The organism is Rhodopseudomonas sp., assembly GCF_013377015.1.
Taxonomy (GTDB): Bacteria; Pseudomonadota; Alphaproteobacteria; order Rhizobiales; family Xanthobacteraceae; genus JARJEH01.
Genome location: NZ_JACABA010000009.1, coordinates 1 through 50,671, shown reverse-complemented (window position 1 = coordinate 50,671; position 50,671 = coordinate 1). Strand labels below are relative to the sequence as shown.

General features: G+C 63.1%; 47 protein-coding genes and 1 tRNA gene. 22 read left to right on the top strand and 26 right to left on the bottom strand.

Annotated features, from left to right (window positions below; all coding sequences use genetic code 11):
• Nucleotides 1-189: 189 nt before the first annotated feature.
• The 5 genes from HXX15_RS22675 to HXX15_RS22655 form a co-directional block, all read right to left on the bottom strand.
• On the bottom strand, nt 190-2,250 hold the full coding sequence (locus HXX15_RS22675; protein ID WP_296519174.1) for a methyl-accepting chemotaxis protein: 2,061 nt from the start codon (nt 2,248-2,250) through the stop codon (nt 190-192).
• 44 nt (nt 2,251-2,294) lie between these two features.
• Nucleotides 2,295-3,077: a carbonic anhydrase gene (locus HXX15_RS22670; protein ID WP_296519173.1), complete on the bottom strand. Its 783-nt coding sequence runs from the start codon at nt 3,075-3,077 to the stop codon at nt 2,295-2,297.
• A gap of 371 nt (nt 3,078-3,448) precedes the next feature.
• The gene (locus tag HXX15_RS22665) at nt 3,449-5,599 is read right to left on the bottom strand and encodes a methyl-accepting chemotaxis protein (protein ID WP_296519172.1); all 2,151 of its coding nucleotides are present in this window, start codon (nt 5,597-5,599) and stop codon (nt 3,449-3,451) included.
• 972 nt (nt 5,600-6,571) lie between these two features.
• Nucleotides 6,572-7,033, bottom strand: a complete 462-nt coding sequence (locus tag HXX15_RS22660; protein WP_296519176.1) for a response regulator — start codon at nt 7,031-7,033, stop codon at nt 6,572-6,574.
• A 250-nt stretch (nt 7,034-7,283) separates the two neighbouring features.
• Nucleotides 7,284-9,647 carry a phosphoketolase gene (locus HXX15_RS22655; RefSeq protein ID WP_296519171.1) on the bottom strand — a complete coding sequence of 788 codons (2,364 nt, stop codon included), beginning with the start codon at nt 9,645-9,647 and terminating at the stop codon, nt 7,284-7,286.
• Nucleotides 9,648-10,034: 387 nt separating this feature from the next.
• On the opposite strand from HXX15_RS22655, the gene HXX15_RS22650 reads away from it, so the two are divergent.
• The gene (locus HXX15_RS22650) at nt 10,035-10,685 is read left to right on the top strand and encodes a BON domain-containing protein (protein WP_296519170.1); all 651 of its coding nucleotides are present in this window, start codon (nt 10,035-10,037) and stop codon (nt 10,683-10,685) included.
• A gap of 3 nt (nt 10,686-10,688) precedes the next feature.
• Here the strand turns inward: HXX15_RS22650 and HXX15_RS22645 are convergent, their stop codons facing one another.
• Together HXX15_RS22645 and HXX15_RS22640 are read right to left on the bottom strand one after the other, a co-directional pair.
• The gene (locus HXX15_RS22645) at nt 10,689-12,149 is read right to left on the bottom strand and encodes a bifunctional serine/threonine-protein kinase/universal stress protein (protein ID WP_296519169.1); all 1,461 of its coding nucleotides are present in this window, start codon (nt 12,147-12,149) and stop codon (nt 10,689-10,691) included.
• Nucleotides 12,150-12,152: 3 nt separating this feature from the next.
• The gene (locus HXX15_RS22640) at nt 12,153-12,893 is read right to left on the bottom strand and encodes a metallophosphoesterase family protein (RefSeq protein ID WP_296519168.1); all 741 of its coding nucleotides are present in this window, start codon (nt 12,891-12,893) and stop codon (nt 12,153-12,155) included.
• A 233-nt stretch (nt 12,894-13,126) separates the two neighbouring features.
• On the opposite strand from HXX15_RS22640, the gene HXX15_RS22635 reads away from it, so the two are divergent.
• From HXX15_RS22635 to HXX15_RS22600, 8 genes are all read left to right on the top strand, one after another.
• Nucleotides 13,127-13,549: a hypothetical protein gene (locus tag HXX15_RS22635; protein ID WP_296519167.1), complete on the top strand. Its 423-nt coding sequence runs from the start codon at nt 13,127-13,129 to the stop codon at nt 13,547-13,549.
• A 187-nt stretch (nt 13,550-13,736) separates the two neighbouring features.
• On the top strand, nt 13,737-15,440 hold the full coding sequence (bchE, locus tag HXX15_RS22630; protein WP_296519166.1) for a magnesium-protoporphyrin IX monomethyl ester anaerobic oxidative cyclase: 1,704 nt from the start codon (nt 13,737-13,739) through the stop codon (nt 15,438-15,440).
• Entirely contained in the window at nt 15,412-16,140 is a 729-nt protein-coding gene (gene bchJ / locus HXX15_RS22625; protein WP_296519165.1) for a bacteriochlorophyll 4-vinyl reductase, read from the top strand. The genes bchE and bchJ overlap by 29 nt, the downstream gene beginning before the upstream one ends.
• 27 nt (nt 16,141-16,167) lie before the next feature.
• Nucleotides 16,168-17,517, top strand: a complete 1,350-nt coding sequence (gene hemN, locus HXX15_RS22620; RefSeq protein ID WP_296519164.1) for an oxygen-independent coproporphyrinogen III oxidase — start codon at nt 16,168-16,170, stop codon at nt 17,515-17,517.
• 260 nt (nt 17,518-17,777) lie between these two features.
• Nucleotides 17,778-18,077 carry a preprotein translocase subunit YajC gene (locus tag HXX15_RS22615; RefSeq protein WP_296519163.1) on the top strand — a complete coding sequence of 100 codons (300 nt, stop codon included), beginning with the start codon at nt 17,778-17,780 and terminating at the stop codon, nt 18,075-18,077.
• Nucleotides 18,078-18,263: 186 nt separating this feature from the next.
• Nucleotides 18,264-18,806: a VOC family protein gene (locus tag HXX15_RS22610; RefSeq protein ID WP_296519162.1), complete on the top strand. Its 543-nt coding sequence runs from the start codon at nt 18,264-18,266 to the stop codon at nt 18,804-18,806.
• A gap of 38 nt (nt 18,807-18,844) precedes the next feature.
• Nucleotides 18,845-19,699 carry a 3,4-dihydroxyphenylacetate 2,3-dioxygenase gene (gene hpaD / locus HXX15_RS22605; protein ID WP_296519161.1) on the top strand — a complete coding sequence of 285 codons (855 nt, stop codon included), beginning with the start codon at nt 18,845-18,847 and terminating at the stop codon, nt 19,697-19,699.
• Nucleotides 19,700-19,832: 133 nt separating this feature from the next.
• Nucleotides 19,833-20,405 carry a hypothetical protein gene (locus HXX15_RS22600; RefSeq protein ID WP_296519160.1) on the top strand — a complete coding sequence of 191 codons (573 nt, stop codon included), beginning with the start codon at nt 19,833-19,835 and terminating at the stop codon, nt 20,403-20,405.
• A gap of 49 nt (nt 20,406-20,454) precedes the next feature.
• On the opposite strand, the gene HXX15_RS22595 is transcribed toward HXX15_RS22600, so the two are convergent.
• Nucleotides 20,455-20,730 (bottom strand): metal-sensitive transcriptional regulator, encoded by a 276-nt coding sequence (locus tag HXX15_RS22595; RefSeq protein ID WP_296519159.1) that lies wholly within the window; start codon nt 20,728-20,730, stop codon nt 20,455-20,457.
• A 51-nt stretch (nt 20,731-20,781) separates the two neighbouring features.
• Here HXX15_RS22595 and HXX15_RS22590 point away from each other — a divergent pair, with 51 nt between their 5' ends.
• Nucleotides 20,782-23,496, top strand: a complete 2,715-nt coding sequence (locus tag HXX15_RS22590; protein ID WP_296519158.1) for a heavy metal translocating P-type ATPase — start codon at nt 20,782-20,784, stop codon at nt 23,494-23,496.
• 132 nt (nt 23,497-23,628) lie between these two features.
• Nucleotides 23,629-24,219 (top strand): hemerythrin domain-containing protein, encoded by a 591-nt coding sequence (locus HXX15_RS22585; protein WP_296519157.1) that lies wholly within the window; start codon nt 23,629-23,631, stop codon nt 24,217-24,219.
• 105 nt (nt 24,220-24,324) lie between these two features.
• On the opposite strand, the gene queD is transcribed toward HXX15_RS22585, so the two are convergent.
• Nucleotides 24,325-24,684 (bottom strand): 6-carboxytetrahydropterin synthase QueD, encoded by a 360-nt coding sequence (gene queD / locus HXX15_RS22580; protein ID WP_296519175.1) that lies wholly within the window; start codon nt 24,682-24,684, stop codon nt 24,325-24,327.
• Nucleotides 24,685-25,296: 612 nt separating this feature from the next.
• Between queD and HXX15_RS22575 the strand changes: the two genes are divergently transcribed.
• Together HXX15_RS22575 and HXX15_RS22570 are read left to right on the top strand one after the other, a co-directional pair.
• Nucleotides 25,297-26,505 carry a GGDEF domain-containing protein gene (locus tag HXX15_RS22575; RefSeq protein ID WP_296519156.1) on the top strand — a complete coding sequence of 403 codons (1,209 nt, stop codon included), beginning with the start codon at nt 25,297-25,299 and terminating at the stop codon, nt 26,503-26,505.
• A gap of 17 nt (nt 26,506-26,522) precedes the next feature.
• Nucleotides 26,523-27,149: an N-acetylmuramoyl-L-alanine amidase gene (locus tag HXX15_RS22570; protein ID WP_296519155.1), complete on the top strand. Its 627-nt coding sequence runs from the start codon at nt 26,523-26,525 to the stop codon at nt 27,147-27,149.
• Nucleotides 27,150-27,173: 24 nt separating this feature from the next.
• Here HXX15_RS22570 and HXX15_RS22565 read toward each other — a convergent pair whose 3' ends face one another.
• Nucleotides 27,174-27,971, bottom strand: coding sequence for an enoyl-CoA hydratase/isomerase family protein (locus tag HXX15_RS22565; RefSeq protein WP_296519154.1), 798 nt, complete (start codon nt 27,969-27,971; stop codon nt 27,174-27,176).
• Nucleotides 27,972-28,209: 238 nt separating this feature from the next.
• On the opposite strand from HXX15_RS22565, the gene HXX15_RS22560 reads away from it, so the two are divergent.
• The 3 genes from HXX15_RS22560 to HXX15_RS22550 all read left to right on the top strand — a co-directional run bounded on the left by HXX15_RS22560 (nt 28,210) and on the right by HXX15_RS22550 (nt 31,198).
• Nucleotides 28,210-29,421 carry an ABC transporter substrate-binding protein gene (locus HXX15_RS22560; RefSeq protein ID WP_296519153.1) on the top strand — a complete coding sequence of 404 codons (1,212 nt, stop codon included), beginning with the start codon at nt 28,210-28,212 and terminating at the stop codon, nt 29,419-29,421.
• A gap of 112 nt (nt 29,422-29,533) precedes the next feature.
• Nucleotides 29,534-30,553 (top strand): aldo/keto reductase, encoded by a 1,020-nt coding sequence (locus tag HXX15_RS22555; RefSeq protein ID WP_296519152.1) that lies wholly within the window; start codon nt 29,534-29,536, stop codon nt 30,551-30,553.
• Nucleotides 30,554-30,796: 243 nt separating this feature from the next.
• Nucleotides 30,797-31,198 (top strand): translational machinery protein, encoded by a 402-nt coding sequence (locus HXX15_RS22550; protein WP_296519151.1) that lies wholly within the window; start codon nt 30,797-30,799, stop codon nt 31,196-31,198.
• Between the two features lie 98 nt (nt 31,199-31,296).
• Here the strand turns inward: HXX15_RS22550 and HXX15_RS22545 are convergent, their stop codons facing one another.
• From HXX15_RS22545 to HXX15_RS22530, 4 genes are all read right to left on the bottom strand, one after another.
• Complete coding sequence (locus tag HXX15_RS22545; protein ID WP_296519150.1) at nt 31,297-31,587, bottom strand: GlsB/YeaQ/YmgE family stress response membrane protein; 291 nt, start codon at nt 31,585-31,587, stop codon at nt 31,297-31,299.
• 92 nt (nt 31,588-31,679) lie between these two features.
• Nucleotides 31,680-32,360, bottom strand: coding sequence for an ABC transporter ATP-binding protein (locus HXX15_RS22540; RefSeq protein WP_296519149.1), 681 nt, complete (start codon nt 32,358-32,360; stop codon nt 31,680-31,682).
• Nucleotides 32,353-33,579, bottom strand: coding sequence for an FtsX-like permease family protein (locus HXX15_RS22535; protein WP_296519148.1), 1,227 nt, complete (start codon nt 33,577-33,579; stop codon nt 32,353-32,355). The genes HXX15_RS22540 and HXX15_RS22535 overlap by 8 nt, the downstream gene beginning before the upstream one ends.
• The gene (locus tag HXX15_RS22530) at nt 33,576-34,856 is read right to left on the bottom strand and encodes an efflux RND transporter periplasmic adaptor subunit (RefSeq protein WP_296519147.1); all 1,281 of its coding nucleotides are present in this window, start codon (nt 34,854-34,856) and stop codon (nt 33,576-33,578) included. The genes HXX15_RS22535 and HXX15_RS22530 overlap by 4 nt, the downstream gene beginning before the upstream one ends.
• 147 nt (nt 34,857-35,003) lie before the next feature.
• Here HXX15_RS22530 and HXX15_RS22525 point away from each other — a divergent pair, with 147 nt between their 5' ends.
• Nucleotides 35,004-36,029, top strand: coding sequence for an alpha/beta hydrolase (locus HXX15_RS22525; protein WP_296519146.1), 1,026 nt, complete (start codon nt 35,004-35,006; stop codon nt 36,027-36,029).
• On the opposite strand, the gene HXX15_RS22520 is transcribed toward HXX15_RS22525, so the two are convergent.
• Nucleotides 36,013-36,219: a hypothetical protein gene (locus HXX15_RS22520; protein ID WP_296519145.1), complete on the bottom strand. Its 207-nt coding sequence runs from the start codon at nt 36,217-36,219 to the stop codon at nt 36,013-36,015. The genes HXX15_RS22525 and HXX15_RS22520 overlap by 17 nt on opposite strands.
• A gap of 98 nt (nt 36,220-36,317) precedes the next feature.
• A complete protein-coding gene (locus HXX15_RS22515) occupies nt 36,318-36,506 on the bottom strand; it encodes a hypothetical protein (RefSeq protein ID WP_296519144.1) in 189 nt (62 codons plus the stop codon).
• A 159-nt stretch (nt 36,507-36,665) separates the two neighbouring features.
• Here HXX15_RS22515 and HXX15_RS22510 point away from each other — a divergent pair, with 159 nt between their 5' ends.
• Nucleotides 36,666-36,920 (top strand): hypothetical protein, encoded by a 255-nt coding sequence (locus tag HXX15_RS22510; protein WP_296519143.1) that lies wholly within the window; start codon nt 36,666-36,668, stop codon nt 36,918-36,920.
• Between the two features lie 103 nt (nt 36,921-37,023).
• On the opposite strand, the gene HXX15_RS22505 is transcribed toward HXX15_RS22510, so the two are convergent.
• The gene (locus HXX15_RS22505; protein WP_296519142.1) at nt 37,024-38,019 is read right to left on the bottom strand and encodes a fumarylacetoacetate hydrolase family protein; all 996 of its coding nucleotides are present in this window, start codon (nt 38,017-38,019) and stop codon (nt 37,024-37,026) included.
• Between the two features lie 371 nt (nt 38,020-38,390).
• Here HXX15_RS22505 and HXX15_RS22500 point away from each other — a divergent pair, with 371 nt between their 5' ends.
• Nucleotides 38,391-38,792: a BLUF domain-containing protein gene (locus HXX15_RS22500; RefSeq protein WP_296519141.1), complete on the top strand. Its 402-nt coding sequence runs from the start codon at nt 38,391-38,393 to the stop codon at nt 38,790-38,792.
• 85 nt (nt 38,793-38,877) lie between these two features.
• Here the strand turns inward: HXX15_RS22500 and HXX15_RS22495 are convergent.
• Both HXX15_RS22495 and HXX15_RS22490 read right to left on the bottom strand, forming a co-directional pair.
• Nucleotides 38,878-38,953: transfer RNA gene (locus tag HXX15_RS22495), tRNA-Ile, on the bottom strand.
• Nucleotides 38,954-39,088: 135 nt separating this feature from the next.
• Nucleotides 39,089-40,294, bottom strand: coding sequence for an MFS transporter (locus HXX15_RS22490; protein ID WP_296519140.1), 1,206 nt, complete (start codon nt 40,292-40,294; stop codon nt 39,089-39,091).
• Between the two features lie 218 nt (nt 40,295-40,512).
• On the opposite strand from HXX15_RS22490, the gene flhA reads away from it, so the two are divergent.
• A complete protein-coding gene (gene flhA, locus HXX15_RS22485) occupies nt 40,513-42,738 on the top strand; it encodes a flagellar biosynthesis protein FlhA (RefSeq protein ID WP_296519139.1) in 2,226 nt (741 codons plus the stop codon).
• 306 nt (nt 42,739-43,044) lie between these two features.
• On the top strand, nt 43,045-43,245 hold the full coding sequence (locus tag HXX15_RS22480; RefSeq protein WP_296519138.1) for a hypothetical protein: 201 nt from the start codon (nt 43,045-43,047) through the stop codon (nt 43,243-43,245).
• 130 nt (nt 43,246-43,375) lie between these two features.
• On the opposite strand, the gene HXX15_RS22475 is transcribed toward HXX15_RS22480, so the two are convergent.
• The 4 genes from HXX15_RS22475 to fliI all read right to left on the bottom strand — a co-directional run bounded on the left by HXX15_RS22475 (nt 43,376) and on the right by fliI (nt 46,852).
• A complete protein-coding gene (locus tag HXX15_RS22475) occupies nt 43,376-44,236 on the bottom strand; it encodes an anti-sigma factor (protein ID WP_296519137.1) in 861 nt (286 codons plus the stop codon).
• On the bottom strand, nt 44,236-44,784 hold the full coding sequence (locus tag HXX15_RS22470; protein WP_296519136.1) for a sigma-70 family RNA polymerase sigma factor: 549 nt from the start codon (nt 44,782-44,784) through the stop codon (nt 44,236-44,238). The genes HXX15_RS22475 and HXX15_RS22470 overlap by 1 nt, the downstream gene beginning before the upstream one ends.
• 214 nt (nt 44,785-44,998) lie before the next feature.
• A complete protein-coding gene (fliJ, locus tag HXX15_RS22465) occupies nt 44,999-45,418 on the bottom strand; it encodes a flagellar export protein FliJ (protein WP_296519135.1) in 420 nt (139 codons plus the stop codon).
• 108 nt (nt 45,419-45,526) lie between these two features.
• Nucleotides 45,527-46,852: a flagellar protein export ATPase FliI gene (gene fliI / locus HXX15_RS22460; protein WP_296519134.1), complete on the bottom strand. Its 1,326-nt coding sequence runs from the start codon at nt 46,850-46,852 to the stop codon at nt 45,527-45,529.
• A 368-nt stretch (nt 46,853-47,220) separates the two neighbouring features.
• Here fliI and ctrA point away from each other — a divergent pair, with 368 nt between their 5' ends.
• Entirely contained in the window at nt 47,221-47,922 is a 702-nt protein-coding gene (ctrA, locus tag HXX15_RS22455) for a response regulator transcription factor CtrA (protein ID WP_044414657.1), read from the top strand.
• 135 nt (nt 47,923-48,057) lie between these two features.
• On the opposite strand, the gene HXX15_RS22450 is transcribed toward ctrA, so the two are convergent.
• The 3 genes from HXX15_RS22450 to HXX15_RS22440 form a co-directional block, all read right to left on the bottom strand.
• A complete protein-coding gene (locus tag HXX15_RS22450) occupies nt 48,058-48,930 on the bottom strand; it encodes a protein-glutamate O-methyltransferase CheR (protein WP_296519133.1) in 873 nt (290 codons plus the stop codon).
• Entirely contained in the window at nt 48,927-50,093 is a 1,167-nt protein-coding gene (locus tag HXX15_RS22445) for a chemotaxis response regulator protein-glutamate methylesterase (protein ID WP_296519132.1), read from the bottom strand. The genes HXX15_RS22450 and HXX15_RS22445 overlap by 4 nt, the downstream gene beginning before the upstream one ends.
• A gap of 85 nt (nt 50,094-50,178) precedes the next feature.
• The gene (locus tag HXX15_RS22440; protein WP_296519131.1) at nt 50,179-50,544 is read right to left on the bottom strand and encodes a response regulator; all 366 of its coding nucleotides are present in this window, start codon (nt 50,542-50,544) and stop codon (nt 50,179-50,181) included.
• Between the last annotated feature and the right edge of the window lie 127 nt (nt 50,545-50,671).

Below are 50,671 nucleotides of genomic sequence, written 5' to 3'. Positions count from 1 at the left end.
TCCAGACTCTCGTTCGTCTCAGTCAGAAATTCACGCAGAAGATCGTCCATGACACTTCGCCTTTCACTTTAAAATCCGGTCTGCTGCGTAGGCTTCGGCGCGGAATTTGGGTTCCACCGACAGAGTTAGCGAAACTGCTCTACGCTCTCGTTAATTTCGAGCCGCGTAGAACTACCGGTAAACGCGGCCTCAGGCCGCGCGCACCGTGCTGAGGAACTTGCCGACCTCGTTCCTGAGCCGGGTGCTGTCGCGCGACAGCGATTGCGCCGCCGAAAGCACCTGCGACGAGGCCGAACCGGTCTCCGAGGCGCCGCGCTGAACATCGGTGATGTTCGAACTCACCTGCATGGTGCCTTGCGCGGCCTGCTGGACGTTGCGGGAGATTTCCTGCGTCGCCGCGCCCTGCTCCTCCACCGCCGAGGCGATGGTCGACGATATTTCCGACATCTTGCCTATGGTCGCGCCGATTTCGCGGATCGCCACGACCGACTGATCGGTCGCCGCCTGGATCCCCGAGATCTGCTGGCTGATCTCGCCGGTGGCCTTCGCGGTCTGCTCCGCCAACGCCTTCACTTCCGACGCGACCACCGCGAAGCCGCGGCCGGCCTCGCCGGCTCGTGCCGCCTCGATGGTGGCGTTCAGCGCCAACAGGTTGGTCTGGCCGGCGATGGTGTTGATCAATTCGACGACGTCGCCGATCCGCGCCGCCGCGGTCGACAGTTCGCTGACCCGGTCGTTGGTCTTGCGCGCCTGATCCACCGCCTCATTGGCGATCCTGGCGGATTCCTGGACCTGGCGGCTGATCTCGTTGACCGATGACGCCATTTCCTCGGTCGCCGAGGCCACAGACTGCACATTGGTGGAGGCTTCCTCCGACGCCGCCGCGACCACGATGGTCAATTGCTGCGAGCGTTCGGCGGTCGAGGTTAGGGTTCCGGCCGAGGCTTCCAGCTCGGTCGAGGCCGACGACACCGTCTCGATGATCTCGCCGACCGCGGATTCGAACTGATCGGCGAGCCTGATCATGTCCTGCTTGCGCTGTTGAGCGGCGATCTGATCCTGCTTGATTTTGGCTTCGGCTTCCTCGCGCGCCTTGTGTTCGGCGTTGACCTTGAAGGTCTCGACGGCCTGCGCCATGTCGCCGACTTCGTCGCCGCGGCCGATCCCGGGCAGCACCACGTTGAAGTTGCCGCCGGCCAGTTCACGCATTCCGGCGCACAGCCCAACCACCGGCTTGGCGATCGCGCGTCCGATCAGCAAGGCGAGCGCAACGCCGAGGATCAGGCTGCCGCCCGCCAGCATCAGGACGAAGTTCTCGGTCGACGCAATCAGGCTCGTGGTGTCGTGCTCGATCTGTTTCTCTTCGGCAACGCCGGAGGTCTTGATGGCCTCGGCATCGGCCGCGATCGCAGCCGCGAGCTTCGGCAACTCAGTGGTGGCGAGGACTTCGACCTCGTGGGCATTGTGCGCCGCCGTATGGTAGGCGTCGGTGTATTTCTGGATATTGGCGTTGGTCTCGGTGAATACCTTGCGCACGTCATCGCTGATGATGTTCGCGCCGAACGCGGTCATCGCCGTCTTCAGGTCCGCCAACGCCTTCTCGGCGGCCTCGGCCGAACTCTGGTCATGGCGACCGAGCAGCTTGTTGACGTTGAGGCGGGCCAGCAGCAACTGCTTCAGGGCCTCGCCGGCAAGGATCATGGTGTTGGAATTGCCGGCCCGGCTCACCGCCACGGACTGCAGTTCCTCGATCTCACTGCGCGACTTCATGCCGAGTGGATCGAGCACCTCCTTGGTCAGCTTGTTCTGCTCCTGCTTCAGTGCAATCAGCTTGTCGAAATTGGCGACGTAAAGCTTGTAGCTTTCTCCGAGCTCGGCCATCTTCTTGTGCCGCTCGGGATTCTTGATCTGATCGAGCCCCTGCTTGATGCTGTCGTCCAGGGCCCGCTGCCGATTCCTGGCCTCGCCGATCAGGCCGTCGTCGCCGGACAACGAGTATTCCCGCACGAAGCGGCGGAACGCGACGAAGCCACGATCGACGTCGCGGGCCAGCCCGACCACCGTCACGCGCTGATTGAAGGCTTCAAATCCCTCGGACACTTTGCCGAAGCCGCGATACGACATCGCGGAAATCAGCGCGGTCAGCGCCAGCACCAGCCCGAAGCCGATCATGATCTTGGTGTTGATCTTGAGATTGGTGAAGAAGCTCAATGGGCCGGAGGATGTTGCGGCAGTCGCTGTCTTGGACATGTCGGATACCTTGATACTGGCTGGATGAGGAGAAATGTCGGGAATCAGGAGGCGTCGATCAGGAAGCGGCGGTTGCGCTTCTGCACCGGGCGCGCGTTGCTCGGAAACAACGCCGCGAATTGCTTGATCTGTTCGACCGACGCTTCGACCGGCTCGTTGTGCACGGTCCAGGTCAGGCCTTCCGAGCACGGGGGCGTCGTCAACGACCCCATGTAGCGGAAGTAGCCGCGGTTCTTCGGCAGCACCGCGGCCACGTCGACCGTCCCGCCGGCCAGCACCTCTGGCCCCTGCTTCGCCGGCATTCCCTCGAAGAACGCCTTCAGCGCCGCATTCGTTGCGCCGGGCCGGAAGAATACGCCGGTGACGGCGAGCGCGCCCGCACTCGACTTGTGCACGAAATGGCATTCCAAATCGAAATTCTTTCCCCCGAGCAGGTGTTCGCTCGGATGATGCAGATGGAACTGCAACAATTCATAGCGCGTGCCGCCGATCAGGCAGGCGCTGCCGGGCTCCGCATTCACCTGGATGGTGTGGCCGTTGTTAATCATCCGCAGCGGCAAGGTCTTGTAGTCGTATTCCACCGCACCCGGGTCGCCCTTGATGCCACCGCTGAGATCGATCGGCGTCTGTTCCACGCCGAGCTGGCAGACCTTGAAGTCGGTCTGCAACTCGCCCCATTTTTCCGGACCGCCCTCGCCTTCGTAGCTCCAATGGGCCGCCCCGCCCTGCTGGCCGTGGCCGCCCGACTCCGCGAACGCCGCTCCAACCTTGAAACAGCAAGCGCAAGCGAGAAGCCCGCGCGCGAAGGATCGACGATTAACGGTCATGTCATTGCTCCAGACTGGTTCGGCAGCTTCGTTGGATCGCCAAGCGCAGGTCTCGGTTGATCGATTGTCCGCGGAAACGGACGAATAGTAATGCAATTGTTAGTTTTTCTCATTGTACTTAAGATCCGCTTTGTCCCGTCAGTGCATCAACGCTCGAATTCCGCACGCCCGCATCGAGCGATGCGGATCGTGTTGAGGAAGTCGGTCGTCCATGACGGTAAGCCTCTCACTTTAGAGCCCGGCCTGCTGCTGCTGCGCGACAGCGGAATATGGGCTTTGCTCGGAAGCCAATTCGACTGATAGAAGTAACCTCGTTGCTCAGCGTGCTTTCGTTCGTTTCGAACCGATTAGAATTATCAATGCGCGCGGCCTCAGGCCGCGCGTACCGTGCTGAGGAACTTGCCGACCTCGTTCCTGAGCCGGGTGCTGTCGCGCGACAGCGATTGCGCCGCCGAAAGCACCTGCGACGAGGCCGAACCGGTCTCCGAGGCGCCGCGCTGAACATCGGTGATGTTCGAACTCACCTGCATGGTGCCTTGCGCGGCCTGCTGGACGTTGCGGGAGATTTCCTGCGTCGCCGCGCCCTGCTCCTCCACCGCCGAGGCGATGGTCGACGATATTTCCGACATCTTGCCTATGGTCGCGCCGATTTCGCGGATCGCCACGACCGACTGATCGGTCGCCGCCTGGATCCCCGAGATCTGCTGGCTGATCTCGCCGGTGGCCTTCGCGGTCTGCTCCGCCAACGCCTTCACTTCCGACGCGACCACCGCGAAGCCGCGGCCGGCCTCGCCGGCTCGCGCCGCCTCGATGGTGGCGTTCAGGGCCAGCAGGTTGGTCTGGCCGGCGATGGTGTTGATCAGCTCGACGACGGCGCCGATCCGACCGGCCGCATGCGACAATTCGCCGACGCGGTCGTTGGTCTTGCGCGCCTGATCCACCGCCTCGTTGGCAATCCTGGCGGAGTCCTGCACCTGACGGCTGATCTCGTTGACCGACGACGCCATCTCCTCGGTGGCCGAGGCCACCGACTGTACATTGGTGGAGGCTTCTTCCGACGCCGCCGCGACCACGATGGTCAATTGCTGCGAGCGTTCGGCGCTCGAGGTCAGGGTTCCGGCCGAGGCTTCCAGTTGGGTGGAGGCCGACGACACCGTCTCGATGATCTCGCCGACCGCGGATTCGAAGTCGTTGGCGAGTTGGTTCATCTCGAGCTTGCGCTGATGCGCAACCCGCTGCGCAGTGTCCCTCTGCTCCTCGCGATCGAAGCCGAGCTTGTTCTGCATCGCCAGGATGTTGCGCAGCGCCACGCCGATCTCGTCATCGCGCTCGATCACGACCCGGCCGTTGAACCGGCCCTGTGCGACCGCCTCCATCGCATCATTGAGACGCTGCATCGGTCGGCCGATCGCGCGAAGGGTCTGCACACCGAGCATTCCGCCCAGCAACAGGCCCGCGACGAGGATGGTGGCCGCCACGCCCAACACCAGTAGGTACTGCTGCGACGCCGTGTCGAACTCCGCTTTGGCCTCCTTGATCTGGATCGCCACCAGCTTGTCGAGATCCTGCTTGGCGACAGCGAACAGCTCATTGCCGGTCCCCGCCAATAGCGCACCAAGCTCGTCGAATTTGCGATCGGCAAGTAGCGCTAACCCGGGCTTGACGGCGTTCTCGACATAGTTCTTGCGCTTCGGCGCGAAGCTGTCCGCCACGCTCTTTTCCTCGGGCGTTAGGTTGGTTGCGATATACGCGCTCCAGGTCTTGTTGATCGCCTCGATGTTGGAGGCCACCCTTCCAGCCACGTCTCCGACCGGCTTGCCGAGGCGGCCGGCGGCGGCGGCATCATATTGGACGATGGTGTTGTCCTTCATGCGATCGTTGATCGCGAACAGCTGCGTCAACGGGACCGCGCGATCCTCATAGATCGATTTCAGTCGGATGTTGCTGTCGCGTGCCGCCAGCAGGCCGACAGCGCCGATGATCACCATCAATGTTGCCTGTACCGCGACGACAGTGGTCAGCCGCGCCTTCAAGGTGCGCGTGAATACCGCGAAGGCGTCGGCCCAGGTCCGGCTGCGGATGATGCCGGCTTCGATCCGGTAATTCCCTGCCTTCTTCGCACGAATCTGCCCGTAGACGTGTTCGGCCTCCGCGCGCTGATCAGCGGGCAATTTGGTCCTGACCGACATATAGCCGCTGATCTGGCCGTTCTCCCAAATCGGTGTCGCGCTGGCCAGCACCCAATAGAACCCGCCATCCTTGCGGCGGTTCTTCACCGCGCCGGCCCACGGCTTGCCGGCTTTCAGCGTATCCCAGAGATTTTCGAACGCCTCCGGCGGCATGTCCGGGTGGCGGATGATGTTGTGCGGTTGACCGATCAACTCCTGCTCGGTGAAGCCGGCGGCTTTGACGAACTGGTCGTTGAAGTAGGTCAGCTTGCCCTTGGTATCAGTCTTTGACACGATTAACGTGTCGTCGCCAAGCGAGTATTCGACATTGGTAACGGGAAGATTCGTGCGCATAGCTGCTGCTCCAAAGAAGATCGATCAGAGTGCCGGATGGCGTAGGACCGCGCACGCTGGCGTCGAACGCCCGCGGTCTTGTTGAGTCGAATGCAGCACTCCAGGCGCTGCACGTCCGATATCGCCGAACCTGCTGCCGAGAGTTCTTCGGGGTACAATCGTCGCCGCGATTGCTGCAGGTCATAGCCCCCATTTGTTGAGCGACCCCAAAGCCGGTCACAACTATCCCGGGAAACGAATTCAGCTGGAATTCATATTTGGTATCCACGTATTGGTACGATCATCGGAAACTCTGCCCGTTGCGGCGCACCGGATGTTGCGTGAGTCTTTCGCTGAAGTTGCGTCATACTGTTCCTCCGCAGGAGCGATTATCGATCGCACCTCCGCCATCTTTTCGATCACCATCCTCAATCGAGGAGATGAACGGCCTTGGATGACGCGTAACATGGCATTCCGTCAAAGACGGAAATGCGCGAAACCATCGGCGAAGCAACGACGTCGAACCGCGCGCTGAGACCCCGCATTGATCCGGGATCGCTTGTTAGTCTGCGCCGACGAATCGTCTTCGCTACTCCGTTCCACAGACATTGAGCTGCAAATCTATCGCATTCGTAAATTTACGGACGATCGGAAGTAATTGTTTTCTATAATGATTTTTTCGCCTTGCGCGTTACGCTGGCGGTGTAACGCGGGCGCTAATTGAGTTGTCGGAGATCGAAAACGCCATCGAGAACGCGGCAATTGCATTCACACGCATAAGGCGAGAGATCGTGGCGGGGCGGGGCCGGTCGCATCCGCACTACGCAGAGCTGATCGTTCGCAGGGACCGCTCGTCGCCATTCAATTCGCCCCGGCGTCAGGCCGTTGCACGCGGCGCCTTCGAAAACACATAGACGAAAGTGGACTTCGGGCATCCCGCGCCAAATTCATCGCCCGCCGGCTTCCGGTTTCGGCGGCGCAGCGAAGCGCAGCTCAGCTCTGCTGCTCGAATCTCGGGCCGCGTACCTCGCCCCAGGAATGCACGATCGGCAATCCGGCCACGGTGCTGCGCAAATTGGCGAGCGAAATCCGCAACGCGGCGAGGTTGATCGGCTTCGGAAAGCTGTGCAGCAGCTCCATGCCCAGCGATCGCGCCAGCAATCGCGACGCGCTGCGACGATGAGCGTCCATGCCACTGATGACGATCACCGGCCCATGATAATTGGCCGCGGCCATCGCTCGCAGCACGTCACTGCCATCGCCGTCGTCGAGCCGCAGATCGAGGGTGACGCAGCAAAAATTCCGGGCGCGGATCTGGGCTATTCCCTCGGCGCAGGACGTCGCTTGCGTCACGGCGTAGCCAGCCTTCTCCGCGGCGCTCGCAATCAACATGCGCTGCATCGGGTCATCGTCGACCACCAGAAGGCTCAACAATCCGATCAGCCTATCGGCCATCGCGTCCGGCTCGACCAACCCACCCTGATCCTGAACACTCATTGCCGCTCCTTCGATTCACCGCATCCGGTCGAGCCGCAAGCGATATCGGTGTGAGCGCAATCCTTCGTTAATGCGATGCTGTTGCCGGCGCGTGCGGAGAGCCTACGTTCGCCGTTAGTTTACGCCTCGTTACGCCGCACTCTTCGATTTGATCGTCTCCGGGATTGCCGATATGGATCCCGGAGACTTCTATGGACCGCTCGTGAAACTACGAGGTCCAGTGCCAGTCACGCACTTCCGGCATGTCGTCGCCATGCTCGCCGATATAGAGCTTATGCCGCTGCATGGTCGCCCAGTAACGCGCGGTCGCAGCCTCAACCTGGCCGCTTAGCCGTGGAATGCGTCGGATCGCGTCGAGCGCCAACCGGTAGCGATCGAGGTCGTTCAACACCACCATGTCGAACGGCGTCGTGGTGGTGCCTTCCTCCTTGTAGCCGCGAACGTGAATGTTGCCGTGGTTACGGCGCCGATAGGTCAGCTTGTGGATCATCGAGGGATAGCCGTGGAAGGCGAAGATCACCGGCTTGTCGGCCGTGAACAATTCGTCGAAGTCCTTGTCTTCCATACCGTGCGGATGTTCCGAGCGCGGCTGCAACACCATCAGATCGACCACATTGACCAGGCGAACCCTGATGTCCGGCACGTACTCGCGCAGCAGGGTTACGGCCGCCAGCGCCTCGACCGTCGGCACGTCGCCGGCGCAGGCCATCACCACATCTGGATCGCCGGCGTCGTTGCTGGCCCATTGCCAGATACCGGCGCCGGCGGTGCAGTGACGAATCGCCGATTCCATATCGAGCCACTGCCATTCCGGCTGCTTGCCGGCGACGATCAGGTTGATGTAGTTGCGGCTGCGCAGGCAATGATCGGCGACCGACAGCAGGCAGTTGGCGTCCGCCGGCAGATAGATCCGCACCACATCCGCCTTCTTACTGGCGACGTGATCGATGAAGCCGGGATCCTGATGCGAGAAGCCGTTATGGTCCTGCCGCCAGACATGCGACGTCAACAGGTAGTTCAGCGATGCGATCGGCTTGCGCCAGGGAATCCCGGCGCTGACCTTCAGCCATTTGGCGTGCTGGTTGAACATCGAATCGATGATGTGGATGAAGGCCTCGTAACAGGAAAACAACCCGTGGCGGCCGGTGAGCAGGTAGCCTTCCAGCCAGCCCTCGCACAAGTGCTCGCTCAACACTTCCATGACGCGGCCATGCTGGCTGAGATTGATGTCGACGTCCTCGACCTCGGCCATCCATTCCTTGCCGACGACTTCGAACACGGCGTCAAGCCGATTCGACGCGGTCTCGTCGGGACCGAACAGGCGGAAGTTCTTGGCGTCGAGATTGAGCTTCATGACGTCGCGCAGGAATCTTCCCAACTCCCTCGTCGCTTCCGCCTTGACGCTGCCGGGCGACGGCACGGCGACGGCGTAGTCCTGAAAGTGCGGCATCGACAACGGCTGCAGCAATTCGCCGCCATTGGCATGCGGGTTTGCCCCCATCCGGAAATGGCCGTTCGGCGCGAGCGCCGCGAACTCGTCGAGGAACCTTCCCTTGTCGTCGAACAGTTCTTCCGGCCGGTAGCTCTTCATCCAGTCTTCGAGTTGCCGGATGTGCTCGGGGTTCTTGAATTCGGCGATCGGCACCTGATGCGCGCGCCAGGTTCCTTCGACCGGCTTGCCGTCAACGAATTTCGGCCCGGTCCAGCCCTTCGGCGTGCGGAACACGATCATCGGCCAGCGCGGCCGCTGCAGCGCCTCGCCGTCGGCGGCCTCGCGCGCGGCGCTTTGAAGCTTGCGAATCTCGGCAAGAATCCGATCGAGCGTCGCGGCAAGGCTTTGATGCACCAGCGCCGGATCGTCGCCTTCGACGAAATGCGGCTCATAGCCATAGCCCCGCATCAGATCGGTGAGTTCCTGGCGGCTGATCCGGGACAGGATGGTCGGATTGGCAATCTTGAACCCGTTCAAATGCAGGATCGGCAGCACCGCACCATCGTGAGCGGGATTGAGGAACTTGTTGGAATGCCAGCTGGCGGCGAGTGCGCCGGTCTCGGCCTCACCGTCACCGATGACGCAGGACACGATCAGGTCGGGATTGTCGAATGCCGCACCGTAGGCATGCGCCAGCGAATAGCCGAGTTCGCCGCCTTCATGAATCGAGCCGGGCGTCTCGGGAGAAACGTGGCTGGGAATTCCATGCGGCCAGGAGAATTGGCGGAACAGCCGCTGCAAGCCGTAGCGGTTGCGCTCGATTGCCGGATAGCGCTCGGTGTAGGAGCCTTCCAGATAGCTGTTCGCCACCAGACCGGGACCGCCATGGCCCGGGCCGATGATGTAGATCATGTTGAGATCGTTGTCCTTGATCAGCCGGTTGAGGTGGACGTAGAGCATGTTGAGCCCGGGCGTCGTCCCCCAATGGCCGAGCAGGCGCGGCTTGATGTGATCGAGCCGCAGCGGCTGGTCGAGCATCGGATTGTCCTGCAGGTAGATCTGTCCGACGGACAGGTAATTGGCCGCGCGCCAGTAAGCGTGCATCTTCCGCAGGAGATCGGGCGACAAAGTATCAGGCATTATAGGCTCCAAGTCGTATTATGGGATCTGATCTCAAGTCTGAATTCCAAGTGGGACCGGCCCATGGCAAGCCGTGTGCTTGCCAAAGCATCGCTCATCATCGTCGAAGCAGATGGAGCGAGCCCGGCCGCACCGAGGCGACCGCTTCGACTCGCTGGTTCGGGCTGGCCTCATTCATCACGTTAACCCTGCGCGAGCGGTAAGCAATTAACTTGATCGCGATCACGACGAGCGAACGACAGGCGTAGGCCGTGAGGCGCGCACGCAGCCTGGAGTTTGATTTGAATCAAGCGAACCGCCGCAAGACCGTTGATTCGGATCAATGTGTTTGTCTCGCGGGGGCGGAAGATGCCGCTGGCTAGCAAGCCGGAACTCCCGAGGCCAATCATGTCTGAGTCCCAGCTCCGTCAAGACATCCTTGACGAGTACGAGTTCGACCCGAGCTTCAATAGCGGGCACATCAACGTGGCGATCGAAGACGACGTCGTGATCCTGACCGGACACGTGATCAGCTACGCGGAAAAACTGGCGGCGATCGCGGCGACGCGCCGCGTCAAAGGTGTCCACGGCATCTCCGAGAATATTCAAGTGCGATATCCGTTCGAACGGGCCTCCGACGACCAGATCGCGCAGCGGGCGTCGGACATTCTCGACTGGAACATTCTGGTTCCGGCGAACGCCGTCGAAGTCCAGGTCGAGAATGGATGGATCACGCTGAGTGGGACCGTCGATTGGCACTATGAGCGAACCGCGGCGGAAGACGACGTGCGCAAGCTGGCCGGGGTGCAAGGCGTCACCAACAACATTGTCATCAACAATCCTTTCGGCGATCATTCGTGCATTAGGGCGAAGATCGAGTCGGCCCTCGAGCGTCATGCTGAAATCGAAGCCAAAGCTATTCGCGTGACGGTGCGGAACGGAAATACCGTGGTTCTGGAAGGCAGCGTTGACACCTGGGATGTCCGCCGAGCCGTCCAGAACGCGGCGTGGTCAACGCCCGGCGTAACAGCCGTCGATGACCGTCTGATGATCTGCTGACCCTCAGCCGGAGTGAATCGGCTGGTCCGCATCCTCAGTAACGATGTCCGCTGGCATCTGCCCGGCGGCTGCGTTGCAGCGGACCACCGTGACGGTACATGCCGCCTCGGCGGCGACCTTGGCGGATACGCTCCCCAGCAGTTTGCGCAGCACCGAATTTCGCCGCGCCCCGATCAGGATGTGATTGACCCGGCTGGCCTCGGCGAATTCGAGAACCGCCGAGGCGGGGTCGATCGCCTCCAGCACATGCACGGTCAGGCGGTGTTCTTCAAGCTTCAGCGGTTCGGCCCAGTGCCGCAGCGCCACCAGGCGATCGACATGCTTGTTGTGGCCATGCTCGTCGAGCGTCTTGTCGATGGTGATGCGGCCGAGTTTCAGCACGTTGAGACAGGCCAGTCGCGCTGATGGCAGCGTCGCGAGGATTCGCCCGGCAGTGGTCCGCAATTCATCGTTCAGCGCTGGTGAGCCTTCCGAAAGGTCGATCGCGACCGCGAGGATCGGCGCCGATGCCAGATGCGCGGCGAGCGTCGGCTTCCCACGCGGCCTCGTCAAATCCTTGTTGAAGCGCCGGCGCAGCACGGTGGTCAGCGGATCGCGCTTCAGCCGTTCGGACCTGGTGGTGAGCTTGACCTGCGCCGGGTGGGCGAGGTCGAAGCTGAGCTGCTCGGCGGTCGGATAGCGCCATGCCGGTTCGATCTCAAGACAGCGCAGCACGATTTCCTGCAGCCAGGGCGGGTAGTCCGGCTTCAGTTTTCGCGGCGGCACCGGGTCGCGCCATAACCGTCGGCGCATGCCGTACATCGTCTCGGTCTCGCCGAACGGTCGCACCCCTGTGGTGAAGAAATACAGCAGCACCCCCAGCGCAAACAGGTCGCTCCTGGGATCATCGCGCGCGCCGAGCAAGCGTTCCGGCGCCATGTAGGGCGCGGTACCGAACGGGAGACGAAATTCCTCCTGCATGAGGTCCGGCAATTGATCGCTGCAGGCGAGACCCATGTCGAGAATGACGGCCTCTCCGGTCGGCCGGAACATGATGTTGCTCGGCTTGATGTCGTGATGAATCACATGCTGGCGATGCAGGTCCGCCAATGCCGCCGCGATCTTCTCGGCGATCGCCACCGCTTCGCCGTAGGGCATCGGCAGCTCGGGCAGCCGTGCCAGCAGCGGCTCGCCGGCAATCCGCTCCATCACAATATAGGGTTGCGCGGCGCCGAAATCCCCGGCGGCCACGAACGTCGCGACATGCACGCCGGTCAGGCGCGGCATGATCATCTGCTCCATTTCGAAGCTGACGATCGCGGCCGGGTCCTCGCCTTCGCCGATCCTGGGGATCTTCATCACCATCGGCATTGGATTGTCGGCGCGGCTGACATTGAACAGCGTCGCCATGCCGCCGCGATGGATCGCATCCTCGATCAAAAATCCATCGAGCATCGACCCCGGTTCGAGCGAGGGCTGGGTCATCGCTTACTTCCCCACGAGCAGGCGTTCGGCGAGCCAGATCGGCAGTCCATTCTTTCGAATCCGGCGCGCGGCTTCCTCGACGTCGTAGGCCGCACGGCAATAGGTGATCTCGCGCTTTTCGGTATCGAACAACGCATAGGCGGCGGCCGGGTTGCCGTCCCGCGGCTGCCCCACCGCGCCCAGCACCACAAGCCATTGCCTGCCCGGCAGCAGATGCACGGGAATGTGGGAGGTCGGCACGAAGGTCGTCATCTTTCCGGTGACCGACAGCGAATACAGCGCCGGCTTGTGAACGTGGCCGCAGAACGTCACATGGGCGGACGTCGCCATCATGCTGCGGGACGCATCCGAGGTGTCGGTCACATAGATCCAGCTGTCCGGCTTGCTCGCCTCCGAATGCACGAACAGCAGACGGTCTTCCTCCACCCTGACGGGCAACTGTGCCAGGAATTGCCGCTGCGCCGGTCCAAGCTTGCCGCGGGTCCATTCGATCGCCGCCTGGGCCTCCGCGTTCATTTGGACGCGTGGGTTTCCGACCGCGCTATCGTGGTTGCCGAGAATCGCAACGGCTCCCTGCGCCACCAGATCGGTGACGGTGGTGACGGCCCAGTCCGGATCGGCGCCATAGCCGACATAGTCGCCGAGCAACACGAAGCGTTGAGCCCCCTGTTCGCGCGCCTTGGCCAGGCAAGCGCTGAACGCCGGCTGGTTCGCGTGAATGTCAGCAAAAAGCGCAATCAGCACAACCTACCTCCCCGCACACTTGTTCGGCCCCTGAGATCGGCCGTTGATTGCTATCAAAGCGCTTCCTGCGGCCGATGCAAGGCCACACCGCCAACGGCCGGTTCGCAGCCTTCCGGCCCGCCCGGCGCGATTGTCTTTGATCTATCGCAACCGAGACGCATGCTTTGATCTGGCGCAATGGGGGCGTTGATAATGTGTGACTAAATAAAAAGAGAGTTGCGTTGGAGGCGTTCATGACTTCTCCCAATAACCGGACCACGCCCGTGAGCGAGGCCGTCGACGATGTCGTGAGGGAATGGGAAGAAATCACAGCCAGTCCGCGCGAGCTGGAAGCGTTCGGCCGGGCGATGGCCAACATGGTCAAGGACCTCGGACTGTCGCCGGCCGAAATTCGCGCCTTAGCGACCAAGGGCAGCAACGCCAAGGAACTGCCGTGTCTGCTCGAGGCGCTGCGAATCAGCATTCGCGCACTTGCCGAACAGGAGCCGATGCTGCTCAACGACCTGCGGCGCGCCTGCGCGATCTGCGAACACAAGCGCGAATGCGATGACGACATCGCCGCCGGCACGCTGGTGCCGTCCTATCAGCGCTACTGCCTAAATGTGGCCGCGCTCGACGGCATCCGCCACAGCGACAAGTTCAACACGGAATCTTGAACGGCATCGCGCGACGGGCCGCTGTCGCCGCTCCCGCGCGGCTGCGCATTTGTCGCTGCAATTACAGCCCGATCGCCTGATCCGCTGACGGGTACCCCGACTACCTATGCACCAATCGTTTGATCTGCGTCAAGATTGATTGACGTTCAATATGTCATCGTTTCTTGACATTGGTGGGAGAAAGTCAGTGCGCATCGTTCTCATACATCCGAATTACCATTCCGGCGGCGCCGAAATCGCAGGCAACTGGCCGCCGGCCTGGGCCGCCTATCTCGCGGGCGCGCTGAAGGGCGCCGGCTTCACCGATCTTCACTTCATCGATGCGATGACCGAAGATCTCTCCGAGGAAAAGCTCGCCGAGGTTCTCACCGAATTGAAACCGGACGTGGTCGGCACCACCTCGATCACGCCGTCGATCTACAAGGCCGAACGCACGCTACAGATCGCCAAGCAGTTGAATCCGGGTGTCGTCACCGTGCTCGGCGGCGTGCATGCCACCTTCATGTATCAGCAGGTGCTGACCGAGGCGCCTTGGGTCGACGTGATCGTGCGCGGCGAAGGCGAAGAAATCATCGTCGAACTGTTCCGCGCCATCGAGCAGGGTCAATGGCCGGCCAAGCGCCACGACATCAAGGGCCTGGCCTTCACCGAGACCGCCGCTGACGGCGGCCAGATCGTCGCCACCCAGGCCGCCGCCACGGTCAAGGATCTCGACGGGATCAAGCCCGACTGGAGCATCCTGAAGTGGGATATGTACAAATACATCCCGATGAACACCCGGGTGGCGATTCCGAACATGGCGCGCGGCTGTCCGTTCACCTGTTCGTTCTGCTCGCAGTGGAAGTTCTGGCGTGATTATCGGGTCCGCGATCCGAAGAAGGTGGTCGACGAGATCCAGGATCTGGTCGAAAACTACCAGGTCGGCTTCTTCATTCTGGCCGACGAAGAGCCCACCATCAACCGCAAGAAATTCATCCAGTTCTGCGAGGAACTGATCGCTCGCGGCCTCAACAAGAAGGTGCAGTGGGGCATCAATACCCGCGTCACCGACATTCTGCGCGACGAAGCGCTGCTGAAATTCTACAATGAGGCCGGCCTGATGCACGTTTCGCTCGGCACCGAAGCGGCGGCGCAGCTCAAGCTCGATTTGTTCAACAAGGAAACCAAGATCGCCGACAACAAGAAGGCGATCCGGTTGCTGCGCGAGGCCGGCATCGTCGTTGAAGCCCAGTTCATCGTCGGTCTCGATAGCGAAACCCCTGAGACGCTGGAAGAAACCTATCGCATGGCGATGGACTGGAAGCCGGACCTGGCGAATTGGTCGATGTACACGCCGTGGCCGTTCACCCCGCTATTCAAGGAATTGAGCGACAAGGTCGAGGTGTTCGACTTCGACAAGTACAATTTCGTCACCCCGATCATCAAGCCGGCGGCGATGGAGCGCGGCGAATTGCTCGACCGGGTGATGAACAATTATCGCCGGTTCTACATGTACAAGGCGTTCTTCTCCTATCCCTGGTCGGGCACCGGCCGTCGCCGGCGCTATCTGCTCGGATGTCTGAAGGCGTTCCTGAAATCCGGGTTCGAGCGGAAATTCTACGATCTCGGCCGGGTCGGATATTGGGGACCGCAGTCGAAGAAGAAGGTCGATTTCCACTTCGACAAGACCCGCACCATCGCCAACGCGCAGATGGCCGATTGGGAAGCCAACGCCGACCGCTCGCGCAAATCGGCAGCCTCACAGATGGCGATCGTCTCGGCCTGCGGTGGCGGCTCGGAACAGATGTCGATCGGAACGAACTGCGAAGACGTCAAGGACAAGTTGGCGGAAACGGTAAGCAATCGTTTGGTGGACACGGCAAATGAAGCAGGTTCCCACACCCACCATTGACGGCGGCGGGGTTCAGGCGATCGGGTCCGAAGTGGCGACGGCCAAGATCGGACCCAACGCCGTCACGCAACTGATCAATGCCTTGGACGCGGCCGGCCTTCAGCCGGCCGCGATCGCGATTTTCGCCGAAGCCGGCACCCGCGACTGGCTGACCGACCCGCCGACCGCGATGGTCGACGAACGGCCGGTGGCCATGCTGCATCAGACCTTGCGCAAATTGATGCCGCCGCAGCAATCCGCCGCAATCCTGGCCGACGCCGGCCGGCGCACCGCCGACTACATCCTGGCCAACCGGATTCCGAAGCCCGCCCAGTTCGTGCTGAAGCTGCTGCCGGCGCCGCTCGCCGCGCGGATGCTGGTCTCGGCGATCAGCGCCCACGCCTGGACCTTCGCCGGCTCGGGCCGGTTTTCCGGCCGCACCGGCAAATCCGTGACTTTCGAGATCACGGCGAATCCGCTCTGCGCCGGCGAGCATTCCGATTCCCAGGTTTGCGTCTGGCACGCCGCCGTGTTTCAACGGCTGTTCCAGGTGCTGGTGTCGCCGAACACCCGGGTGGTCGAGACCTCCTGCGGGGCCCGTGGAGATGATTGCTGCCGGTTCGTCGCAGACTGGAAATCGATCCCGGACGCCGCCAATATCTATGCCAAACGCCGGTCGCATCACCTCGCCGGCAACTCAGAAACCCTTTCCGCGCGTTGATCCGCGGGCGATTTGAAGGACCAACCGATGTCGTCAGTCCTGGACAAATATGCCAAGAGCTCGGTGCCGCGCTACACCAGCTACCCGACCGCCCCACATTTCGCGACGGATTTTCCCGAATCGATTTATCGCGGCTGGCTGGCGCAGCTCGACACCGACGAGCCGATCTCGCTGTATCTGCACGTGCCGTTCTGCAAACAGATGTGCTGGTACTGCGGCTGCAACATGAAACTGGCCTCGAAATATTCGCCGGTGGCCACCTATGTCGAACACCTGATCGACGAGATCGACCTGATCGCCGACGCGATGCCGGACCGGATGCCGGTCGGCCACCTGCATTTTGGCGGCGGCACGCCCACGGTGCTTGAGCCCGACGATCTCGGCGCGGTGATGGCGCTGCTCGATGAGCGTTTCCAGTTCATCCCGGGCGCCGAGTTAGCTATCGAGAGCGATCCGCGCACTCTGTCCGACGAAATGGTCGAGAAGATCGGCGAGCTCGGCTTCACTCGCGCCAGCTTCGGCGTGCAGGAATTCGATCCGAAGGTGCAGGCCGCAATCAACCGGATTCAACCGCCCGACATGGTCGCGCGCGCGCTCAAGCGATTTCGCTCGGTCGGCGTCGAGCGCGTCAATTTCGATCTGATCTACGGGCTGCCCTACCAGACCGCGGAGGATCTGCGCCGTACCGTCGAGCAATGCGTCGAGATGCGGCCGGACCGCGTCGCGCTATTCGGCTATGCCCATGTGCCCTGGGTCGCCAAGAACCAGCGGATGATCCCGGACGAATCGCTGCCGAAGCCCGAGCAGCGCGCCGAACAGGCCGACGCCGCGGCCGATGCGCTGGTCAAGGGCGGCTATGTCCGGATCGGGCTCGACCATTTCGCGCTGCCCGGCGATTCGCTGGCGATCGCCGCGGCGACCGGCGAACTGCACCGCAATTTCCAAGGCTACACCAGCGACGCCGCGCAGACCCTGATCGGAATCGGATCGACCTCGATCGGCCGAACTCCCTTCGGCTACGTCCAGAACATCAGCGAGACCGGCGCCTGGTCGCGCGCGGTCGCCGCCGGCAAGCTGCCGATCGCCCGCGGTCACGCCCTGAAGGGCCAGGACAACCTGCGCGCCCATGTGATCGAGCGGATCATGTGCGACGGCAAGATCGATCTGGCGGCCGCCGGACGGGCCTACGGCTACGCCGACGACTGGTTCGCCTCCGAGCAGGAGGCGCTCGACGAGTTGCAGCGCGACGGTCTGCTTGAGCGCGCCGGCGGCAAGTTGACACTGACGTCTGACGGCACTCGGCTGTCCCGGATCGTGGCGTCGGTGTTCGACACTTATCTGCGCGGCTCCACAGTGCGGCATTCGATTGCCGTCTAGGATTCGATCCGTTCACGCTAGGACGCCGCGCGCGGCGTCCCTGTCACCCGCCAGCGTCGCAAATTTTGATGCATATCAATCCGGCTGGCGACTGGATTGTGATACCTACAATCAACGGTAAAATTTGAGGGGCAAGCGGCCGCCTTTTAAGTAGTTCATTACCGTCTGAGGATCGTAGGGTTCGGCAAACGTTGTGCGGTGGTACTTCGTTAAGTAACGACGCCTATTGCTGTCGGGACCCAGATCCATTGAGGTGAAACATGACCAATAAACTGCGAGTGACCGACGAGATGGTGGCCAAGGCCACGGGGGCGTTCCGCGCCAGCGGCGGCGGCGACGATGTTTGTTTTCGGGCTGCGCTGGAAGCCGCCCTCGCCGACGAGACGTTTTCCGTCGGCGACGAGGTGACAGCGCATGGCAGCGTCACCGGCATCATCCTGTCGATCACCGGCGACGAAGCGCTGATCTCATGGTCATGCAGAGGCAAGTCGACCTCGAAGTTGACCGAGCTCGATCATATCGACGAAGCGCATTCGGTGTCCGCCGAGCACTGCGTCTGACTGGTCTACCAGGGACTGCGCCAGCCAGATCACCGCTTCTGCGCGGCCACTCGCCTCATAGCCGCATCCGGGCGTCCGGCCGATGCCGGGCCCGCGGCGCTATTCGTTGATCCATGTCAAGTTCCCGATCCCGGCGTTTGATCCTATGGCGGATCAAACAGGGTAGAAGATCCGGGAGGAAACGACATGCAGATTCAGCAGATCCATCACGTCGCTTATCGCTGCAAGGACGCCAAAGAGACCGTCGCGTTTTACGGTCGGGTGATGGGGATGGAACTGCTCGGCGCGATCGCCGAAGACAAGGTGCCGTCGACCAAGGCGCCCGATCCCTACATGCATATCTTTCTTGACGCCGGCGCCGGCAATATCTTGGCCTTCTTCGAATTGCCTAACTCGCCGCCGATGGGACGAGACCCCAACACGCCGGACTGGACCCAGCACATCGCTTTCCAGGTCAAGGACATCGACGCCCTGCTCGCGGCGAAGACACGAGCAGAGGCTAATGGCCTCGAGGTCACGGGGCCGACCGATCACACCATCTTCAAATCCATCTACTTCTGGGATCCGAGCGGTCATCGCCTTGAGGTCGCAGCCTGGACCGCGACGCCTGAGCAACTCGCGCGAATGAAAAACGTCGCCCACGAGATGGTCGACGAATGGTCGCAGACCAAGAAGCCGCCGCGTCACACGGCATGGCTGCATCAGAAAGAGTTTGCCGAGGCCGAGTGAGCGATCCGGCCGCAGACAAGCGCGAGGGAGATGCACGCGTGGGCCAGCTGGTACTCGCCGCCAAGGTAACGCATGTGCCGTCGCTGATGCTGTCGGAGACCAATGCCAGTCCGCTCAGGGACGCGCGGGCGGCGGCGGTGCAGTCGTTGCGCGAACTCGGGCGGCGCGCCCGAGTTCGCGAGGTGTCCACCTTTGTCGTGTTCGACACCCACTGGCTGTCTAATTTCGGCTATCACATCAACGCCAATGCGCGGCACCGCGGCTCGTTTACCAGCCCGGAGGCGCCGCATATGATCCAGGATCTGCGCTACGATCTGCCGGGCGACACCGCGCTGGCGGAGGCGATCGCCGCCGAGGCCGACAAGGCCAGTCTCAAGGTGCTGGCGCACCAGGTGCCGACCCTCGGCCTGGAATACGGCACCATCGTGCCGATGCATTATCTCAACCCCGATGGCTGGGCGAAGGTGGTATCGATCGCCTCGCCGCTATTCACCTCGCTCGAGGAAAGCCGCACCTTGGGCGAGGCAACCCGTCGCGCGATCGAGAAATCCGGCAAGAACGTCGCGATCATCGCCAGCGGTTCGCTGTCGCACCGATTGTGGCCGAACAAGAATCTCGGGCCCGACGCGTGGACGTCGATCGCCAGCGAGTTCAACCGGCAGGTCGATCTGCGAGTGTTGCAGCTTTGGCAAGAGCGGCGTTACCGCGAATTCATCGCGATGCTCCCCGACTACGCGGTCAAGTGCAATGGCGAAGCCGGCATGGCCGATACGATCATGCTGTTCGCCGCGCTCGGTTGGGACAGTTTCGATGGCGAAGCGGAACAGTTGTGCGATTATTTTCCGTCGAGCGGCAGCGGACAGATCAACGTCGAATTTCACGTCAATCGCTGAGCGCCCTGTTGGCGGTATTGTGACGGTGTTGCAGCGTTGCCGCAGTGGACGGTGGATCGTGACAGAACAGGGGTGACAACAGCGAAATTTTGGTCACACTCACCACCTCAATTGTCATTGTCGTGGAAAGATTGTGGCTGATTTTCGCAAACTCGTTCTATTGCCGCTGGCGATCGTCCTGTGCGTCGTGATGATGCCGACGCGGTCGCATGCGCAATGGTGGAGCAGCCGAGCGCCGGTCGATTTCGAGGACTGCGTCGAAACCGCCGAGAAGACCGCGACCTCCAAGGAAGCCAGGTCGCCGCTGCTGGCGCAATGCGACGCGAAATTCGCCGGACGGCGCAAGCCCGGCGGCGGCTACACCTATTTCGATTTTATGCAGAACCGACATTTCGACATCGCGGGCCCGAATCCATCCGCCGAAGAACTCAGGCGGATGGACGAGCACTACACCGCCTTTCTCGACCAGCGGAAGAAGAGCATCATCGCCGCGGCGTTCGCGGCCAAGCAGCAGCAGGTCCAAACCGAAGCCAACGTCGCTCTCGAGCAGAAGCAGGCGCGACCGCACAAGCCGCGGGCGCAACCGAAGCAGGTTGGCTGTCGCGCGGATACACTGTCCTGCAACTGGTCCAGATTCGCCGCAGGGATCAAATCCTTCAAGCGGACCCTGCTCGGACCGCCAGCCAGGATCACTAATCGCATCTAGTTGCGGCGCTTGGCCATTTGCCGACATCAACGACGGCGACGCTCACAGTTTACCGGTCCGAGCGGCCGATCACCGCCATCAACTCCGCGATCTTCTGGCGCTGATCGGCCTTGTTGCCGCTTGAGATCGCGTGCTCGACGCAATGCGAGACGTGATCCTTCAGCACCTCTTCCTCGACCCGCCGCAGCGCCGCCCGGACCGCGGAAATCTGCGTGACGATGTCGATGCAATAGCGGCCCTCCTCCATCATCTTGGAGATACCGCGCACCTGCCCTTCGATCCGGCCGAGGCGTTTTTGACACGAAGCCTTGATGTCATTTTGCATCTGGTCTATATACCCCTACACGGTATGGGTTGCAAGAGGACGGGTGACGTCATGACTGACTCCGAAAACGCAATGGGCCTTGGCGCAGCGAAGACGTCCGGCTGCGGCTGCTCGTCCGGCGCGGACGCTGCCGCGGTCGCCTCGTCGACCCAATCGTCCTGCTGCGGCGGCAACCAGGGCAACGCCGAGCATCATGAACACGATTCGGCACCGCCGCAGGCCGCCAAGGCGGTCGATCCGGTCTGCGGCATGAGCGTCGATCCGGCGACCAGCCAGCATCGCTTCGAACACGCCGGTCGCACCTATCATTTCTGCTGCGACGGTTGCCGAACCAAATTCGCCGCCGACCCCGACGCCTATCTCGGCAAGGCCAAGCCCGGTCCCGAGCTGCACCAACTGACCGAGCTTCCGACCAAATCGGCGTGCTGCGGCGGTGACCATGGCCATGCGGGGCATCACCACGACGACCATGCCGCAAAGGCGATCGACCCAGTCTGCGGCATGACCGTCGATCCGGCGACCAGCCAGTATCGGTTCGACTTCGAGGGCCAGACTTATCATTTCTGTCGCGCCGGCTGCCAAACCAAATTCGCTGCCGATCCAAAATCCTACCTCGACAAGACCCAGGCCAAGCCGGCCGCCGACGTGCCCGCCGGCACCATCTACACCTGCCCGATGGATCCGCAGATCCGTCAAGTCGGCCCGGGCAGCTGCCCGATCTGCGGCATGGCGCTGGAGCCGGAGATGGTGTCGCTGGATGCGCCGCCCAATGCCGAACTCGCCGACATGACCCGACGATTCTGGATCGGCCTGGTGTTGGCGCTGCCCGCGGTGGTGCTGGAGATGGGTGGCCACCTTGTCGGCGGCCACGGCCTGATCGATCCGACGCTATCCGGCTGGATTCAGCTCGGTTTCGCGACGCCGGCGGTATTATGGGCCGGCTGGCCGTTCTTCATGCGCGGCTATCAATCGCTGCTGACGCGCAACCTCAACATGTTCACGCTGGTCGCCATGGGCACCGGCGTCGCCTACGTCTACAGCTTGGTCGCCACCCTGGCACCGCAGCTGTTTCCGCCCGCGTTCCGCAGTCATGGCGGCGCGGTCCCGGTGTATTTCGAAGCCGCCGCGGTGATCACGGTGCTGGTGCTGCTTGGCCAGGTGCTGGAGCTGCGCGCCCGCGAAGCAACGTCCGGGGCGATCAAGGCGCTGCTGCAGCTTGCGCCTAAAACCGCCCGCCGGATCGACGCGAGCGGCGCTGACCACGAGGTCGCGATCGACAGCCTCAAGGTCGGCGACAAGTTACGGGTGCGTCCGGGTGAAAAGGTCCCGGTCGACGGCGTCATCCTCGAAGGCCGCTCCTCGCTCGATGAATCACTGGTGACCGGGGAATCGATGCCGGTGACCCGCGAAGCCGGCGGCAAGGTGGTCGCGGGCACGCTGAATCAGTCCGGCGGCTTCGTGATGCGCGCCGACCAGGTCGGCCGCGACACCGTGCTGGCCCGGATCGTACAGATGGTGGCGCAGGCGCAGCGGTCGCGGGCGCCGATCCAGCGCGTCGCCGATCGCGTCGCCGGCTGGTTCGTCCCGGCCGTGATCCTGGCCGCCTGTATCGCGTTCGGCGCCTGGGCCATGTTCGGGCCGGAACCGCGGCTGAGCTTCGCGTTAGTCGCCGCCGTCAGCGTCATGATCATCGCCTGCCCCTGCGCGCTCGGCCTCGCCACGCCGATGTCGATCATGGTCGGCGTCGGCCGCGGCGCGCAGGCCGGCGTGCTGATCCGGAATGCCGAATCGCTGGAGCGGATGGAGCGGATCGATACCCTGGTGATCGACAAGACCGGCACGCTGACCGAAGGCAAGCCGAAGCTGGTCGCCATCATCGCCGCCAGCGGATTTCAGGACGCCGACATTCTGCGTCTCGCCGCCAGCGTCGAGCGCGCAAGCGAGCATCCGCTCGCAGACGCCATCGTCCACGCCGCCCACGAACGAAACGTCGCGTTGGGCACGGTCGACGACTTCGCGTCGCCGACCGGCAAGGGCGCTACCGGCAAGGTCGGCGGCCGCGCCGTCGTGATCGGCAATGCCGGCTACCTCGCCTCGCTCGGCATCGACACACGGGCGCTGACCGAACAGGCTGAGCGATTGCGCGGCGACGGCGCCACCGTTGTCAGTCTGGCAATCGATGGACAACTCGCCGGCCTGTTCGCGATCGCCGATCCAGTCAAGGCTTCGACGCCGGAGGCGCTGAAGGCGCTGGCCGCGGAGGGCATCAAGGTCATCATGCTGACCGGCGACAATCGCACCACGGCGAATGCCGTCGCCCGACAGCTCGGGATCGCCGAGGTCGAGGCCGAAGTGCTGCCCGACCAGAAGAGCGCCGTGGTCGCCAAATTGCGGCAGGCCGGACGGATCGTCGCGATGGCCGGCGATGGCGTCAACGACGCGCCCGCATTGGCCGCGGCGGACGTCGGCATCGCGATGGGAACCGGTACCGACGTGGCGATGGAAAGCGCCGGGATCACCTTGCTGAAGGGCGACCTCGGCGGCATCGTGCGTGCCCGACTGCTGTCGCAGGCCACCATGCGCAACATCCGGCAGAACCTGTTCTTCGCGTTCATCTACAACGCGGCCGGAATCCCGATCGCGGCAGGCGTGCTGTATCCTAGCTTCGGCCTGCTGCTGTCGCCGATCATCGCCGCGGCCGCGATGTCGCTCTCTTCCGTCAGCGTGATCGGGAACGCTTTGCGGCTGCGTGGAACCGCGCTTTGATCCGATTTCAAGCGATTGCGACCGCTCCCACAGGTTTGATTTAACTCAAGGATCAAGGCCGGTTTGGCACTATCGTTTCCGGCAATTTAGCCGCCGCCTTGCCAAATCGGGGCGCGCAGATGAGGTCGGTCGATGTCCAGAATTATCGAAATGCTGCAAGACGAACATCGCAACATCGCCAGACTGATCGACGTCCTTGAGCAGGAACTCAGCGTGTTCGATCGCCGCGAGCGGCCGGATTACGAGATCTTCCAGGCGATCATCCAATACTTCAAAGAGTATCCGGAAAACTGCCATCATCCGAAAGAGGACGTGGTCTATCAGATCCTCAAGGAGCGCAATCCCGCGGTGGCAGGAGCGGTCGGCGACGTCGAAGCCGAACATGAGATCGAAGGCGAGCGGTTAAACAAATTTGCCCAGGTGGTCGAGGACGTGCTGGCGGATCAGGAACTGCCGCGGCAGACGTTTCACGAGGCCGCGAAGGACTTCATCGAGCATCAGCGCCGGCACATGGCCAAGGAGGAACAGCTGTTGTTCCCGGCAGCTCTGGAGACCTTGACGGCCGACGACTGGTCCAGGATCAACTCGCGGATTGACGACCGCAAGGACCCGATGTTCGACGGCGAGATCACTAGCAAATTCCAGAATCTCCACAACACGATTCTGCGCTGGGAGAAGGAAACCGAGGAACAGCGCCTGAAGACGGCTGCTCCGCAGAGCTAATTGCGCGCCGTTGGCTTGGCCGCGCGTGAGCGGGATTTGCCGGCGGTCGAAATGCTGCACCGCTCGAATGGATGCTGCCCTCGTCGCCCGGGCGGCGATGTTCGCTTAGGATTGACCGTCATAGTCGGCCCAGCAATCGGGCGTCTCGAAGACCCGAACATTTGAAAGTTCGGGAAGCGTCGGCTTGACCCTGTCCCAGATCCAGATCGCGATATTTTCCGCGGTCGGATTGTCCAGACCGTCCACATCGTTCAGACAGTAGTGATCGAGACGGGCCAACAACGGCCCGAACGCAGCTTCGATATCGAAGAAATCAAGCACGAACCCGGTCCTCGGATCGACGGCTCCACGCAGCTGCAGTTCGACGCGATAGGAATGCCCGTGCATACGGTGGCAGCGATGCGATTCCGGCACGTGGGGCAGACGGTGGGCGGCTTCGAACCTGAACGCTTGCGTAATCTTCATCGGTTTCCAGTGTTGCGGAGGAACGGCCCCACGGATCGGCCGGGCCTCGGAAAAATAACGGCGCGACAGCAACGCCGGCGCCTGGCTGGACGCTGAATTAGCAATGAATTCCGGAAATCGCGATCCCAAATGATGCCCGTTGGCAGATTCATTTCCACGAGCGCGCCGGCGCCGATGCCGCCTCGGCGGCTTGCCGCCGCGACATCCCCAGAGAACATGCCGCTGCCCGGACGCCTGCATCGCCGGGACCCGCCCAGCCCCATCCCAACCGGATCGTCGCTTTCTGGCCACGGCGGCGGCATCGATCTGTCCATGACGCTGTGTGCCCCCAAACTCGATGCAGTTAACAATCGGCGAACGTACCCGTGGACATTGTCGGGCGGCGTTGTCGAAAAACACCACGCGGCCGAAATACGCCAGCCGGATCAGTTGTTCCGGATCGGACAACAAGTCCGCCCGTTGTTCACGGTTTCAACACCACACCGTACATTTACCGGTCCCGGAGAGACTCCATTAAGCGCTGCCTGTGCACCCTGAGGCAGCTTCAGGAGACGTCATGAGTCTTGTCGATCAGGAATGCGGAGGCGGGGACGGGCGTGCCCCGGGCTCGCAATGTTGAGCGTCCCGACCCTCTGGGTCGTGTTCGTCGTCAACTTCCTGGCGTTGGGTCTGATCTGGACCCACGTCATGCGCAGCTATCCAAATTTCGAGGCGGCGCCGTTCTGGGCCGCAGGAGCATCCGTTGCCGCCTTCGGAGCAGGGTTGGGTCTGCTGCGGGGAATGGTGGATTCGCCGCTGCCGCTGCTTGGTGGCGGCATATTGGTCACATTCGCGTGCTGCCTGGATTTGATGGGCGTCAACCGTTTCTACGGCCAACCGACCTCCTGGCGCCTAACAATCATCGTCACCGGCCTCACCGGCCTCGGCCTGACTTTCTTCATGGTCGGACTCGACTCGATGCCGATGCGTATTCTGATCTACTCGCTCGGCCAGTCCGTGCCGGTCGCGCTGACGCTCCGGCACCTGCTGTCTCGCCGCCGGGGCTTCAATCCGGGCGCGCGAATGGCCGGCACAGTCGCCATTCTGATGATCGGAATTTATGCAATCCGGGCTGGAGCCGCCATGTTCAATGTCGGCGGCGAGCTGACGATGGTTCTCTTCAACGATTTCCAGGCCGCCTTGGTGCTGGTCCTGGTGTTTCTGTCGATGGCGTGGAATTTCGGCTTCCTGATGATGGCGATCGACCGGTTGCGCGCCGAGGTCGAGAATTTGGCGCTGCTCGACGATCTCACCGGCGTCGCCAACCGACGCCATCTGCTGCAGCAGCTGTCGGTGAATTGCGAGCTGTCGCGGCGAACCGGGCAGTCGTTCGCCTTGCTCGCGATCGACCTCGACGGCTTCAAGGGCATCAATGACGGCCTCGGCCATTCCGCCGGCGACGAATGCCTGCGCAACTTCACCCGCGCGGCGCAAAGCCGGTTACGTCCCGGCGATCTTCTCGCCCGAACCGGTGGCGACGAATTCTGCGTGGTAATGCCCGACACCACCTGGCGCGAGGCTGCAATGGTCGCGCGTCATATCCTGGAAGAATGCCGCGATCGGTTCGCCGATTGCGGCGACGCGACGATCCAGATCACCGCCTCGATCGGCGTCGCGCAATGGAGCCAGCATGTCGGATCGACTCCCGAGCGCTTGATCGCGGCGGCGGACGACGCGCTTTACGTCGCGAAGAAGCTGGGCAAGGATCGCTACGCGGTGCACGAATCTGCGCCCGCGCCGGAGCCGGAGCCGGCGATGCCGCCGCTGCGCAAGATCGCGTGACGTGCTAAGCGTTCACGATGGCAACCTTTCGCATGGCTTTGGCCGCGCTGTTGATCGGCGCGGCAGTTGCACCCGCCGTCGCCGAACCCACGGCTGATCTGGCGGCGCTGGCCCGCTCTTCCGGAACGCCCGATATCCCCGGCCTGAAGATCGTCTGGCTTGCACCATGGGGTGACGCCCGGAATGCGTCCTGGCGCCACATCATCGTTCACCAGACCGAAGGCCCGGCCGGCTCGGCCCGTTACGGCGCGCTGGAACAGGCCAAGCATCCGACCAGGCGCGGCGTCACCATCTGGGTGGAGACCGACGGGACGGTGTATTGGGCGGTGGCGGAAACCGCGATCCCGACCCATGGCGACGGCGCCAACCGCAACGACAACAAGTATATCGACAACAGGTCGACCTTCCATCAGGTGCTCAAGGGCAATTCAATCGGCGTGGAATTCGCCGGCAACTATCCTGACGTGACCCAAGGAGCCAGCGCGGCGCAAATCGCCGCTTGGAATATCCTCGTCCGCTTGCTGCGCGCGCGCTACGACATTCCGGTCGACCGAATCTATGCGCACAATTGGATCGACTATAAGGACGCGCGCTATTGCGAAGGCTGCGCGCTGGCGACGATGGCCCGCAATCCGGGATTCTAGCGTCAACCAACGGGTGCGTTGCGCCTATTTGCCCTTCCAGTTCGGCGCGCGCTTGCTCAGAAACGCATCCATGCCTTCGCGAAAATCCTCGCTCATATAGGCACGCAGGATCAGGTCCTCGCCCTCGTCGCGGGTCAGCGTCCGCCGGATCCGCCGCACCGCTTCCTTGGTGACTTCCAGCGTGATCGGCGCGTGGCCGGCGATCAGCGTCGCGGTCTCGGAGGCGCGGCGTTGCAGGGTCTCGACGTCCGGCACGATTTCGTTGAGCAGTCCCAGCGCCAGCGCCTCGGGGGCCTCGACCAGCCGCGCGTTGAAGATCAGATCCTTGGTTCGCGCCGGCCCGACCAGCGCGACCAACCGGCTGATGTTGGACATCGACAGGCAGTTGCCGAGCGTCCGCGCGATCGGAAAGCCGATCCGCGACGCGGCGGTGCCGATCCTTATATCGCAGCACGCCGCGATCCCCGCCCCGCCTCCGGTGCAGGCGCCGGCGATCGCCGCGATGGTCGGCACCCGACACTGTTCCAGCGCGCCCAGCACCCGGTCGATCCGCGCCTCATACTCCAGCGCGTCCTGCGCGGTCTTGAAGGCACGGAACTGCGAAATGTCGGTGCCGGAGGCGAACGCCTTGTCGCCGGCGCCGGTCAGGATCATCGCCTTGATCGAGCGATCGGCGTTGACGGTCTCGCAGATCGCGGCCATCCGCTCGTACATCGCAAAGGTCAACGCGTTGCGCGCCTGCGGACGGTTGAAGGTCATCCGGGCAATGCCGTCGTCGACGGTGTAGATCAAGTCTTCGGTGGCGGAAACCGGGGCGTTCATGGCGCACTCTTTCTGTTGGGCTATGGATCGCTGCCGATCCATTTCCGCGGATTTGCGCATGGCACTATCAGGTTTTCCGAGACTTGTCGCTCGCATCCGGCCCGGCATCTCCCGCCGGCACTGCACCACGAGGTCCCGGCCCGCTGAAAAATTGCGGCGCGTCCAGAATGGTGTAAGTTCGAGGACAAATCAAAAAGGAACACGGCCGCAACGGCCGGTTCGACGGGAGGAGATCCAAATGCTCGCCAGGATTTTGACGGCCACGGGCTTGCTCGTGGCCGCGCTGGTTTCGTCGTCGGTGGCCCTGGCCCAGCTGTCCGACGATGTGGTCAAGATCGGCGTCTTGACCGACATGAACGGGCCGGCCTCGACCCCGACCGGCCAGGGCTCCGTGACCGCCGCGCAGATGGCGGTCGATGATTTCGGCGGAACGGTTCTCGGCAAGCCTATCACCGTGATCGTCGGCGACCACCAGCTCAAACCGGACATCGGCGGCGCGTTGGCGCGGCGATGGTACGATGTCGAACAGGTCGACCTGATCGTCGACGTGCCGGTGTCGGCGGTTGGCCTTGCGGTGCAGAACATCGCCAATGAGAAGAAACGACTGTTCATCACGCACGCGACCGGCGCCGCGGATTTCCACGGCAAATTCTGTTCGCCCTATACGATGCAATGGGTGTTCGATACCCGCGCGCTGGCTGTGGGCACCGCGCAGGAAGTAGTCAAGCGCGGCGGCGACAGCTGGTTCTTCATCACCGACGACTACGCCTTCGGCCAGTCGCTGGAGCGCGACGCCTCCGCCGTGGTCCTCAAGAATGGTGGCCAGGTGCTGGGCGCGGTCCGCCCGCCATTCGCGACGCCGGACCTGTCGTCCTTCGTGCTGCAGGCGCAGGCCTCGAAGGCCAAGATTATCGGTATCGCCGCGGGCCCGCCGAACAACATGAACGAGATCAAGACCGCTGGCGAATTCGGCGTGCTCAAGGGCGGCCAGCAGATGGCGGCGCTGCTGGCGCTGATCACCGACGTGCACTCGCTCGGGCTGCCGGCCGCGCAGGGGCTGCTGCTCACCACCTCATTCTACTGGGATATGGACGATAAGACCCGCGAATGGTCAAAGCGCTATTTCGCCAAGATGAACCGGATGCCGACGATGTGGCAGGCCGGCGTCTACTCCTCGATCATGTACTATCTCAACGCCATCAAAGAAATCGGCACCGACGAACCGCTGAAGGTCGCGGCCAAGATGCGGGAAAAGCCGATCGAGGATTTCTTTGCCCGCAACGGCAAACTGCGCGAGGACGGGCTGATGGTGCACGATCTGGTGCTGGTGCAGGTGAAGAGTCCGGAGGAATCCAAATATCCGTGGGATTATTACAAGATCCTGGCGCATATTTCCGGTGAACAGGCGTTCGGTCCGCCCGACCCGGCCTGCAAGCTGGAGACGAAATAATCCGCGCGCGGTCCCCCGTGGCCGGACGCAAGCGCCCGGCCACGAGGTTTGACGTCCGACAAGATTCGTCATTTGACCATGCGACACCGATCCGGTGTCGTCAGGAGCGAATATGGAATACCGTCAACTCGGCCGCAGCGGCCTGAAGATTTCGCCACTATGTCTCGGCACCATGATGTTCGGCGGCGCCACCGACGAACCAACCTCGGCGCGCATCATCGACAAGGCGCGCAATGCCGGCGTGAACTTCATCGACACCGCTGACGCCTATTCGAGCGGCGGCTCGGAGACCATCGTCGGCCGCGCCATCGCCGACACCCGGCAACATTGGGTGCTCGCCACCAAGCTCGCGAACCAGATGGGCGACGGCCCAAATCGCGCCGGGTTGTCGCGCCGCTGGATGATGCAGGCGGCCGAGGACAGCCTGCGGCGGCTCGGCACCGACTATATCGACATCTATTATCTGCATAAGGAAGACCACACGACGCCGCTCGACGAGACGGTGCGGGCGATGGGCGACCTGATCCGGCTGGGCAAGGTGCGCTATTTCGGCCTGTCGAATTTCCGAGCGTGGCGCGTCGCCGAAATCTGCAACATCTGCGACCGGCTCGGGATCGACCGGCCGGTGGTCAGCCAGCCCTATTATAACGCCATGAACCGCATGCCCGAGGTCGAGCATTTTCCAGCCTGCGGTTTCTATGGCCTCGGCATCGTGCCTTACAGCCCGCTGGCGCGCGGCGTGCTGACCGGCAAATATGCCCCCGACGCCGTACCCGACAAGGACAGCCGCGCGGGCCGCAACGACGCCCGGATGATGCAGACCGAATGGCGCCCGGAATCGCTGAGACTTGCGCAGGAGATCAAGCGGCACGCCGAAGCCAATGGCACCACCGCCGGACAATTCGCGGTGTCCTGGGTGCTGAACAGCTCGTTCGTCAGCGCGGTGATCGCGGGGCCGCGCACCGAGGCGCAGTGGGACGATTATCTGCTGGCCTTGAATTACCGGTTCACCGCGGCCGACGAAGCCCTGATCGACCGCCTCGTCGCCAGCGGCCATCCGTCGACGCCGGGTTACAACGACCCGGCCTATCCGATCGAAGGACGGCGTCCGCGAACCTTGGGCCCTCATTGAGCGCCCGCCGAGTTGCCTGCACAGCGGATAAAAAGGGCCCGTCACGATCATTCGAGCCACGGTCTGCGTGACATTCGGCGCAGCATTCGCTAAGGCTCTGCGTGAAATAGGGCGGTCTTTTTCATCCGAAAATGCGTCGCGCGAACATCCGGGGCGTTTGATCGCAGAGGCTTGTCCGCGCCACCGTCAGCCATCCGCAATCTCGCTCCGGCTCCAATGCGCCGCGCCAGAAAGGACTATCAGATGACCAGCCACCATTTTCATGCCGTAATCTGGATCGACCACAAGGAAGCTCGGATTTTCCACTTCAATCCGAGCGAAGTTGAACGCATGGTCGTGCATCCGGACAATCCGACCCGACACGTCCACCACAAGGCGAATTCGATCGGCAGCGGGCATGCTGCGGAGGATCAAAACTATCTCAGGGCCGCGGTTGAAGCGATCTCCGATGCCGGTGCAGTTCTGATTGTCGGCCCAGGCGGCGCGAAAACCGAACTGGTCAAATTCATCCACAGCCACCAGCCGAAGCTGATCAGCCTGATTGCCGGGGTCGAAACCGTCGACCATCCCAGCGACGGCCAGATCGTCGCCTATGCCAGGAAGTACTTCAAGGTGACCGACAAGGCCTCGCCGCAGATCGTCTGATCGGGCAGACCTTCAGCAACAGCGATGGCCGGGACAAGCCCGGCCACGCCAACTTGCAATATAATTCCGGGGCGCGGGCCGTGGAATGATGACTTCGTTTAGAAGCCGCGTCGTCGCCAGCCCCATCCGCCTCCGCCGCGCACCAGCCGCACGATCAGCAGCAGGATCACCGCGCCGAGGGTGGCGTTGATGATGGCCGACACGATCCCGACGCCGAGGTGAATCCCGAGCTGCGGAAACAGCCAACTGCCAAAGAACGCGCCGAGAACTCCGACGATGAGATCGCCGATCAGTCCAAATCCGGTGCCACGCACGATCTGACCGGCGAGCCAACCGGCGATGAGCCCGACCACCAGCGTGACCAGAAGGCCTTCATTCGACATGTGCATCTTCAGGCGCTCTCTTTGATCGGGCCGCGGCGCGGCCGCATCATCACCAACAAGTTTGCGCTATTCGGGTTCCAGCGGCGTGATACGATTTCTCAGGTCGCCAAGCTGCCGTCCACCACCTGAACGATCCGGTCGCATCGCTTGGCGAGATCGTCGTTGTGCGTCACCAGCAGGAACGTGGTGCCGCGCTCGCGGTTGATTTCGCGCATCAGCTCGAACACCGCGTTGGCCGATTTGGTATCGAGATTGCCGGTTGGCTCGTCGGCCAGCACCAGATCCGGGTTCATCGCCAGCGCGCGGGCGATCGCCACCCGTTGCTGCTGGCCGCCGGACATGTTCATCGCGTTGTTGTTGCGCCAGCGGCTGAGGCCCACCCGTTCGAGCAGCACGTCCGCGCGCTTTGCCATCTCGGCGTCGGGGTGGCCGCGATCGACCAGCATCGGCATCATCACGTTCTCATGCGCGGTAAATGCCGAAATCAAATAATGATACTGGAAAATGAAGCCGATAGTCTCGCCGCGCAGCCGGGTCAGCGCGGCGTCACCAAGCCGGCCGGTATCCTGAGCGTTGATCAGCAAGCGGCCGGAGGTCGGCCGGTCCAGGAGGCCGATGATGTTCAAGAGTGTGCTCTTGCCCGAACCAGACGGCCCCATCAGCGCTAGGAAATCGCCCGATTGCATCGAGAGATCGATGCCGTGCAGCACTTCGGTCTCGACCGCGGTCCCGAGGTTGTAGGATTTCTTGATCTGCTCGAGCTTGAGAACCTCAGCCACGGATCGCCACCACTGGATCAAGTCGCGCCGCGCGCAGCGCCGGTGCAATCGCCGCAATCACCCCGGTGAGAGTCGCCAGCGCCGCGGAATACACGAACAGTTGGCTTTCGATGATCAGCGGAAACAATTCGCTGCCGTCGACCTGGCGGGCAACACTGTGCCAAAGAATCAGCGCACCCGCTCCCAACACGGAACCGACCAGCGAACCAAGAAAGCCGAGGATTCCGCCCTGGATCAGGAAGACGCGCAGGATCTGTTCGCGCTTGGTGCCCATCGCACGCAAAATGCCGATATCCTTCGAGCGCTGGATCACCGACACGATCAGCACCGCGGCGATGCCGAACGCTACCGAGAGTCCGACGAAGGCGCGGATCAGCGTATTGGAGTTCTGCTGTGCCTGCACCGCGGTGAAAAACTGCGCGTTGGTCTTGATCCAGCTGTCGGCCTCGACCGGATGCGACGCCTGAATGTCGCGCGCGATGTTCTCGGCGGCGTAAATGTCGGTCACGGTAAGATCGAGGGTGGTGACGCCGCCGATCAGCCCGAGCAGGCTCTGCGCGGTGCGCAGCGTGACGAAGGTCGAGCGCTGGTTGGCGCCCTTGTTGCCGAGGTCGAAGATGCCCGTGATGGTGAGAATCCGGTTGCCGCCCTGCGCGGTGGTGACGTTGATCTTGTCGCCGAGCGAGGCACCGAGATTGTTGGCGAGTTCGGTGCCGACCAGGATGCCTTCGCTGGTCACCTGGGCGTCGCCGGCCACGATATAGTCCGGCACGCGCACGATGTTGAAATAGTTCTCGGGCTCCATCCCGGTCAGCGTGATCGCGCGGTTGGCGTCGCCGCGCAGCGCCAGGCCGGAGCCGGACGCGGTCGGCGCGACGGTGACGACATCGGGCCGCGCCTGCATCTCGTCGCGGATTTTCTGCCATTGATCGATCGACAGCACCCGCTGGGTCGGACGCTGCACGATCGGCGCCTCGATCGTGCCCTTGGCGTTGCGCAGCGGCCGCGCCACCTGATCCAGCGGGATCAGCTGGATCTGCGGTTGCGAGGTCAGCACCCGCTTGATGAAATTCGCCTGCAGGCCAGCCAGCATCGCCGACATGAACACGATGACGCCGACGCCGATGGCGATGCCGCCGAGAATGACCAGGGTCTGCAACAGGCCTTCGAGCAGGAAGCGAACGGCGGCGATCCACTCGAATGGCAGCCACCTGTTCATGGCGTGACGGTCCGGATGCGCTGCCCGACCTTGACGCCGGCGGTCGACGGAATCACCACGTCACCCGGCTGCAAGCCGTCCAGCACCTCGTACTGGCCGGTGCCGCGCAAGCCGAGCTTGACCGCTTGCTGATGCGCCCGTCCGCCGTTGGCCTTGAGCACCCACGGCGCGCCGCCACCGACATCGTGAACCGCGCGCGCTGGCACCACCACCGCGTTGGCGCGCCGCGCCACCTCGATATCGACCGACACCGTCATGTCCTGGCGCAGATAGTTCGGCGGCTCCGCCACCGCCAGCTTGACCTGCACCGAGGCGCGGCTGATGTCGACCGACGGATTGATGTAGCTCACCACCGCGGCAAAGCGCTGGTCGGGATAGGCATCGGCCGACGCCAATGCCTTCTGGCCCAGCGTCAGCATGCCGAGATTCTTCTCGTCGATCTGCACCACGACCTGAGTGCCGCCGGCCGGCGCCAGCACCAACAGCGCCTTGCCGGGCTGCACCACGGTGCCGCGTTCGACATTGCGGGTGATCAACACGCCGTCACGCGGCGCGGTGATGGTGCAGTAGGCGAGCCGCGAGCGCGCTGTATTGAGATTGGCGCGGGCCTGGCTGAGCTGGGTCTCCGCCATCACATAATCGCTGCCGGTCGGGCTCGAGGTGAACACCTGCAATTCCGCGGTGCGCACCTGGGTGCGCGCGACATCGAGATTCTTGGTGGCGTCGTCGAGCGTCGCGCGGGTGCCGTAGCCGTCGCGGGCGAGCTTCTCGGCGCGGTCATAGGCGGCCTGTGCATTGACCAAATTGGCCTGCGCCTGCACCAGCGCCTGATCCGCGGCCGGTTTGGTCAGTTCGTGCAGCTGCCGGACCCGGGCCTCGGCCTGCGCCACCGCGCCTTCGTTCTGCACCACCGCGGCCTGCAATTCACTGTCCTCGATCGCGATCAGCTTCTGGCCCTGCTTGACCACTTCGCCTTCCTGCACCAGCACCTCTTCGACGGTGCCGGTGATCTGGCTGGCGATCTCGACGCGATACGGTGTCTCGATATGTCCGCTGGCCACCACGGTCTGCACCAGATCGCCGCGCAGCACCGGAACGACGACGATTTCGGGGCCGAGCACCAGGCGCGCGATGCCGAGCGCCGTCGCCACCAGCACAAGAACGATGCCGAGCACGGACCATTTGTGCTGCCATGCCGCGCCGGCCGCGCGCGCGAGCCGGGACGCCGGCTGTGGGGCTTCGATCGCGTGGTCGGGCTGATTGGTCTTGCTATCCATGACGATCCATCAAATGGGCAAATCGCTGCCTAGTCCCGAAGCCCTACCGCACCATTGCGAAAGATCAATTGCGCGGCGAGGCGCGCAACGGCATTTTCGGTCGAGTGGCGGAAGCTGTTCGCTGCTGAAAACGTCGCGGTGATCCCGATGATGACAGGTCTGCTCGTCGTCTTCGCGTTGATGGCCGCCCTGGCCGCCGCGGCTGCGACGTCGTGGCTGCTGAACCTTGTGCTCGAGGCGCGTTATCCGCCGCGCGGGATCTTTATCACGGTCGATGGCGTCCGTCTGCACGTTGTCAATCTGGCGGCGGCAAATCCATCGGAGACCGCCCTACCGGCCGTGCTGTTGTTGCATGGCGCCAATCTGTGCCTGGACGACATGCGGACGGCGCTAGGCGACCGGTTGGCGCGGCGGCTCCGGGTCATCATCCCCGACCGGCCCGGGCAGGGTTTCAGCGCCACCGGCCCCGGCGACATATCCTCACCGGCTTACCAGGTGGAGTTGATCCGCGGCCTGGCGCAGAGCCTGGAAACGGGGCCGCTGATCGTGGTCGGGCATTCGTTCGGCGGTCTGATCGCGCTGCGTTACGCGCTGGACGATCCGGAGGCGGTCTCCGGGCTGGTTTTGATCAATCCGACCAGCCATCCCCGGCCCGGCGGGCTGCCCTGGTTCCAGCGCGTCGCCGAGGTGCTGATCGGGCCATTGATGACCTATACGTTGCTGGCACCGCTGTCGCTGGCGATGATCGGGCGACTAACGGCCCGGATTTTTCGGCCCGAGACGCCGCCGCCCGGTTATCCGGAGCGCAGCCGACTCGGCCTGGCGTTGATGCCGGGGCGTTTCGCCGCCAGTTTGCGGGAATATTCCGGTTTGCGGGACCAATTGATCGCGCATGTGCCGCGCTATAGCGCAATCTCGGTTCCGACCACGATTGTCGCAGGCGAGGCCGATCCGGTGGTCCCGCCCGCGATCCATGCCGAGGCGCTGGCGGCGGCGCTGCCGCGGGCGCGGCTGCTGCGGCTGGCGGGCGCCGGTCACATGGCGCATCACGCCCATGCGGAAGCGATCGCCGCCGAGGTCGAGCGCCTCGCCGGTTGTCAGGATTTGTCGCTGGATCGGCCGCTGACGCGGCTCTCTGACGGAAAAACGCCGGAAATCAGCCCAAACGGCTGATCTGGTCCTCAGTTACCACGCGCTCGACGTTTTCGGTCTTGCTCTTGATGCGGTAGCGGGGTCGGCCGTCGGCCTCGATCGGCAGGCAGGTGATGATCGTATAGACGCTCGGTTGCTGAATCCCGGCACGGCCCTGAGGCCCCTGTCGCAGGTGACGGACGTCATCGTCGATTGCATAATTATGCGCCATCGTATCGCTCCTACCAGATGAGGGCTTTTAGTCAGTTGAGGCGCGTAAAGCAATCAAATCCGGCACCAAATGGCCCCGGGAGTGCGGAACCGCGGCGGTCAAATACGATCAACCTTAAGGAACAAAGCCCAGATCAGGGATAGCATAGCAGCGATCCCGAGCCAGGACGGATGCTGGCAGAACACGTCGCCGTAGCGACAGATCTGGTCGGCCCAAGGCCCGGTGTTGTCGCCGGCTCCATAGAATACCCCGGCCGCTATCGCAAGAATGACCGTGACGAGAAACATGGCAGCACCTGTTGCTAATGGCGCCCTCCAGAGTTGTTCCCGATGATTGAAGCGCTGGTGAATCCGACCTCGTAAACTCGAGCCTATCTTGCTATTTTGCGAGCCACGAATCTGGCCGGCGACTTCGCCGAGGGCCGAGGCACGATGGGAGAAGCAGGCGTGACAAATTTCAAGCTGTTGGCGGCGGTGGCGATTCTGTCGTTGGCCGTGGCGGTGCCTGCCGTCGCGCGCCCTTACAAACATGCCGCGCGCGCGCACCATCGGCATGACGGATCGCTCTATTCCCACAATTACGGCCCGCCGGTCTGGCCCGGCGCGACCTTCGCTTACTACGACGGACCGCTCAGCAGGCTGTGCAAGCAAAGCGCCGCGGCCTATCGCGGCCAGGACGGCCGCCCGCATCCCTGCAACTGATCTCTACGCGACGCATCGATCGAAGCGGCACGCGACACCGATCCGTGGCGAGACGCGATCGCTCGCGATCTCGGCAGGGACGGGCGCCAGCCGTATAGTTGTCTCAGGCGGATGGCGGCACGTAGCGCTTCACCGTCTGTTCGATCGCGCCGAAGATCGAATGCCCCTGCTGGTCCAGCATCTCGATCCGGACGCTGTCGCCGAACGCCAGAAACGGCGTCTTCGGTTCGCCATCGGCAATGATTTCCAGCATGCGGCGCTCGGCGAGGCATGACGAGCCCGCCGCCGGATCGCGGTTGGCGACGGTGCCAGAGCCGACGATGGCGCCGGCGCCCAGGGGGCGGGTGCGGCTCACATGGGCGATCAGCTGCGGAAAATCGAAATCGAGGTCGACGCCGGCATTGGGGCTGCCGAGCAGCCGACCATTGACATGACTGATCAGGGGCAGCGACAGCTTGCGGCCGTCCCACGCCTCGCCCAACTCGTCGGGCGTCACCGCAACTGGCGAGAACGCGGTCGGCGGCTTCGATTGAAAGAAGCCGAACTGTTTGGCCAGTTCCGACGGGATCAGGTTGCGCAGGCTGACGTCGTTCACCAGCATCACCAGCCGAATATAGGTCCCGGCCGCGGCCACCGACGTCCCCATCGGCACATCCGCGGTCACCACCGCGATCTCGGCCTCCAGATCGATGCCCCAGGTCTCGTCGGCGATCCTGATGTCGTCCCTGGCGCCGAGCATGACATCCGAGCCGCCCTGATAAACCAGCGGATCGGAATACAGGCTTTGCGGCATCTCGGCCTTGCGCGCCTTGCGCACCAGTTCGGCGTGCGACAGATAGGCTGAGCCGTCGCACCATTGATAGGCCCGCGGCAGCGGCGCCGCCACATCCTGGCTCGCAAACGGCAGCGCGCCAGCGACCTCGCCGGCATTCAGCGATCGAGAGACCTTCTCGAGCGCTGGGTGCAGCCGATCCCAATCATCGAGCGCACGCTGTAGCGTCGCGGCGATCTCCGGCACCGGCAAAGCGCGCTTGAGGTCGCGGTCGACCACGACCAGGGTGCCGTCGCGTCCGCCGCGGCGAAGGGTTGCCAATTTCATTCAGGAAGCTCCAGTTCTGTCCGGCGGCAGGGATTCGTTGTCGACCAACTTGGCATAGGACGCATTGCCGACCAATCGCCGCGTTCTGCGCGCCACCGGACTTGCAGCGACCGGCCGTGCGCGTCAATCGGCAAATCCCGGACCAGGCAGCGGGTTACGCCCTCGGCTGACCCGCTGGGCTGTGCCAGCTAGGCGCCGCCTGTCGCGGCCAGGCCGGCCGCCTTGATCCCGGCGGCCGATCGGGTCGGCCCGGTCTGCGGCGCCGCCCGCGCGCTTCACTTTGGATTGGCGTCAATGCCGCCCGCATGCGAGGATTTGGCACCCGCCTCTCGCCTGCGCGCGCAGGCCAATCCAGCACAAGGGATGTTGCGATGCCGATGATCCAGTTGATCTACGCCTCACGGCCGTTCGGCTTCGACAATGCGATGCTGAACGCCATCCTGATGGATGCGCGACGCTGCAACGAACGCGACGACATCACCGGCGCCCTGATCTGCCGCGCCGATCTGTATCTGCAACTGCTGGAGGGGCCGCAGGACGCCGTCGACGGCGCCTATCGGCGGATCGCCAAGGACAATCGCCATCTCGAAGTCAGGCTGCTGAGCCGGCGCGAGGTGACCGAGCGGCTGTTTCCGGACTGGGCGATGCGCGACGACCCGGCGCGCTCCTGGATGTGGACCCAGGCCGACGTCAAAGCCGGCGCGGTCGACCGCGCCACCGAAGCCGAAGTGGTGGCGATTTTCGAACGGCTGGCGCGGGAGCCCAAGGGCTGAGGCTGACGTCTCGTCAGAGTCGTCGGCCGCGCATGCGACAATTCAAGACTTGTTAGCGACCATGCTGCTGATGAGTTGAATGAGTTGGTGGGCCCGGCAGGACTCGAACCTGCAACCAGACCGTTATGAGCGGCCGGCTCTAACCATTGAGCTACAGGCCCCGCCACTGGTCGCGCGAGCGACGGACGGTGCCGACACCCCTTACAATGGCAGCCGCGGCACGGCAATCGATACGTTCCGGCGGCGACGTTTGGTGCGAGGCCAGCAAGAACCATCGACGCACCCGGCTCAACGATTCAAGCCAGCGCCAGACGCCGGCGCGCCCGCAACAGCAGCCCCACCATGATCGTGACGTTGACGGCGTTCCAGGCCAGGCCGTTGACGAAGGCGGCGGCGTAGGAGCCGGTGCTGTCGAAGATCACGCCGGAGATGTAGCCGCCGAACGACATCCCGAACACCGACGCCAGGATCACGATGCCGACGCGGGTGGCGGCTTCGCGCGCCGGCATCGACTCGCGCACAATGATGGCGTAGCTCGGCACGATGCCGCCCTGGAACAGTCCGAACATCGCCGAGATGATGTACAGCGACGACAGCCCGTCGAAGAATAGATAGAACAGCAGCGCGAAGCCCTGCGCCACCGAGCCAATCAGCAAGGTCGGGATCCCGCCGATGCGGTCGGCGAGAAACCCGGAGCCTATACGGCTGACAATTCCGAAAGCCAGCATCAGCGACAGCATCTCGGCGCCGCGCGCCACACCGTAGCCGAGGTCGCCGCAATAGGCGACGATGTGGACCTGCGGCATCGCCATCGCCACGCAGCAGGCAATGGCGGCGACGCAGAGCAGCGCCGTCAGCGCATTGGTGTTGATCTGCAGATCGATCCGCGGCGGCGGGGCGTTGACATGGCTGCGCTGGGTCTCGCCGCCCATCCGCGCGCGCAGCAGCAGCACCACCGCCGTCATCGTCACCGCGCAGAATGCTCCGATCGCCAGGTGGGTCGATCGCCAGCCGATCGCCTGCGTGCCCCAATTGACCAGCGGCGGCCAGATCGTGCCGCCGACGTAGTTTCCGCTCGCCGCGATCGTCACCGCCAGCCCGCGGTAGCGATCGAACCAGTGCGACGCCTCTGCCATTAAGGGACCGAAGGTCGCCGATGCCCCCGCGCCGATCACGAAATGCACCAGCGTGAACTGCCACAGCGTGGTCGACAGCCCGGCCCCAACGTAGCCCAGCGCCTCGACCGCGATGCCAAGGCTGATTGCAGTGACGATGCCGAAGCGGTCGGTCAGCTTCCCGGTCGCGACGCCGCCGAGGCCAAATCCGAGCATCGCCAGGGTGAAGGCCAGCGAGGCGCCGCCGCGGCTGGCGGCGAATTCGGTCTGCACCACCGGCAGCACCACCACCACCGACCACATCCCCACGCTGCCGATCGAACCGATCAACAAAGCGAGGGTCAGCCTGCCCCACGCCGCGCGAGAATCCAGAACGAATGTGGTCATTTATTTTATTTTCTTTGATTTTCTTGGAATTTGTTTCCGCCCAGGGCCAATTTCGCCAGCGTCGGCGCCGGCGTCAAGGGCGACACGCCAAAGCCGCCCGGAGCTGGATCAATCGGCAACCGCACCGCCGCTCGTTAACCCTTTGCTAACCATAAGCTGGGCAAATTTTGCCGAGTGCTTTTGAGTGTCGTCGGCCGCGTAAAACGGGGGGAGTGCCCGTGGACGCCAGTGCGGTGCCTCAGTTGCGAGCCGGTGGCCGTTCGGCCACCGCGCAGGCGTTTGGCACCCGCGAACGACAAACGCGGGGGAAAGCGGCGACGATGTCGGATACGACTGTGGGCCAGGTTGCGGGAAACGGCATTCCCAGCCTGAGCGAAATCGGCAAGATCCTGAGGCGCGGCGATCTCGCGCTGGCGTTCGGGGTGCTGACCATCCTGGTGGTCTTGATCCTGCCACTGCCCTCGATCGTGCTGGATCTGTTCCTCGCGATCTCGATCACCCTGTCGATCCTGATCCTGATGACGGCGCTGTTCATCCAGGCGCCGCTGGAATTCTCGTCATTTCCGACCATCCTGCTGATCTCGACGATGCTGCGGCTGTCGCTGAACATGGCCTCGACCCGATTGATCCTGTCGAAGGGCCATGAAGGCACCGCCGCCGCCGGCCACGTCATCGAGGCGTTCGGCAATTTCGTGATGGGCGGCAATTTCGTCATCGGCATCATCGTGTTCGCGATCCTGGTGATCGTGAATTTCGTGGTCATCACCAAGGGTTCGGGGCGCATTGCGGAAGTCGCGGCGCGGTTCCACCTCGACGCCATGCCCGGCAAGCAGATGGCGATCGACGCCGACCTTGGCGCCGGCCTGATCGACGAAGCCACCGCCAAGAAACGCCGCAAGGACCTCGAGGACGAAAGCGGCTTCTTCGGCGCGATGGACGGCGCCTCGAAATTCGTCCGCGGCGACGCCATCGCCGGCCTGCTCGTCGTGTTCATCAACGTGATCGGCGGCATCATCATCGGCGTCGCCCAGCAGGGCCTCAGCTTCACCGAGGCGGCGCGGACCTACACACTGTTGACCGTCGGCGACGGCCTCGTCACCCAGGTGCCGGCGCTGATCGTCTCGACCGCCGCCGGCCTGTTGGTGTCGAAAGCGGGTGTCTCCGGCGCCGCCGACAAGGCGCTGATGAAGCAGCTGTCCGGCTATCCGCAGGCGCTCGGGATGTCCGCCGGCGTGATGCTGGTGCTGGCGATGCTGCCGGGGATTCCGATGATCCCGTTCCTGATGCTGGGCGGCGGCGCGGCGGCGCTGGCGATATCGGCGGGCAAGCGCAACGGCATCGCCTCCGCCGCCGCGGCCACCGCAGCCGCTGCGCCGGCCGCGGCCGCAGCTGCCGCCGCGGAGGCCGACGAACCGATTGCGGCGTCGCTAAAGATCGACGATCTGAAGATCGAGCTTGGCTATGCGCTGCTGCCGCTGGTCAACGGCCCGGACGGCACCGACCGCCTGACCGAGCAGATCAAGGCGCTGCGCCGCTCGCTCGCGGTCGAGATGGGCTTTGTGATGCCGGCGGTGCGGATCCTCGACAATGTGCAGCTCGAAGCCAACACCTACGTCATCAAGATCAAGGAGGTCGACGCCGGCCAGGGCCGGATCTGGCCGAACCAGTTCATGGTCATGGACCCCGGCGGCAATCAGGTGACGGTGCCCGGCATCCACACCATCGAGCCGACCTTCGGACTGCCGGCCACCTGGGTCGACGCCAGCCTGAAGGAAGAAGCGACGATGAAGGGCTACACCGTGGTCGACGCCGCGACGGTGCTGTCAACGCATCTGACCGAGCTGTTGAAGAACAACATGTCGGACCTGTTGTCCTATGGCGAAACCCAGAAGCTGCTGAAGGATCTGCCGAAGGAACAGGGCGAACTGGTCAAGGACATCGTGCCGGCGCAGATCACCGTGTCGGGAATCCAGCGGGTGCTGCAATTACTGCTCGCCGAACGGATCTCGATCCGCGACCTCTCGACCATTCTGGAAGGCGTGGCCGACGCGATCGCGATCTCGCGCAACCCGTCGACCATCGTCGAACACGTCCGGGCCCGGCTGGCGCGCCAGATCTGCGCGCAAAACACCTCGATGAACGGCTACCTGCCGCTGATCGCGCTGTCGGCGAAATGGGAGCAAGCATTCGCCGAATCCATCATCGGCCAGGGCGAAGATCGCAGCCTGGCGATGCAGCCGTCCAAGCTGTCCGAATTCATGACCACGGTGCGCGACAAATTCGAACAGGCCGCCCGCGAAGGCGAGGCCCCGGTGCTGGTGACATCGGCGTCGATCCGGCCGTTCGTGCGCTCGCTGGTGGAGCGTTTCAGGGCGCAGACCACGGTACTGTCGCAGGCGGAAATCCATCCCCGCGCCCGATTGAAGACCGTCGGAAGTGTCTGATTGCCACTTTGAAGGCGCGACATTTCGGTCACAGACAAGCGATTTTTGCGATCGACGAGCGGCGGCAGCGCGCCCGCGTGATTGCAGCCAAGCCGGGCAACAAATTGACATTGAAGAACAATTCCAAAGGTCGACGACCCCAGTGAAAATCCACCTCGCATCGCTTCAAGTCTTTTCACTGCCTTGTGATCGCCTCTAAGGAACCGAAGCGTGATTCCCTACGTTACTGGCCATGAGTTGTTGAACCTGCCTCTGGATTGCAGCGACCCAATTCTGAGGGCGGAGAAGACACGAGGAGGCTTTGCCATGAACCATTCGATTTACAGCGCGGATCGGACGACCCACCTGAAGATCGTGGTGGTCGCTCTCGTCGCCGGTATCGCGGTGGCTGGGTTTGGCATCTCTGCCCGGATGAATGCGAATGACGGGTTCAGCCAGACTGCGCGCGTGATCAAAGCCGGTCAGCCGATGGCTATCACTAGTTCGGGCGTAACGGTCGTGCGCTAGGAATTTTCGAGATCACGCGGCACTTGACCAGCCCCTCAAGTCGCCGTGTGAGTATGCCGAAAGGCTCCACTCCCCCAAGTGGATGACGAGGAAAAACGCCCGCTCCCCACGGGCGTTTTTCTTTTTCAGTTCAGCGCGGCGCGGGCGGTACGCTCTCGATCAGTTTGCCGGTGAAGACGATCGGTCCGGTCGCCACCCCGGTCGGCGATCCGCCTTCGGGTTCGACCGTCACCGCATAGGTCGCCTTGTTGACGATGTCAGTGTCGTAGGCCGCGAGTTCAGGCCGCACAGTAAAATCCTTGCTGCCGATCACGCCAAGCGAGCGCGGCTTCTGCAGCTTGTCGGACACCAGCCAAAGTTCGTAGCTCCTGCCCGGCTCCGGAGTCGCCGCCACCCTGCGCACGGTGAAATTCTTGGTTCCGGCATCGACTGTGAGAATGAACGCCGGCGAGCCGCCGTCCTTTTGCAGCACCGCGACAAACTGCGCCGGTGTCGGCGCCGGGGGCGCTTGCACTTCAACGACCTGGGTGCGGATTTTCGGACGCAACGTGTCGGGCAGTATGTCGGGCTGATAGAGCTGAACGGCGATGATCGCGAACAGCGACGCCGCGATCGCCATCGACGTAACGGCAAGCCGCTTCCAGACGTAAGTCTGTTTTGCGAACCTGACCACCCGCATCGATTCCGGGCTGAGGCCCGACTCCGCGACCGGCGGCTCTGGCGGCGGTGCTGCGGCGAGCGGAATTGAGAATGCCTGCTGCTCGCCGGAATGTCCGATCGCAGCCTTGATCCGATCCCACAATTCCGCGGGCGGCTCGACCGAACCGACCATCTGATTGAGCGGACCGAGCCTGTATTCCCACGCCTCGACCATCGCCTTGAAATCCGCATCGACGGACATCATGGCCTCCACCTGCACCCGCTCCTCGGCATCGAGCGTGCCGAGTGCGTATTCCGCGGCGAGCGCGATGTGGTCTTCGCTGTAGGCCATCATACCAATCCCAAACACTCCCTGATGTCCAACATGCTGCGGCGCAGCCATGTCTTCACCGTATTGACGGGCGCGTCGAATTTCGCCGCCAATTGTTCGCGACTCCAACCATTGTAGTAAGCAAGCAGCACGAGCTTCTGCCGCTCCGGTTCCAAACGACCGACGCATTCGAGCAGGCGCTTCAACTCTTCCGTCATTTCCCTGCGCGCCAACGGATCGGGCGTGTCGGCCGCGACTTCCAGCGCGGAGGGCTCCTCCTCGATCGAAACCTCGCTACGTTTGCGGACCACATCGATCGCGCGATTGCGCGCAATCGACGCCATCCAGGTGATCGGTGAGGCCACGCCGGGATTGAACTGTCCGGCGCTGTTCCAGATCTTGACGTAGGCCTCCTGGATGACCTCCTCCGCGAGATCCTGTCGCCGCAAGATACGCAGCACCACGCCGAAGAGTTTCGCCCGGGTGGCGACATACAGCCGCTCGAACGCGGCTTGATCCCCCTTCGCAACGGCGGCGATCAGCCAGACCAACTCAGCCGGCGTCAGCATTCAAAGTCCCCAAACTTGGCGATACCCGACCGCCACTGTACCCAGCCAAAACGGCCGGCTGTGATCCCTAGCATACCCTGCGAGCGGACAATCCACCAAGTCACCGGGAGCAGCTTGTGCAAGCCGGACAAGGAAAACCCGGGCCAGATCAGCCCGGGTTGGATAGTCTTGAGCACTGCGATCAGCCGAAAGTCGCAGATTCGGCGCTGGTCGGTCAGGCGACAACGCCGATCCGGGCGCGCATCAGGCCGATGCTGTCGAGATCGGCCTGTTCGCGGGCGCTTTCCTCGGCGCGTTCGCGCGCCTGATCGCGTTCATCGAGCAGTTCGACCTTCTTCAACTCATCGAAGGCTTCGGACAGCAAGGAGCGAGCATCCTCGAGCTGGATCCGCAACTCATCGGCGGAACGGGTCAGGTTCTCGCGACGCTGAATCGCCGCCTTGGCGTAGGTCGGATAGGCGAAGTGAGTGGGATCGTTGATTCCAGCGCGGTCCTGCTCGTTCTGGATCTCGCGTTCCAGATCGACCGACATGCGCTGGAAATCCGCGATCATGCCTTCGATCTGCGCCACTCTCCTGCGCTTCTCGTCGACCTGAAATTTCTTCAGCCGGATCAGCGTTTCACGTGACTTCATCGACTCGTACTCCCCAGAAGTCCCAAATCAACGCGGGACAATGCCGGCATCCCGAACGGGTCCAACCGGCCAAGCGATTCATGTAACAAGCATAATGGCCGGACAAAGTTAGCTTTCCGTTTCCAAGCCGCCAAGGATCTGCTCGAGTTGGGCGTAGCCGGCCTGCAGCGCGGTGGCCTCGTCCTTGCCCTGGCGCAGAAAATTCTCCAGCGGCTCGTGCAACCTGATCGCCTCGTCGACTTCGGCGCTGGAACCCGCACGATAGGCGCCGAGCCGGATCAGTTCTTCCATGTCCGCATAGGTGCCCATGATCTGCCGCCCGCGCCTGATGATCGGCAGATAGGCGGGATCGCATGCCTTCGGCATCGTCCGCGACACCGACTTCAGCACGTTGATCGCGGGGTAGCGTCCGCGTTCGGCGATCGCGCGCTCCATCACGATGTGGCCATCGAGAATGCCGCGGACCGCGTCGGCCACCGGCTCATTGTGGTCGTCGCCATCGACCAGCACCGTGAAGATCCCGGTGATGGTGCCCTCCCCCAGCCCCGGGCCGGCGCGCTCCAGCAGCTTCGGCAATTCGGTGAACACCGTCGGCGTGTAGCCCTTGGCGGTCGGCGGCTCGCCGGCGGACAAACCGATCTCGCGCTGCGCCATTGCGAAGCGCGTCACCGAGTCCATCATGCACATGACGTCCTTGCCGTCGTCGCGGAAGTATTCCGCTATCGCCAGTGTCAGGTAGGCCGCCTGCCGCCGCATCAAGGCCGGCTCGTCGGAGGTCGCCACTACCACCACCGAGCGCGCCAGCCCCTCGTCGCCGAGATCGTCCTGCAGGAACTCCTGGACCTCGCGGCCGCGCTCGCCGACCAGGCCGATCACCGAGACGTCGGCATCGACATTGCGCGCCAGCATCGACAGCAGCACCGACTTGCCGACGCCGGAGCCGGCGAAGATGCCCATACGCTGGCCCTTGCAGCAGGTCAGGAACGTATTTAAAGCGCGGACGCCGAGATCGAGCGGGACGCCGACCCGCTTGCGCGAATGCGCCGGCGGCGGCGAATTGCGGTACGACATCGGCGATGGCCCCTGCGCAAGCGGTCCCTTGCCGTCGATCGGTTCCCCCATCGCATTGAGCACACGGCCGAGCCAGGACGACGACGGCCGCACCTGCGCCGCGGCGTTGGCGATTACCGCGCGGCAGCCGCGGCGGACGCCGTCGAGGCCAGCAAACGGCATCACCACCGCGTTGTTGCCGGTGAAACCGATCACTTCGCAGGGGATCACGCGGTTGCCGCCAGTCTCGACCACGATCCGCGCGCCGACCGACATCGCATGGATCGGACCCGCGATCTCCACCATGAGACCGCGCACGCCGACCACGCGGCCATAAATGTTGACGCCGTCGATGTCGCCGATTTGCTCCGCCAGCGCTTTCATTGTGAAAACCTTAAGTTTCCTCGTCGCGCCGGGTCGCTCTTAACTTGGTGTTTACCCGCATCGTTAATCATTACGTCACTGTCTTTGGTGGCTGAAGGCGTTCGCCCATCAGAACGAAGGTGCGAATCGCGAGAGTCGGTTAGGCCCGCCTCTTAATGTGGAACTTGAACAGATAGGGTGACAAAAAGCTGCTTCTACGCAACATCTTATGGCGATTCGACAAAAATTGCACGGATAGAGCTTGCGGACGGGAATCAGGTTTTGTTAACCATATGTGGTCAGGATCCGAATCAGTTGTTCAGAGGCGTTTCCAGTGCCGCCGGTAGTGCGGACGCCTGACGCCCGAGCGGCGACTATAGGGGACTGGCATGCGCGTATTGCTGATAGAAGATGACAGCGCCACCGCGCAGTCGATCGAGTTGATGCTCAAATCCGAGAGCTTCAATGTCTACACGACGGACCTCGGCGAAGAGGGCGTCGACCTCGGAAAACTCTACGATTACGATATTATCCTGCTCGATCTGAACCTTCCGGACATGTCCGGCTACGATGTTCTCAAGCAGCTGCGCGTTTCCAAGATCAAAACCCCGATTCTGATCCTCTCCGGCCTTGCCGGCATCGAGGACAAGGTCAAGGGTCTCGGTGTCGGCGCCGACGACTACATGACCAAGCCCTTCCACAAGGACGAACTGGTCGCCCGCATCCACGCCATCGTGCGGCGCTCCAAGGGCCATGCCCAGTCGGTGATCCAGACCGGCGATCTCGTCGTCAATCTCGATACCAAGACCGTCGAAGTCGGCGGCCAGCGCGTGCATCTGACCGGCAAGGAATATCAGATGCTGGAGCTGCTCAGCTTGCGCAAGGGCACCACGCTGACCAAGGAAATGTTCCTCAACCACCTTTACGGCGGCATGGACGAGCCGGAGCTGAAGATCATCGACGTCTTCATCTGCAAGCTGCGCAAGAAGCTCGCCAACGCCTCCGACGGCCGCAACTTCATCGAAACGGTGTGGGGCCGCGGCTACGTGCTGCGCGAGCCGCACGAGGAAGAAGTCCGCATTCCGGCCTGACAAGTTTCAAGGAGAGCCGGTCCGGCTCTCGCCTCCCGACTGGACCCCGCCGCAAATGGCGGGGTTTTTGTTTGGGAAAAGCTTCGGCGAATTGCAGTCGCCGCGTTGATGCGGCGACCCGGCCTGAGATCTCGCTCAGCCAGCCCGAAGCGTGGTCAGCTGCACCGGCGCGATCCCCGGCACAATCGACGGCGCGCGTACATTGTTCGGCAGATAGATGCCGCGCCGCGACGCGTGCGGCTTGAACGCCTCGGTCAGGCCGACCACGGTTTCGGCGGCGCCGAGCGCCAGATAGCCGTCGGATTCGAGCCGCTGCGCCAGCCGGCCGAAGATCGCGCTCTTGGTCGGCTGATCGAAATAGATCAGCACATTGCGGCAGAAGATCAGGTCGAAGCTGCCGAGCTGGGAGAAATCCTGCAGAAGATTGAGCTGGCGGAACTGCACCATGGCGCGGATCTCGGGATTGATCTCCCAGACCTCGCCGGCCTGCTTGAAATATTTCATCAGCAACTGGATCGGCAGGCCGCGCTGGACCTCGAACTGGCTGAACAGACCCGACTTGGATTTCTCCAGCACGCCCAGCGACAGGTCGGTGGCGACGATTTCGACCCGCCACCCGGTCAACGCGGCGCCGGCTTCCTTCAGGCACATCGCGATCGAATAGGGCTCCTGCCCGGTCGAGCACGCCGCGCTCCAGATCCGCAATGACCGCCGCGCCGCGCGCGCCTGCAGCAGCGCCGGCAGGATCTCCTCGCGCAGATGATCGAACGGCACCTTGTCGCGGAAGAAGAAGGTCTCGTTGGTGGTCATCGCCTCGATCACGTCCTTGGTGATCGGCTCGGCGCCGCCCTTCATCTTCTGGACCAGGTCGGGGATGCCGGCGAGGCCAAGACGGCGCGCCATCGGCAGCAACCGGCTTTCAACCAAGTATTGCTTGTCGGGCGACAGATCGAGACCGGAGCGCTCCTTCAACAGCTTCCGCAAATAATCGTAGTCGAGCGGCGTCATGTGCGATCTCCCGAAAACACCCGGACCAGTTTCGGCGCGATCTGATTCAACGGCAGGATCGCAGCACAGATGCCAGCATTCGCCGCGGCGCCCGGCATGCCCCACACCACGCTGGAGGCCTCGTCCTGAGCGATGACGCTGCCGCCGGCGGCGACGATGTCCTTGCCGCCACGCATGCCGTCGGAGCCCATCCCGGTCAACACCACCGCCAGGATCGCGCCTTGCCAGACATCGATCGCAGATATGAACAACGGGTCGACTGCCGGCTTGCAGAAATTGACCGGCGGACCGTCGTCGAGCGCGATTACTGCGTTGACACCCTGACGCACGATGCGCATGTGCTTGCCGCCGGGCGCGAGATAGATCTGACCGGCCTTGATGACCTCACCGTCGATGCCCTCGTGGGCTGGCCGACGACTGGAGCGAGCCAAGTGCTCGGCGAGAATTGTCGTGAAGGTTGGCGGCATATGCTGCGTGATCAGCACCGGGAAGCGGTCAATCACCGCGCCGATTTCACTGACGAGCGACATCAGCGCCTGTGGACCGCCGGTCGATGATCCGATCAGCAGGACGCGCGGCGCGGCCACGCCGAATGCGCGGCGCGTCAGCGGAGCCGACGTGACCGGCTGCGGCGCCACGTAGCTCACTTCGCGGGCGCGGTCGGGAGCCGACGGCACCGGCGCGCTGCTCGCGGTCGAGGTCTTGCGGCGAACGCGAGCGCCGAGATGCCGGATCTTCTGCAACAAATCATGCTTGAAGATGTCGGCGGCAGCCGGCTCGCGGGTGCTTTCCGGTTTTGGAATGTAGTCGGCGGCGCCGAGCGACAACGCTTTGAAGCTGATCTCCGCGTTGCGGCGCGTCAGCGTCGAGGCCATGATCACGATCAGATTGCGCTTCTTCGCCAGCAACTGCGGCAGCGCCGCGATGCCGTCGAGCTCCGGCATCTCGATGTCGAGCACAGCGACGTCCGGATTGATGCGCTCGACCTGGTTGACCGCGTCAAGCCCGGTGCGCAGCGACGCCGCCACCACCATATCCGGCTCGGCTTCGATCCAGCGCGAAATCAACCCGCGTATCACCACGGAGTCGTCGACCACCATGACCCGTAACGGTTCATACTGCGCCGGACTCGCGGTCGAAGCACTCGCCAAAGCAACACTCATGATACACCAACGCAACAACAACTCATAACCACACGGCCGCGTCGAACGACGCGGCGTCGGTCGGGATTCCCGGACGGAGCCTGGATTAGATCAGACCGACTTCCTGGAATTTCGCCGTCACGATGTCCTTGTCGAACGGCTTCATGATGTATTCGTTGGCGCCGGCATGCAGCGCGCGCGCGATATGGGCGACGTCGTTCTCGGTGGTGCAGAACACCACTTTGGGCTGATCGCCGCCGGGCATCCGGCGCAGATTGCGCAGGAATTCATAGCCATCCATCACCGGCATGTTCCAGTCCAGCAACACCGCGTCGGGCAGTCCGCGCTTGCAGACTTCGAGCGCCTTTTCGCCGTCCTCGGCTTCGATGATTTCGAAGTCCAGGCCTTCCAGAATACGCCGCGCGACTTTTCGGATGACGCTTGAGTCGTCAACGACCAGACATGTCTTCATTTTCTGCCTCTATTCGCTTTGTCAGCGCCCGGATGAACGCCTGCTTTTCGATACGCCACGTTCACAACAGCGCGTCATGCTGCCAATTTTGCGGTTCCGATTTCGAGGACACGGTCGACGTCGAGGA

What these genes read in the sequence shown, in the direction of transcription:
- HXX15_RS22675 (WP_296519174.1), bottom strand. Translation starts at nt 2,250, where the DNA reads ATGTCCAAGACAGCGACTGCCGCAACATCCTCCGGCCCATTGAGCTTC.
- HXX15_RS22670 (WP_296519173.1), bottom strand. Translation starts at nt 3,077, where the DNA reads ATGACCGTTAATCGTCGATCCTTCGCGCGCGGGCTTCTCGCTTGCGCT.
- HXX15_RS22665 (WP_296519172.1), bottom strand. Translation starts at nt 5,599, where the DNA reads ATGCGCACGAATCTTCCCGTTACCAATGTCGAATACTCGCTTGGCGAC.
- HXX15_RS22660 (WP_296519176.1), bottom strand. Translation starts at nt 7,033, where the DNA reads ATGGCCGATAGGCTGATCGGATTGTTGAGCCTTCTGGTGGTCGACGAT.
- HXX15_RS22655 (WP_296519171.1), bottom strand. Translation starts at nt 9,647, where the DNA reads ATGCCTGATACTTTGTCGCCCGATCTCCTGCGGAAGATGCACGCTTAC.
- HXX15_RS22650 (WP_296519170.1), top strand. Translation starts at nt 10,035, where the DNA reads ATGTCTGAGTCCCAGCTCCGTCAAGACATCCTTGACGAGTACGAGTTC.
- HXX15_RS22645 (WP_296519169.1), bottom strand. Translation starts at nt 12,149, where the DNA reads ATGACCCAGCCCTCGCTCGAACCGGGGTCGATGCTCGATGGATTTTTG.
- HXX15_RS22635 (WP_296519167.1), top strand. Translation starts at nt 13,127, where the DNA reads ATGACTTCTCCCAATAACCGGACCACGCCCGTGAGCGAGGCCGTCGAC.
- bchJ (WP_296519165.1), top strand. Translation starts at nt 15,412, where the DNA reads ATGAAGCAGGTTCCCACACCCACCATTGACGGCGGCGGGGTTCAGGCG.
- hemN (WP_296519164.1), top strand. Translation starts at nt 16,168, where the DNA reads ATGTCGTCAGTCCTGGACAAATATGCCAAGAGCTCGGTGCCGCGCTAC.
- HXX15_RS22615 (WP_296519163.1), top strand. Translation starts at nt 17,778, where the DNA reads ATGACCAATAAACTGCGAGTGACCGACGAGATGGTGGCCAAGGCCACG.
- HXX15_RS22610 (WP_296519162.1), top strand. Translation starts at nt 18,264, where the DNA reads ATGCAGATTCAGCAGATCCATCACGTCGCTTATCGCTGCAAGGACGCC.
- HXX15_RS22595 (WP_296519159.1), bottom strand. Translation starts at nt 20,730, where the DNA reads ATGCAAAATGACATCAAGGCTTCGTGTCAAAAACGCCTCGGCCGGATC.
- HXX15_RS22590 (WP_296519158.1), top strand. Translation starts at nt 20,782, where the DNA reads ATGACTGACTCCGAAAACGCAATGGGCCTTGGCGCAGCGAAGACGTCC.
- HXX15_RS22585 (WP_296519157.1), top strand. Translation starts at nt 23,629, where the DNA reads ATGTCCAGAATTATCGAAATGCTGCAAGACGAACATCGCAACATCGCC.
- queD (WP_296519175.1), bottom strand. Translation starts at nt 24,684, where the DNA reads ATGAAGATTACGCAAGCGTTCAGGTTCGAAGCCGCCCACCGTCTGCCC.
- HXX15_RS22575 (WP_296519156.1), top strand. Translation starts at nt 25,297, where the DNA reads ATGTTGAGCGTCCCGACCCTCTGGGTCGTGTTCGTCGTCAACTTCCTG.
- HXX15_RS22570 (WP_296519155.1), top strand. Translation starts at nt 26,523, where the DNA reads ATGGCAACCTTTCGCATGGCTTTGGCCGCGCTGTTGATCGGCGCGGCA.
- HXX15_RS22565 (WP_296519154.1), bottom strand. Translation starts at nt 27,971, where the DNA reads ATGAACGCCCCGGTTTCCGCCACCGAAGACTTGATCTACACCGTCGAC.
- HXX15_RS22560 (WP_296519153.1), top strand. Translation starts at nt 28,210, where the DNA reads ATGCTCGCCAGGATTTTGACGGCCACGGGCTTGCTCGTGGCCGCGCTG.
- HXX15_RS22555 (WP_296519152.1), top strand. Translation starts at nt 29,534, where the DNA reads ATGGAATACCGTCAACTCGGCCGCAGCGGCCTGAAGATTTCGCCACTA.
- HXX15_RS22550 (WP_296519151.1), top strand. Translation starts at nt 30,797, where the DNA reads ATGACCAGCCACCATTTTCATGCCGTAATCTGGATCGACCACAAGGAA.
- HXX15_RS22545 (WP_296519150.1), bottom strand. Translation starts at nt 31,587, where the DNA reads ATGCACATGTCGAATGAAGGCCTTCTGGTCACGCTGGTGGTCGGGCTC.
- HXX15_RS22535 (WP_296519148.1), bottom strand. Translation starts at nt 33,579, where the DNA reads ATGAACAGGTGGCTGCCATTCGAGTGGATCGCCGCCGTTCGCTTCCTG.
- HXX15_RS22530 (WP_296519147.1), bottom strand. Translation starts at nt 34,856, where the DNA reads ATGGATAGCAAGACCAATCAGCCCGACCACGCGATCGAAGCCCCACAG.
- HXX15_RS22525 (WP_296519146.1), top strand. Translation starts at nt 35,004, where the DNA reads ATGATGACAGGTCTGCTCGTCGTCTTCGCGTTGATGGCCGCCCTGGCC.
- HXX15_RS22520 (WP_296519145.1), bottom strand. Translation starts at nt 36,219, where the DNA reads ATGGCGCATAATTATGCAATCGACGATGACGTCCGTCACCTGCGACAG.
- HXX15_RS22515 (WP_296519144.1), bottom strand. Translation starts at nt 36,506, where the DNA reads ATGTTTCTCGTCACGGTCATTCTTGCGATAGCGGCCGGGGTATTCTAT.
- HXX15_RS22505 (WP_296519142.1), bottom strand. Translation starts at nt 38,019, where the DNA reads ATGAAATTGGCAACCCTTCGCCGCGGCGGACGCGACGGCACCCTGGTC.
- HXX15_RS22500 (WP_296519141.1), top strand. Translation starts at nt 38,391, where the DNA reads ATGCCGATGATCCAGTTGATCTACGCCTCACGGCCGTTCGGCTTCGAC.
- HXX15_RS22490 (WP_296519140.1), bottom strand. Translation starts at nt 40,294, where the DNA reads ATGACCACATTCGTTCTGGATTCTCGCGCGGCGTGGGGCAGGCTGACC.
- HXX15_RS22480 (WP_296519138.1), top strand. Translation starts at nt 43,045, where the DNA reads ATGAACCATTCGATTTACAGCGCGGATCGGACGACCCACCTGAAGATC.
- HXX15_RS22475 (WP_296519137.1), bottom strand. Translation starts at nt 44,236, where the DNA reads ATGGCCTACAGCGAAGACCACATCGCGCTCGCCGCGGAATACGCACTC.
- HXX15_RS22470 (WP_296519136.1), bottom strand. Translation starts at nt 44,784, where the DNA reads ATGCTGACGCCGGCTGAGTTGGTCTGGCTGATCGCCGCCGTTGCGAAG.
- fliJ (WP_296519135.1), bottom strand. Translation starts at nt 45,418, where the DNA reads ATGAAGTCACGTGAAACGCTGATCCGGCTGAAGAAATTTCAGGTCGAC.
- fliI (WP_296519134.1), bottom strand. Translation starts at nt 46,852, where the DNA reads ATGAAAGCGCTGGCGGAGCAAATCGGCGACATCGACGGCGTCAACATT.
- ctrA (WP_044414657.1), top strand. Translation starts at nt 47,221, where the DNA reads ATGCGCGTATTGCTGATAGAAGATGACAGCGCCACCGCGCAGTCGATC.
- HXX15_RS22450 (WP_296519133.1), bottom strand. Translation starts at nt 48,930, where the DNA reads ATGACGCCGCTCGACTACGATTATTTGCGGAAGCTGTTGAAGGAGCGC.
- HXX15_RS22445 (WP_296519132.1), bottom strand. Translation starts at nt 50,093, where the DNA reads ATGAGTGTTGCTTTGGCGAGTGCTTCGACCGCGAGTCCGGCGCAGTAT.
- HXX15_RS22440 (WP_296519131.1), bottom strand. Translation starts at nt 50,544, where the DNA reads ATGAAGACATGTCTGGTCGTTGACGACTCAAGCGTCATCCGAAAAGTC.